Annotated in this window: 61 protein-coding genes (1 of these 61 cut by a window edge); 20 read left to right on the top strand and 41 right to left on the bottom strand. The window is 42.7% G+C overall.

The features are described 5' to 3' along the window. The 3 genes in view from ACFO6W_RS01015 to ACFO6W_RS01005 are tightly spaced (at most 29 nt apart) and all read right to left on the bottom strand, a layout consistent with a single transcriptional unit that may run on beyond the window. Positions 1–181, bottom strand: partial view of an SRPBCC family protein gene (locus ACFO6W_RS01015; protein ID WP_379993446.1) — the 5' end (the start) only. It extends 248 nt beyond the left edge of the window; 181 of the gene's 429 nt are visible here — the first part of the coding sequence; its start codon is at positions 179–181; its stop codon lies beyond the left edge, outside the window. Between the two features lie 13 nt (positions 182–194). Next, a complete protein-coding gene (locus ACFO6W_RS01010; protein WP_379993445.1) occupies positions 195–587 on the bottom strand; it encodes a VOC family protein in 393 nt (130 codons plus the stop codon). 29 nt (positions 588–616) lie between these two features. Continuing rightward, a complete protein-coding gene (locus ACFO6W_RS01005; RefSeq protein ID WP_379993444.1) occupies positions 617–1045 on the bottom strand; it encodes an SRPBCC family protein in 429 nt (142 codons plus the stop codon). A 287-nt stretch (positions 1046–1332) separates the two neighbouring features. On the opposite strand from ACFO6W_RS01005, the gene ACFO6W_RS01000 reads away from it, so the two are divergent. Genes ACFO6W_RS01000 through ACFO6W_RS00990 form a run of 3 tightly spaced genes read left to right on the top strand, consistent with a single transcriptional unit; the run spans position 1333 to position 4529 of the window. Then, entirely contained in the window at positions 1333–2559 is a 1227-nt protein-coding gene (locus tag ACFO6W_RS01000) for an HD domain-containing protein (protein WP_379993443.1), read from the top strand. Between the two features lie 3 nt (positions 2560–2562). Beyond that, positions 2563–3879 carry a tRNA lysidine(34) synthetase TilS gene (gene tilS / locus ACFO6W_RS00995; protein WP_379993442.1) on the top strand — a complete coding sequence of 439 codons (1317 nt, stop codon included), beginning with the start codon at positions 2563–2565 and terminating at the stop codon, positions 3877–3879. Next, positions 3876–4529 carry a nitroreductase family protein gene (locus tag ACFO6W_RS00990; protein ID WP_379993441.1) on the top strand — a complete coding sequence of 218 codons (654 nt, stop codon included), beginning with the start codon at positions 3876–3878 and terminating at the stop codon, positions 4527–4529. The genes tilS and ACFO6W_RS00990 overlap by 4 nt, the downstream gene beginning before the upstream one ends. A gap of 24 nt (positions 4530–4553) precedes the next feature. Here the strand turns inward: ACFO6W_RS00990 and ACFO6W_RS00985 are convergent, their stop codons facing one another. The 3 genes from ACFO6W_RS00985 to dnaE all read right to left on the bottom strand — a co-directional run bounded on the left by ACFO6W_RS00985 (position 4554) and on the right by dnaE (position 9054). Further along, entirely contained in the window at positions 4554–4751 is a 198-nt protein-coding gene (locus tag ACFO6W_RS00985) for a hypothetical protein (RefSeq protein ID WP_379993440.1), read from the bottom strand. A gap of 141 nt (positions 4752–4892) precedes the next feature. Beyond that, positions 4893–5210, bottom strand: a complete 318-nt coding sequence (gene trxA, locus ACFO6W_RS00980; RefSeq protein WP_379993439.1) for a thioredoxin — start codon at positions 5208–5210, stop codon at positions 4893–4895. 94 nt (positions 5211–5304) lie between these two features. After that, entirely contained in the window at positions 5305–9054 is a 3750-nt protein-coding gene (gene dnaE / locus ACFO6W_RS00975) for a DNA polymerase III subunit alpha (RefSeq protein WP_379993438.1), read from the bottom strand. A gap of 230 nt (positions 9055–9284) precedes the next feature. On the opposite strand from dnaE, the gene ACFO6W_RS00970 reads away from it, so the two are divergent. The 4 genes from ACFO6W_RS00970 (at position 9285) to ACFO6W_RS00955 (ending at position 13784) form a co-directional block, all read left to right on the top strand. Beyond that, entirely contained in the window at positions 9285–10547 is a 1263-nt protein-coding gene (locus ACFO6W_RS00970) for a carboxypeptidase-like regulatory domain-containing protein (RefSeq protein ID WP_379993437.1), read from the top strand. Between the two features lie 116 nt (positions 10548–10663). Further along, positions 10664–11215 (top strand): RNA polymerase sigma-70 factor, encoded by a 552-nt coding sequence (locus ACFO6W_RS00965; protein ID WP_379993436.1) that lies wholly within the window; start codon positions 10664–10666, stop codon positions 11213–11215. After that, positions 11212–12072, top strand: coding sequence for a FecR family protein (locus ACFO6W_RS00960; protein WP_379993435.1), 861 nt, complete (start codon positions 11212–11214; stop codon positions 12070–12072). Before ACFO6W_RS00965 ends, ACFO6W_RS00960 begins: the two co-directional genes overlap by 4 nt. A 125-nt stretch (positions 12073–12197) precedes the next feature. Beyond that, on the top strand, positions 12198–13784 hold the full coding sequence (locus ACFO6W_RS00955) for a carboxypeptidase-like regulatory domain-containing protein (RefSeq protein ID WP_379993434.1): 1587 nt from the start codon (positions 12198–12200) through the stop codon (positions 13782–13784). A gap of 218 nt (positions 13785–14002) precedes the next feature. Here ACFO6W_RS00955 and ACFO6W_RS00950 read toward each other — a convergent pair whose 3' ends face one another. The 7 genes from ACFO6W_RS00950 to ACFO6W_RS00920 all read right to left on the bottom strand — a co-directional run bounded on the left by ACFO6W_RS00950 (position 14003) and on the right by ACFO6W_RS00920 (position 18421). After that, positions 14003–14365, bottom strand: a complete 363-nt coding sequence (locus ACFO6W_RS00950) for an MmcQ/YjbR family DNA-binding protein (protein WP_379993433.1) — start codon at positions 14363–14365, stop codon at positions 14003–14005. A 69-nt stretch (positions 14366–14434) separates the two neighbouring features. Then, a complete protein-coding gene (locus ACFO6W_RS00945; RefSeq protein WP_379993432.1) occupies positions 14435–15061 on the bottom strand; it encodes a class I SAM-dependent methyltransferase in 627 nt (208 codons plus the stop codon). A gap of 44 nt (positions 15062–15105) precedes the next feature. Continuing rightward, positions 15106–15489 (bottom strand): DUF3037 domain-containing protein, encoded by a 384-nt coding sequence (locus ACFO6W_RS00940; protein WP_379993431.1) that lies wholly within the window; start codon positions 15487–15489, stop codon positions 15106–15108. Then, positions 15467–16249: a HipA family kinase gene (locus ACFO6W_RS00935; protein ID WP_379993430.1), complete on the bottom strand. Its 783-nt coding sequence runs from the start codon at positions 16247–16249 to the stop codon at positions 15467–15469. The genes ACFO6W_RS00940 and ACFO6W_RS00935 overlap by 23 nt, the downstream gene beginning before the upstream one ends. Before the next feature lie 187 nt (positions 16250–16436). Continuing rightward, positions 16437–16910 (bottom strand): AraC family transcriptional regulator, encoded by a 474-nt coding sequence (locus ACFO6W_RS00930; protein WP_379993429.1) that lies wholly within the window; start codon positions 16908–16910, stop codon positions 16437–16439. Next, positions 16907–17836, bottom strand: a complete 930-nt coding sequence (locus ACFO6W_RS00925) for a helix-turn-helix transcriptional regulator (RefSeq protein WP_379993428.1) — start codon at positions 17834–17836, stop codon at positions 16907–16909. The genes ACFO6W_RS00930 and ACFO6W_RS00925 overlap by 4 nt, the downstream gene beginning before the upstream one ends. A 162-nt stretch (positions 17837–17998) precedes the next feature. After that, positions 17999–18421, bottom strand: a complete 423-nt coding sequence (locus ACFO6W_RS00920) for a VOC family protein (RefSeq protein ID WP_379993427.1) — start codon at positions 18419–18421, stop codon at positions 17999–18001. Between the two features lie 466 nt (positions 18422–18887). Here ACFO6W_RS00920 and ACFO6W_RS00915 point away from each other — a divergent pair, with 466 nt between their 5' ends. Then, the gene (locus ACFO6W_RS00915; RefSeq protein ID WP_379993426.1) at positions 18888–20291 is read left to right on the top strand and encodes a cation:proton antiporter domain-containing protein; all 1404 of its coding nucleotides are present in this window, start codon (positions 18888–18890) and stop codon (positions 20289–20291) included. A gap of 79 nt (positions 20292–20370) precedes the next feature. On the opposite strand, the gene ACFO6W_RS00910 is transcribed toward ACFO6W_RS00915, so the two are convergent. The 3 genes from ACFO6W_RS00910 to ACFO6W_RS00900 are packed head-to-tail and all read right to left on the bottom strand — an operon-like array spanning position 20371 to position 21308. Next, positions 20371–20733 carry a terminase small subunit gene (locus ACFO6W_RS00910; protein ID WP_379993425.1) on the bottom strand — a complete coding sequence of 121 codons (363 nt, stop codon included), beginning with the start codon at positions 20731–20733 and terminating at the stop codon, positions 20371–20373. A 30-nt stretch (positions 20734–20763) separates the two neighbouring features. Next, complete coding sequence (locus ACFO6W_RS00905; RefSeq protein WP_379993424.1) at positions 20764–21033, bottom strand: hypothetical protein; 270 nt, start codon at positions 21031–21033, stop codon at positions 20764–20766. After that, complete coding sequence (locus ACFO6W_RS00900; RefSeq protein ID WP_379993423.1) at positions 21030–21308, bottom strand: hypothetical protein; 279 nt, start codon at positions 21306–21308, stop codon at positions 21030–21032. Before ACFO6W_RS00900 ends, ACFO6W_RS00905 begins: the two co-directional genes overlap by 4 nt. A gap of 672 nt (positions 21309–21980) precedes the next feature. Between ACFO6W_RS00900 and ACFO6W_RS00895 the strand changes: the two genes are divergently transcribed. Then, a complete protein-coding gene (locus tag ACFO6W_RS00895; RefSeq protein ID WP_379993422.1) occupies positions 21981–23288 on the top strand; it encodes an alpha-L-fucosidase in 1308 nt (435 codons plus the stop codon). A 238-nt stretch (positions 23289–23526) separates the two neighbouring features. On the opposite strand, the gene ACFO6W_RS00890 is transcribed toward ACFO6W_RS00895, so the two are convergent. Further along, positions 23527–23676: a hypothetical protein gene (locus ACFO6W_RS00890; protein ID WP_379993421.1), complete on the bottom strand. Its 150-nt coding sequence runs from the start codon at positions 23674–23676 to the stop codon at positions 23527–23529. Positions 23677–24659: 983 nt separating this feature from the next. On the opposite strand from ACFO6W_RS00890, the gene ACFO6W_RS00885 reads away from it, so the two are divergent. From ACFO6W_RS00885 to ACFO6W_RS00870, 4 genes are all read left to right on the top strand, one after another. Further along, positions 24660–24950: a hypothetical protein gene (locus ACFO6W_RS00885; protein WP_379993420.1), complete on the top strand. Its 291-nt coding sequence runs from the start codon at positions 24660–24662 to the stop codon at positions 24948–24950. Positions 24951–25074: 124 nt separating this feature from the next. Next, positions 25075–25719, top strand: coding sequence for a hypothetical protein (locus ACFO6W_RS00880; protein ID WP_379993419.1), 645 nt, complete (start codon positions 25075–25077; stop codon positions 25717–25719). Continuing rightward, on the top strand, positions 25706–26293 hold the full coding sequence (locus ACFO6W_RS00875) for a P-loop NTPase family protein (protein WP_379993418.1): 588 nt from the start codon (positions 25706–25708) through the stop codon (positions 26291–26293). The genes ACFO6W_RS00880 and ACFO6W_RS00875 overlap by 14 nt, the downstream gene beginning before the upstream one ends. A gap of 50 nt (positions 26294–26343) precedes the next feature. Next, positions 26344–26955 (top strand): hypothetical protein, encoded by a 612-nt coding sequence (locus tag ACFO6W_RS00870; protein ID WP_379993417.1) that lies wholly within the window; start codon positions 26344–26346, stop codon positions 26953–26955. Positions 26956–27049: 94 nt separating this feature from the next. Here the strand turns inward: ACFO6W_RS00870 and ACFO6W_RS00865 are convergent, their stop codons facing one another. Beyond that, positions 27050–29134: a hypothetical protein gene (locus ACFO6W_RS00865; RefSeq protein ID WP_379993416.1), complete on the bottom strand. Its 2085-nt coding sequence runs from the start codon at positions 29132–29134 to the stop codon at positions 27050–27052. Positions 29135–29581: 447 nt separating this feature from the next. Beyond that, positions 29582–29773, bottom strand: coding sequence for a hypothetical protein (locus tag ACFO6W_RS00860; RefSeq protein ID WP_379993415.1), 192 nt, complete (start codon positions 29771–29773; stop codon positions 29582–29584). Positions 29774–30265: 492 nt separating this feature from the next. Between ACFO6W_RS00860 and ACFO6W_RS00855 the strand changes: the two genes are divergently transcribed. Continuing rightward, positions 30266–30568 (top strand): hypothetical protein, encoded by a 303-nt coding sequence (locus ACFO6W_RS00855; protein ID WP_379993414.1) that lies wholly within the window; start codon positions 30266–30268, stop codon positions 30566–30568. Between the two features lie 70 nt (positions 30569–30638). Here ACFO6W_RS00855 and ACFO6W_RS00850 read toward each other — a convergent pair whose 3' ends face one another. Then, positions 30639–30809 carry a hypothetical protein gene (locus tag ACFO6W_RS00850; protein ID WP_379993413.1) on the bottom strand — a complete coding sequence of 57 codons (171 nt, stop codon included), beginning with the start codon at positions 30807–30809 and terminating at the stop codon, positions 30639–30641. Positions 30810–31246: 437 nt separating this feature from the next. On the opposite strand from ACFO6W_RS00850, the gene ACFO6W_RS00845 reads away from it, so the two are divergent. The 3 genes from ACFO6W_RS00845 (at position 31247) to ACFO6W_RS00835 (ending at position 33488) form a co-directional block, all read left to right on the top strand. Beyond that, positions 31247–32257 (top strand): L,D-transpeptidase, encoded by a 1011-nt coding sequence (locus ACFO6W_RS00845; protein ID WP_379993412.1) that lies wholly within the window; start codon positions 31247–31249, stop codon positions 32255–32257. A 53-nt stretch (positions 32258–32310) separates the two neighbouring features. Then, the gene (locus tag ACFO6W_RS00840) at positions 32311–33039 is read left to right on the top strand and encodes a hypothetical protein (protein ID WP_379993411.1); all 729 of its coding nucleotides are present in this window, start codon (positions 32311–32313) and stop codon (positions 33037–33039) included. Positions 33040–33131: 92 nt separating this feature from the next. Continuing rightward, complete coding sequence (locus tag ACFO6W_RS00835; protein ID WP_379993410.1) at positions 33132–33488, top strand: DUF4890 domain-containing protein; 357 nt, start codon at positions 33132–33134, stop codon at positions 33486–33488. A 108-nt stretch (positions 33489–33596) separates the two neighbouring features. On the opposite strand, the gene ACFO6W_RS00830 is transcribed toward ACFO6W_RS00835, so the two are convergent. After that, on the bottom strand, positions 33597–34598 hold the full coding sequence (locus tag ACFO6W_RS00830; protein ID WP_379993409.1) for a DUF4421 family protein: 1002 nt from the start codon (positions 34596–34598) through the stop codon (positions 33597–33599). A 134-nt stretch (positions 34599–34732) separates the two neighbouring features. Next, positions 34733–35518: a DUF6146 family protein gene (locus ACFO6W_RS00825; RefSeq protein ID WP_379993408.1), complete on the bottom strand. Its 786-nt coding sequence runs from the start codon at positions 35516–35518 to the stop codon at positions 34733–34735. Between the two features lie 270 nt (positions 35519–35788). Between ACFO6W_RS00825 and ACFO6W_RS00820 the strand changes: the two genes are divergently transcribed. From ACFO6W_RS00820 to ACFO6W_RS00810, 3 genes are all read left to right on the top strand, one after another. Next, complete coding sequence (locus ACFO6W_RS00820) at positions 35789–36226, top strand: carboxymuconolactone decarboxylase family protein (RefSeq protein WP_379993407.1); 438 nt, start codon at positions 35789–35791, stop codon at positions 36224–36226. 469 nt (positions 36227–36695) lie between these two features. Beyond that, positions 36696–37526, top strand: coding sequence for a TerC family protein (locus tag ACFO6W_RS00815; RefSeq protein WP_379993406.1), 831 nt, complete (start codon positions 36696–36698; stop codon positions 37524–37526). A 224-nt stretch (positions 37527–37750) separates the two neighbouring features. Beyond that, complete coding sequence (locus tag ACFO6W_RS00810) at positions 37751–39193, top strand: alpha-amylase (protein ID WP_379993405.1); 1443 nt, start codon at positions 37751–37753, stop codon at positions 39191–39193. Positions 39194–39253: 60 nt separating this feature from the next. On the opposite strand, the gene ACFO6W_RS00805 is transcribed toward ACFO6W_RS00810, so the two are convergent. The 19 genes from ACFO6W_RS00805 to ACFO6W_RS00715 all read right to left on the bottom strand — a co-directional run bounded on the left by ACFO6W_RS00805 (position 39254) and on the right by ACFO6W_RS00715 (position 55724). After that, the gene (locus tag ACFO6W_RS00805; protein ID WP_379993404.1) at positions 39254–40018 is read right to left on the bottom strand and encodes a hypothetical protein; all 765 of its coding nucleotides are present in this window, start codon (positions 40016–40018) and stop codon (positions 39254–39256) included. A 211-nt stretch (positions 40019–40229) separates the two neighbouring features. Continuing rightward, complete coding sequence (locus ACFO6W_RS00800; RefSeq protein ID WP_379993403.1) at positions 40230–40634, bottom strand: hypothetical protein; 405 nt, start codon at positions 40632–40634, stop codon at positions 40230–40232. Then, positions 40631–41032: an N-acetylmuramoyl-L-alanine amidase gene (locus ACFO6W_RS00795; RefSeq protein ID WP_379993402.1), complete on the bottom strand. Its 402-nt coding sequence runs from the start codon at positions 41030–41032 to the stop codon at positions 40631–40633. Before ACFO6W_RS00795 ends, ACFO6W_RS00800 begins: the two co-directional genes overlap by 4 nt. Then, positions 41016–41495, bottom strand: a complete 480-nt coding sequence (locus tag ACFO6W_RS00790) for a phage holin family protein (protein ID WP_379993401.1) — start codon at positions 41493–41495, stop codon at positions 41016–41018. The genes ACFO6W_RS00795 and ACFO6W_RS00790 overlap by 17 nt, the downstream gene beginning before the upstream one ends. Positions 41496–41577: 82 nt before the next feature. Beyond that, positions 41578–41802 carry a hypothetical protein gene (locus ACFO6W_RS00785; RefSeq protein WP_379993400.1) on the bottom strand — a complete coding sequence of 75 codons (225 nt, stop codon included), beginning with the start codon at positions 41800–41802 and terminating at the stop codon, positions 41578–41580. Between the two features lie 99 nt (positions 41803–41901). Continuing rightward, positions 41902–43824, bottom strand: a complete 1923-nt coding sequence (locus ACFO6W_RS00780) for a hypothetical protein (protein ID WP_379993399.1) — start codon at positions 43822–43824, stop codon at positions 41902–41904. Next, complete coding sequence (locus ACFO6W_RS00775) at positions 43821–44030, bottom strand: hypothetical protein (RefSeq protein WP_379993398.1); 210 nt, start codon at positions 44028–44030, stop codon at positions 43821–43823. Before ACFO6W_RS00775 ends, ACFO6W_RS00780 begins: the two co-directional genes overlap by 4 nt. Continuing rightward, positions 44027–44434 carry a hypothetical protein gene (locus ACFO6W_RS00770; RefSeq protein WP_379993397.1) on the bottom strand — a complete coding sequence of 136 codons (408 nt, stop codon included), beginning with the start codon at positions 44432–44434 and terminating at the stop codon, positions 44027–44029. Before ACFO6W_RS00770 ends, ACFO6W_RS00775 begins: the two co-directional genes overlap by 4 nt. Positions 44435–44470: 36 nt before the next feature. Then, positions 44471–45031 carry a hypothetical protein gene (locus ACFO6W_RS00765; RefSeq protein WP_379993396.1) on the bottom strand — a complete coding sequence of 187 codons (561 nt, stop codon included), beginning with the start codon at positions 45029–45031 and terminating at the stop codon, positions 44471–44473. Positions 45032–45146: 115 nt separating this feature from the next. Next, the gene (locus ACFO6W_RS00760) at positions 45147–45686 is read right to left on the bottom strand and encodes a hypothetical protein (RefSeq protein ID WP_379993395.1); all 540 of its coding nucleotides are present in this window, start codon (positions 45684–45686) and stop codon (positions 45147–45149) included. 138 nt (positions 45687–45824) lie between these two features. After that, complete coding sequence (locus ACFO6W_RS00755) at positions 45825–46772, bottom strand: hypothetical protein (protein WP_379993394.1); 948 nt, start codon at positions 46770–46772, stop codon at positions 45825–45827. A 120-nt stretch (positions 46773–46892) separates the two neighbouring features. After that, positions 46893–47498, bottom strand: coding sequence for a hypothetical protein (locus ACFO6W_RS00750; RefSeq protein ID WP_379993393.1), 606 nt, complete (start codon positions 47496–47498; stop codon positions 46893–46895). A gap of 699 nt (positions 47499–48197) precedes the next feature. Then, positions 48198–50018, bottom strand: coding sequence for a hypothetical protein (locus ACFO6W_RS00745; protein ID WP_379993392.1), 1821 nt, complete (start codon positions 50016–50018; stop codon positions 48198–48200). A 72-nt stretch (positions 50019–50090) separates the two neighbouring features. Then, positions 50091–53438: a phage tail tape measure protein gene (locus tag ACFO6W_RS00740; protein WP_379993391.1), complete on the bottom strand. Its 3348-nt coding sequence runs from the start codon at positions 53436–53438 to the stop codon at positions 50091–50093. After that, positions 53438–54010 carry a hypothetical protein gene (locus ACFO6W_RS00735; RefSeq protein ID WP_379993390.1) on the bottom strand — a complete coding sequence of 191 codons (573 nt, stop codon included), beginning with the start codon at positions 54008–54010 and terminating at the stop codon, positions 53438–53440. Before ACFO6W_RS00735 ends, ACFO6W_RS00740 begins: the two co-directional genes overlap by 1 nt. A gap of 146 nt (positions 54011–54156) precedes the next feature. Beyond that, positions 54157–54390, bottom strand: coding sequence for a hypothetical protein (locus ACFO6W_RS00730; protein WP_379993389.1), 234 nt, complete (start codon positions 54388–54390; stop codon positions 54157–54159). Further along, the gene (locus ACFO6W_RS00725) at positions 54387–54707 is read right to left on the bottom strand and encodes a ubiquitination-like system serine protease family protein (protein ID WP_379993388.1); all 321 of its coding nucleotides are present in this window, start codon (positions 54705–54707) and stop codon (positions 54387–54389) included. Before ACFO6W_RS00725 ends, ACFO6W_RS00730 begins: the two co-directional genes overlap by 4 nt. 2 nt (positions 54708–54709) lie before the next feature. Further along, positions 54710–55207: a glycoside hydrolase family 73 protein gene (locus ACFO6W_RS00720; RefSeq protein ID WP_379993387.1), complete on the bottom strand. Its 498-nt coding sequence runs from the start codon at positions 55205–55207 to the stop codon at positions 54710–54712. Between the two features lie 19 nt (positions 55208–55226). After that, on the bottom strand, positions 55227–55724 hold the full coding sequence (locus tag ACFO6W_RS00715; RefSeq protein WP_379993334.1) for a hypothetical protein: 498 nt from the start codon (positions 55722–55724) through the stop codon (positions 55227–55229). Positions 55725–55996 lie beyond the last annotated feature (272 nt).

The raw sequence follows: 55996 nt of genomic DNA, 5'->3' as shown, positions 1-55996 counted from the left end.
CCATACGCCACCTGAACCATCCACCCTGTTGCAGGTCATTTACGGCGCTAGGAGTATGCCAGTCGTCGGAGGCGCAGTTCCAGTGGACTATATGCTCTGGATCGGTCCAGTACTCCCACACAATATGAGGTGAGAAATTGACCTGTACCTGTACGGTGATTCCTTCCTTTTTTTGTTCCATCCTTATGTTTTTTTCACTTCATTGAATGTAGTCCGAAGATATTACCCTCAGTATCTACTGCAAGCACGATAAAACCATATTCTCCAATCGAGAATTTAGGTTGGTGTATCTGCCCGCCTGCAGTTATTACCCTGCCTCCTTCCACGGCACAATCCTCGCAGCCGAAATACACAACCGTGCTGTTGCCCCCGGCTTTTACATCTTTCATCCACACCAGCGCTCCGGATGCATTGGGCGCATCCATATCGTCGACCATTGGAAACATTACCATATTGTAGTCCGTCGCACCTTCCATCGGCATATCGGTCAGTTCTTTGTCCAACACTTCTTCGTAAAACTTACGGGCACGTGCCATGTCGTCTACATAAATCTCAAACCATACTACGGGATTCGTTTTTGTTGCCATACTGTTATTGTTTTTTATTGGTAATTAAATCACTTTGACAGGAAATTCCTAAGGGATGTTCCTAATATTTCTTCCCAACCCGCCACATAGTTTTCGCGGGAAAAGTCAGCTCCTGCATCGGCAAAGTTTTCTACACCTGTATGGGTAAGCGTTACTTTAGTACCGCCGTCCTGCGGTTGCAAATCCCAGGTAACTACCGACTCGCCTCTGCTCTGGGTGGGATGTGTCCATGTGTGTATTAATCTTTTCAGGGGAACTATTTCTTTTATTACGCAACGGTGATGATAAATAATATCTTCGAAAGGCACAGAAAAATTAAATTCTGCCCCTTCCCTGAGCTCAAAGTCCTCGATGGTGAAATACCATTCCTCCATCTGTTCTTTATCGGTTATAGCCTTCCATATCTTGGACACGGGTGCGGAATAAATTTTTTCTACTATAATGGGGGTGCTGCTCATGATGTGGTATATTAAATTGATAATAATGTATTTTATTTAAACAGAAAAGAGAATGCGCATGTTCAGTAGAAAAAGTTAATATGTAGTTAGTTATTGTTGGTAAAATATAAAATCCCTGATAATGAATAATTTTTCATTCGTCACCTTAATATAAACCTTAATTAGTTATGCGGATCAGGGGGTTGGGTTTGATTCCATATAACAATCATAATAAACCAACACCTGATTCGCATTTATTAAATTCTCTGTATCTTTGATCTCTAAAATATTAAAATACACTGTTACTGATGAGTAATAAGAAAAAAATAATTAACGATCCCGTATTCGGTTTTATCACCATCCCGAATAATTTTCTTTACAGACTTATACAGCACCCTTTCCTGCAACGGCTGCACCGTATCAAGCAACTGGGACTGGCCTCTTTTGTGTATCCGGGAGCGCAACACACCCGCTTGCACCATTCCATAGGCGCTATGTACCTGATGGACGAGGCTATAAACAACCTGAGAATAAAAGGCCACGAAATAACCGCTGACGAAGCTAACGGGGCATTAGCCTGTATCCTGCTGCATGATGTAGGGCACGGGCCTTTTTCGCATGTACTGGAATATACGCTGACAAACGGCATTCACCACGAGGAATTTTCCCTTGCACTGATGGAGAACCTGAACGAAGAACTGAACGGCGAACTTGATATCTGTATTTCAATATTTAAGAACGAATATCCGAAGAAATTCCTTCATCAGCTGGTGAGCGGTCAACTGGATGTAGACCGTCTCGATTACCTGCGCCGCGACAGCTTCTTTACGGGTGTAACCGAAGGAAATATAGGTTCGGCCCGTATTATCAAGATGCTTGACCTACGCAACGACCGCCTTGTTGTAGAGGCCAAAGGTATTTATTCGATAGAAAATTTCCTGATGTCGCGCCGGCTGATGTACTGGCAGGTATATCTGCATAAAACGGCCGTCGCTGCCGAGAAAATGCTGATAAAAACACTGACAAGGGCAAAAGAACTAAGCGATAAGGGTGTAAAGCTGTTTGCATCTCCGGCCTTCCTGTATTTTCTGGAGAATGATGTAAGCAGGGAATTCTTTGACGGGCAACGGGAAGAAGTATTGAAGCATTTCGCGGGTCTGGACGATAATGACATCTGGTGTGCGCTGAAGGTATGGGCAGTCAACGAAGACAAAGTATTGTCCACGCTTAGCACGGCTTTAATAAACAGGAACCTGTTTAAAATAGAAATAACCAACGAACCGCTGTCTGAACATCAGATACAGAAACATATCACGGCTTATACCGAGCAGCTCGGAGTGAATGAATATGAAGCATCTTTCTTTTATTCGTCCGATGTTATTTATACAAATATGTATAATGAAGCTGATGACAGTATAGATATCCTGTACAATGACGGGACTATCAGGGATATATCCGAAGCATCGGACATGCTGAATATACAACTGCTGTCTAAAAAAGTACAGAAATATTACTTTTCGTACCTGAAAATTTAAATTATGGATATTTCAAGAGTAGAACAGTATATCGTTGCCAACGGATTACTTGCCGGAGGAGAGAAAATTATCGTAGGCGTCAGCGGAGGAGCAGATTCTGTAGCTTTGCTGGATATCCTGCATAGCTTCGGCCTCGAATGTGTCGTTGCACACTGTAATTTTCACCTACGGGGCGAGGAGTCCAACAGGGATGCGTTTTTTGTAGAAGAACTTTGCAAAAAATATAATCTGAAATACGAGCGTGTCGATTTCGACACGGAAGCCTATGCCGCCGTAAATTCCGTTTCGATAGAAATGGCTGCCCGTGAACTGCGTTACAACTGGTTCGAACAACTCAGGGTTATACATATGGCCGACAAAATAGCCGTAGCCCACCACCGCGACGATTCGGTGGAGACCATTCTTCTCAATCTTATCAGGGGAACAGGTATCCGCGGACTTACCGGCATTGCGCCTGTAAACGGATATGTTATCCGGCCATTATTATGTGTGAGCCGCGACGAAATAATAGAGTATCTGAAAGAAAGGCGAATGTCGTTCGTAGATGACAGCACCAACAATGAAGATATGTATGCCCGGAATAAGATAAGACTGAATGTAATCCCGATGCTGGAAGCTATAAACCCCTCGGTAAAAGAATCTGTAAACAAAACAGCCGAACATCTGACGCAGGTGGCAAACATATATTACATGTATATGGCTCAGGTGAAAGCCAGTATATTCGCAGATAATAAAATAAATATATCCATGCTGGTTCAGTATCTGGAGCCGGAAGCTATCCTCTTCGAGCTTCTTTCTCCGTATGGGTTCAATTCGGCTACGGTGCGGCAGGTATTCGAATCAGTTATAAGCCAGTCGGGTAAAATATTTTATTCGGAAACGCATGAATTACTCAAGGATAGAGGATACCTCATCTTAAAGAAAAAGGACAATCTCAAAATAGAACGGTATAATATCCATGAAGATGAAAGTATCTTATCGCGCCCCATACATCTGAAAATAGAACGTATTCCGGTAAACGGGGGCTTCTCCATAGAAAAGAATCCCGATATAACATACGCCGACGCTGACAAACTGACTTATCCGTTAACCCTCCGCAAATGGAGGCAGGGCGATTGGTTTATGCCTTTCGGAATGAAGGGAAAAAAGAAAGTAAGCGATTATTTTTCCGACAATAAGTTCAGCCTGTTCGACAAGGAAGCCGCCTGGTTGCTCTGTTCGGGAGATGATATAGTATGGATAGTCGGGCATCGCTCCGACGAGCGGTTCAAAATAACGGATAAGACAACGGAAGTGGTGAAAATAATATATAGTAAATGAAAATGAAGAAAATGTTTATAGCAGCGATAGCCTCCCTTATGCTATTCTCCTGCAACAATCCAACAAAAGAAAAGACGAGTGATATGGAACAAAAAAATGCTGTAGTAGAAGCTATTATGAGCCGTAGAAGCATACGCTCATACAAACCGGAACAGATAACACCGGAGCAACTGGATACAATAGTAAAATGTGCCATAAATGCACCGAGTGCACTGAACAGGCAATCGTGGGAAGTAAGGGTTATACAGAATGCCTATTTATTGAGCAGGATCAACAACAGTTTTGTAGAAAAGGCCAGGGGTAAAAACCTGCAAGGAAGCGCAGCCCGTGCGCAAGAGCCGGGATTCAGCGTATTTCACGGAGCGCCGACCCTCATCATCGTAGGCAAGGATAAGAGTAATCCTTATAGCGCGGTCGATTGCGGACTACTGGCACAGAATATTCTCCTCAGTGCCGAATCTATGAATATCGGGACATGTACCATCGGCAATATGGCCGGTATATTGAACGACCCCGATTCGAAAGGTTTCCTGAAAGAAATAAATATGCCTGATACACACGAAGTTGTTTTTGGTATTGCCGCCGGTTATAAGAACGAATCGCCGGATGCCAAGCCAAGGGATGAGAGTAAGGTGCAGTATATAAGATAATCCTCCACAGATACCCAAACGGGGCTATTTCGAAGACCAGATTATCAAGGCTATCAAAGCCTCCAGAATCGAAAAAGAGAACATAAATCCGCCTATATAGACCATCCTCCGGGATAAGGCCGGTTTATGTTCTTTTATATACCTGCCCGAAATGTACCACAACACAATGCTGGCGGCAAACATGGCTATACTAACATACAAAAGAATCGAATATACTTCCATCCCGAAACTACTTTAATTCATCCATTATATTATAACAGAAGGTAAAACGATTAGTTCAACCGGGGCTAATCCCCAGGTGATAAAGCCCACAAAAAAAGCCTGTCTCATCTGACAGGCTTTCTTTATCAATATCGGGGAACTTTATTTCAGCATATTCTCTATTTTCTCTGCCAGTACGGCTTTCTGAGCTGCGCCTACTTGTTTGTCCACTACTTCACCGTTTTTTATGAACAGGATTGTAGGAATGTTGCGGATACCATATTTGGACGTAATATCGTCATTATTATCCACATCTACTTTACCAATAGTTACTTTACCGGCGTATTCGGCAGCCAATTCTTCCACGATAGGACCTACCATGCGGCAAGGGCCACACCACTCCGCCCAAAAATCTATTACCAGAGGTTTGTCTGATTTCAGTACATCTTCAAACCCTGCGTCTGTAATCTCTAAAGCCATAGTTTTTATTTATCAGTTTATTTATAATATTTATGTTATCTATCCTCAAGTTTTGTTTTGCAAAGGTAATTAATCTATTTAAAATATAAAAATTTCAATTTACTTTAAATACAAGATTTTCGTTTTCTATCAGATAATCAATAAGTTCCTGCTTAACATTTATTTTAAAGCTTCTTGAAAACAAATCTACTTTCATATTTCGTTCCCCATCAACTACCTGAAAATATAACAATGAATTACCGGGATTGTTTTTTGTTAAAGTAGACAATTCTTCCACCATCTGCGTATTCATATCATGCAGCGGTAAAGTAATCGTTATTTTCTCTATCAGGCGGTCTTTTACATCCGGCAGCAGTTGTATCGAAAATATTTTAAACTCAAACTGGGTCTGGTCAAATTTGCGCGGCTGTACACGTCCTTTTATATATACATATAATCCCGGACGCCCGTATTTTCCAAAGTTGATATAATCGTCACCAAATAATGGAAGTTCGCCGCTTCCCGTGAAATCCTCGATACGAATAATCATAAACGGTTTCCCGTTCTTGGTAATACCTTCCCTCACAGCCGATACCAGCCCGCCCAGAGTCACTTCCTTATTTTTCAGGGCGTCCTTATCTTCTATTTCCGACATACCCACATTACACACATAGCTAAGCACTATCTTATATTCATCGAGCGGATGCGCCGAAAGGTAAATGCCTATCAGTTCGCGTTCTTTATTCAGGCGTTCAAGATCCGACCATTTTTCCACCTTTGGTATTTCGGGATGCGCTATATCGAATGACGTATCTCCTCCGAACAGCGAATTGGCTGCTGTGTTTTTATCCAATTGGTACTTATTACCATAACGGATAAGCATATCTATAAACTGTTCACCTTTGCCATTGACTCCGAAAAACTGTTCGCGGCTTACTTCCGGAAAATTATCGAAAGCGCCGGCCAAAGCCAGGGATTCTATATTCTTACGGTTACACGAACTCAGGTTGACACGTTCTACGAAGTTGAATATATCTTTGAACGGACCATTATTTTGGCGTTCCTCTATTATATTCATCACGGCGCCCTCTCCCACTCCCTTCACAGCGGCCAGTCCAAAACGTATATCTCCTTCCTGATTTACCGAAAACTTGAGGAACGACTCGTTTACATCCGGCCCGAGCACGTTCATATTCATAGCCTTGCATTCGTCCATGAACTTTGTGATTTCAGTGATGTTGGACAAGTTTCGCGAAAGCACGGCAGCCATATATTCCGACGGATAATTGGCTTTCAGCCATGCTGTCTGGTAAGCAACCCATGAGTAACAGGTAGCATGGGATTTATTGAACGCGTATGACGCGAATTTTTCCCAGTCGGCCCATATTTTATCCAGCGTTTTCTTATCATGCCCGTTTTTAGTACCGCCGGCAATGAATTTCTCTTTCAGGGCGTTCATCTTATCGATAAGCTTCTTACCCATTGCCTTACGCAACTCGTCGGACTGGCCACGGGTAAAGTCGGCAAGCAAACGCGACAAGAGCATGACCTGTTCCTGATATACGGTAATACCATAAGTATCGTTCAAATAACGTTCCATAACCGGGATATCGTAGGATATCTCTTCCCGCCCGTGTTTACGGGCAATAAACGAAGGGATATAGTCCATCGGGCCGGGGCGATAGAGTGCATTCATCGCTATCAGGTCTTCAAACTTACTCGGCTGCAGCTCTTTGAGGTATTTCTGCATACCGGCAGACTCGAACTGGAATGTACCCGTTGTTTTTCCCTGGCTGTACAGCTCATATGTTTTAGGGTCTTCGAGCGATATGGTATCTATATTGATAGTCTCACCTGTCGTATGTTTTATGTTTTCAATGGCCTCTTTGATGATAGAGAGTGTTTTCAGTCCCAGAAAGTCCATTTTGATAAGTCCCGTCTCCTCGATCACCGTACCTTCGTACTGGGTAACGAGTATATTTTCGCCCGTTTCCTTATCCTCAGCCGTACTCACAGGCACAATATCGGATATATCCTGCTGTCCGATGATGATACCGCAGGCATGCACTCCGGTATTACGCACATTACCTTCAAGCATCTGCGCGTATTTGAGCGTATCGCGCATCACAGGATCGTGGCTGTTCGCCGCCTCTTTCAGTTCTGGAACATATTCTATGGCATCGCGCAGCGTCACTTTTTTCTTATCGGGGATACGGTCGGGAACAAACTTTGCCAGCCTGTTAGACTCCGACAAGGGTAATTTCTGTACACGGGCAACGTCTTTTATCGCCGACTTAGTGGCCATAGTACCATAGGTAATAATATGTGCAACACGCTCCTGTCCGTATTTTTCCGTTACCCATTTCAAGACCTTTCCACGTCCGTCATCATCGAAGTCGATATCAATATCGGGCATGGATATACGGTCGGGATTAAGAAAACGCTCAAACAGCAAGTCGTACTTTATAGGGTCTATATCTGTAATTCCCAAACAATAAGCCACGGCAGAACCGGCAGCGGAACCTCGTCCGGGGCCTACGGCCACACCCATTTCACGAGCGGCGGCGATAAAGTCCTGTACAATAAGGAAGTAACCGGGAAATCCCATCGTTTTCATTACATCCAGTTCAAAATCGAGCCGTTCCACGGTTTCGGCATTCCTGTCCCTCCCATAGCGCTTGTCGGCTCCTATCATTGTAAGATGTTTCAGATAGTCCGATTCCAGTTTGATACGGATTACTTTATCGTATCCGCCGAGGCGCTTATATGCCTTCTCCCCAAATTCGAGCAAGAGGTCTTCCTCGCTGTACATTATCTTATATCCCTCTTCCGTACCAAAAGACGCATCGATGGTAAAAAACGGCATCAGAGCATCTGAATCGATGGAATAGAATTGTACCTTATCGGCTATCTCCAATGTATTTCCCAATACTTCGGGATGGTCGGAGAATATCTGGTTCATTTCCGCCGTCGTTTTCAGCCATTCCTGCTTGGTATAACGCATCCGCTTGGGGTCGTCGAAATCCTTGCCTGTACTCAGGCAGATAAGGCGGTCGTGGGCATCGGCGTCCTCTTCTTCTACAAAGTGGACATCGTTGGTGGCGATCACTTTTACGCCGAATTTCTCCCCTAGTTTCAGCAGTTCTGTATTAACCTTTTGCTGCAAAGGATAGGCTTCGATATTGGCGTCAGGACGATTGGTCTTATGACGCTGCAGTTCGAGGTAGAAATCTTCCCCGAAAAGGTTTTTAAACCATTGCAGGGCTTTTTCTGTTTCCTCCACGTCTCCCGCCTGTATTTTCTTAGGTATTTCACCACCCAGGCAAGCCGTGGAAACGATAAGCCCCTCATGGTATTTTTCGAGCAGTTCCTTATCTATACGCGGACGCATGTAATAGCCTTCTGTCCAGCTATGCGACACCATCTTGATAAGATTTTTATATCCTTTCAGGTTTTTAGCCAGTACCACAAGGTGCCAGCCGCTCATATCGGGTTTCCCTTCTTTCAGTGTCCTGTGGCGACGGGCGACATAGCACTCGCAGCCGATAATGGGCTTGAATTTTTTGGCTTCCTCCTGTTGTATCTTTATTTTCAGCTCGCCTATCTGTTCACCGTTACCCCCTTCCGGGTCTTTTTCCAGATCTTTTATCTGGGTTTTCAGTTCCTTGATGGCGCTGTCGTATTTGCCGTTCTTCTTTTTTACATAATTGAAAAATTCCTTTACCCCGAACATGGCTCCGTGGTCGGTAAGGGCTATCGCCTTCATTCCGTCGGCGATGGCTTTATCTACAAGATTGGGTATGCTGGCCTGCCCATCCAACATGGAATATTGGGAATGGACATGTAAGTGTACAAAATTATTCATATATCTTCTGCTTTTTCACAATTTGTAAAGTTACAATAAATAGGAACTCTTCTCAAGGAAAACGGTTGGCAGTTTTCAACAAGTAAGGATTTTTAAAGATTCAAAACAACTATATTCTGAATAAAATTAATCCTGATAAAAAACAATTTCATTTTCCTCTAGGGTTTTTATCGTTTCACCAATCATATAAGTAGAAACCGGTTAATATTCATTATTTAATCAATACTGTTATGAAAGCAATATACTCAAAAACCGCACAGCTGATCCTTGCCGTTCTCATATCCGTCGCGTGCATTCCGTTACAGGCACAGAATATGTCGGCAAACTACATTACCATAAGTGGTGTAGTGAAGGACAAGAACTCGAACAAGAAACTTGAATACGTCAGTATTTCCGTTCCGGGAACCAATATCGGTACCATAACCAATACCGACGGGGTGTTCTCTATCAAACTCAACAATGCGCTGGAAGCTAAAACGCTGGAGATATCACACATCGGCTACCGTAACATGAAGTACACTATCAATCAGGAAGATATAGGACACGAAGTAACCATATACCTCATCCCTAACGTAAACCTGCTGAAAGACGTTATAGTACAGCCTGTGGACGCCCAAAAGCTGGTAGAAGAAGCCATACGTAAAATCGGGGATAACAATAGTTCCGAAGTGAATATGCTTACTGGATTCTATCGTGAAACAATAAAAAAGAGGCGCAATTACATAAATATATCAGAAGCCATACTGGACATATACAAGACACCTTACACTCAAGACATCGCAGGTGACAGGGTACAGGTCTACAAAGGGCGTAAACTGATAAGCCCCAAGCCAAACGACACGCTGATTGTAAAGTTTCAGGGAGGGCCGAATCTTTCTACATTCATGGACGTTGTAAAGAATCCCGAATTGTTCCTGGACATAAATACACTGGGTATGTACAGATACAATATGGAAGAATCGGTTATGATAGACGAACGTCCTCATTACGTGGTCAGTTTCAGGCCGCAGGTCGTACTTCCATATGCGCTGCACTTCGGTAAGCTGTATATAGACAAGCAAAGCCTGACTTTTTCCCGTGCCGAATTCAGCCTCAGCATGGACGACAGGAATAAGGCCACACAGGCAATATTGAGAAAAAAACCGTTCAAGATGCATTTCAAGCCTGAAGAAGTATCGTTTCTGGTGACTTACAAGCAACAAGACGGCAAAAGTTACCTGAACTATGTATGGAGCGAAGTGAAGTTTAAATGCGACCTGAAACGCCGCCTGTTCTCTACCGGCTATACTATTGTATCCGAAATGGTGGTGACCGACCGCAAAAGCGGGAAGATAAACAAAATCCCGTTTAAACAATCATTCGGACAAAATCAGGTGTTATCGGATAAGGTTCAGAATTTCTACGACCCTAATTTCTGGGAAGATTATAATATCATAGAGCCTACCGAATCATTGGAAAACGCAGTATCGAAGTTGAGAAAACAACAGAATTAATGAAGTGAAAAATGAAAAGTGAAGAATTTGCATTTCTTGTTTTCGATTTTTCACTTTTCACTTTTCGTTCTTCGTTTTTATCTTAACTTTGAAATACTGAACTGAACAAAATAATTATGCTTAACGACTTATTCGTACTGAAAAAGATAAAAGAGGGGGATATAAAGACTTTCGAAGAGGTCTTCCGTCAGTACTATGCCCCTCTTTGCCTGTACGGATTAAGCATAACCGGACGCAAGGACATAGCAGAGGAAATAGTGCAGGAACTGTTCTACGTATGGTGGAAAGACAGGGAGAGTATTCAAATCCTGCGATCGGTAAAGAATTATCTATATGGAGCAGTACGCAACCAGTCGCTGCAATACCTCGAACACATCGCCGTACAGGAACGGCACAGGGAAAGAGTATTATCGAAAGAAAAAGACGAACAGGACGCGACACCTCATCAGCAACTCGAATACAAGGAACTGGAAGAAGTGATAAACCGCACCCTGAAACAATTGCCCGACCGCAGACTGAGAATATTCAGGATGCACCGCATGGAGGGTAAAAAATATAAAGAAATAGCCGAAACCCTTTCCGTATCGGTGAAAACAATAGAGGCAGAGATGACAAAAGTATATCAGCTGCTACGACAGGAAATAGAAAAATATACACATATAATATGACTTTAAAAGTAAAAAACGATAGAGTGACCGACGATGCATGGAACGCATTGTATAAGCGTTTCGAAGAAGACGGATTACTACCTGCCGCGGACAACAGTCCAAAACGGGGCGTATTACATTCTACAGGGATGAAATGGGCTATGATAGCAGCCGTAGCATGCATCTGTATCATTTCGGCGCTCGTCATCCGCAATATGAATACAGGCAGTCAGAAGATGCACATACTGCACAACGAAGAAAACGCGCCCACCCTCGTCACTACACTCGAAGACGGATCTGTCGTTTACCTCGACCAACAGACATCTATCGAATATCCGGTTCATTTCGAAAAAGACCGCAGAAGGGTATCGTTGCAGGGAGACGCCTTTTTCGAAATCAGTAAGAACCGCGAACGCCCGTTCTTCATCGAAACCGAAAACGCGCGCATAGAGGTACTGGGTACTGCATTCAACGTGGTAAGCAAAGATAAAGATTCGTTTTCTCTATCGGTAAAGCACGGGGAAGTGAAAGTGACACTCAGGCAAAGCGGACAAAGCACTCATGTAAAAGCGGGTGAAACAGTATTGCTGGAATCGGATAATCTGCAAAAAACAATATCTTCGGGCAATGAGAAATTCAACAGGTATCTGAAACAGATCCACTTCAAGGACGAACGGCTGGCAGACGTTATCCGTATCATAAATATGAATTCGGAATCGACTAAATTAAGCATTTCACCGCGGCTCGGGGACAGATTGCTCACCGTGACGTTCTCTGATAATACACCGGCTACAATGGCCGAACTGATATGCCTGGCTTTGAACCTGAAATATACACAATCGGAGAATGTGATTACGATAGAGGAAGGAAAAAATTAAGAATGAAGAATGGCAAAGACGGGTATCTTTAGTTAACATATAGCAATTATTACAAATAATATTCCGGTTTCAGTGATATATAATATCTTTAAATTCTGAAATACGATTAATCTGATACCAAACATATGGAAAAAGCGGTTGAAAATGCATTTCATCGTTTTTCTGCCTTGTTATTATTCCTGTTTATAATAACAGCATCGCAGGCAGAGGACGGAGGTGTGCTTAACCGCGAAGTAAAATTATCGAAAGCCAAAGGGACAATATACCAGTTACTCAAACAAGTATCCGACCAGTCGGGCTATTTGTTCATATACGACAGCCAGATAATAGACAACGACAAAGTAGTGAAGGTAAAAAAAGGCAATTATACCGTGCGCGAAGCTATTTATGCCATTACCGAAGACGACAAGCTAAGAATAAATATCGTAGGCAACCATATCCTGCTGAGAAAAGACAATGAGGAGAAGCAAATAAAATCGGCGCAGTCAGCCGGTCAGGCACAGGACAAAACCACAGCCGAAAATAAATACCTGAAAATAAGCGGCATATTATACGACCGTATAACCAACGAACCGGTCATTTATGCTTCGGCCAGCATCAATTACACCTCTATAGGAACAATCACCAATCAGAACGGAGAGTTTCAGCTTATGATACCGGATTCGCTGCGGCAATACATAGTGAAATTTTCGCATGTGGGCTATCAGAATCAGGAAATAGAGGCATCTTTACTCGAAAACCAGCATGTAAGAATATCGCTCGACCCCAAAATAATTTCATTGCAGGAAATCGTGATACGGGTGGTAAATCCATTGGACGTACTACAAAAGATGGAAGAGCTGGCTGAAAAGAACTATTCGTCCAAACCTGTATATATGACTACCTTTTACCGCGAAGGAACCGAATATAAGAACAAGAATATAGACCTTACCGAATCGGTAATCCAGATATATAAGACAGGCTACAAAAGCAATGTAAACAGCGACCAGACCAAACTGGTAAAAATGCGCCGCATCGTAAACCGGCAAACAGAAGATACATTATTCACCAAAATGAAATCGGGAGTATATTCAAGCCTTACGCTCGATATAATAAAAGAATCGCCAGACTTTCTCAATTTCGGGAACGGTTCGCCATATCAATACACGCATACCGATATCAGCGTGATCGACAACAGGCGGGTAAATGTTATTTCATTCGAGCAATTGCCCTACACTGAAGAACCGCTGTTCAAAGGACAGCTGTATATAGACGCGGAAAATTACGCGCTGGTAGAAGCCCGTTTCGAGGTAAATCCCAAATATGTACACAAAGCAACCAACTGGTATATAGAACGGTTGGCTCCAAATATAAAGCTGACTTTGCAGGAAGTGAAGTACATTGTTTCGTACCGTCCTGCCGACGATGGCAAGTATTATGTAAGCCATGTGAGAGGCGATCTTAAATTCAAAGTCAGGAAGAAGAACCGGTGGTTCAGCGCCCCGCTCCATCTGTGGTTCGAGATGGTGAACTGTAAAACAGAGACCGGAAATGTAAAAGGATTTAGCCGGAAAGACCGGTTATCGCCCCGCAAGATACTGTCGGACACAAAATACCGGTACGATAAGAGCTTCTGGGAACATTTCAATGTTATCCTGCCCGAAGATAAGCTGAAAGAAACAATACTCAACAACCTGAACGAAATTACCGAGACTACTTCTAGCGAGGAATAAAATACAAATAGTCTCTTAAAACGTAAATAAATTCTTTGGAAGTGCAGCTTTTCGTCCCATATTCCCGTCAATTTATAAGAACAAGGTTCTATATATCGGAGTAAAAAAATAATACAAGCCCAGAACAGACGGGGGTTGACAACATAAAAACGTCAACCCCTGCTATTTTCTGTACAGGACATATAAGATCACGGCTTATTTTCTTATTATTCAAATAATTATAATCCGCGATATTCTTCCCGCTTCTTTTTGGGAAGTTTTTTTATCACTTCATCTACGGAATGCCGAATTAATTCCCTGATCAACTCATCAGGCACATCGCTTTCGAGTGTAACCAGGTTCCACAAGGGAGTTTTGAAATCCGTTTCGGTTATCCCCTCGTATTTTTCCCGCAACTCGGTTGATCTTTCGGGATCACATTTAAGATCTGCTTTGAATACCCCGTCTTTAGGCTCCAATGGGATATATGTAAACATCTTACCCATCACTTTAAAGACCAAAACATTATGGCCCAGAAAAGGCAATGATTCACTACTGCCCTTTATTGACAAACAATATTCCCTGAATTCTTCAATATTCATAAAATCACTCCTTAAACGCTTCCGTTCGAAAGACTGTGAGAAAACGCCCGTAAACAGATATCCGGTTATCTATACCTTTCTTGCTACAATCAGCCTCTCGGGTAAATCCGACAAATTAATACTTTCTACAATACTTAAGCCCGCACCGGTTATTTCTTTCTCAATTTCATCAATACTAAAGTAATAAGTTTCCGGCATAATACGGACAAATCGCAAAAGTTTCACCAATAGAATCGAAAAAGAGTTCGTATTGCCAAAACAGGGTACGGTGACAATCAACGTACCTTTCGGCTCCAGTAGCTTATAAAACCGTTGAAATAAAGCTTTTCTGTTTTCTATATATTGCAAAACGTTAAAGGTGGTGACGATCTGAAAGGAATCGTTATGGAACATGTCGTCCAATGTCGTTATTTTAATGAAAGAGGCATTATCTATATTTTGATTTTTCAGGTTTAGTTGTGCCCGTCTCAACATGCCTCCGGATATATCCACCCCACATACTTTATTCGCATTTCGTGCTATCCGGAGAGTAATTGTTCCTGTACCACATCCGAAATCAAGCACAGTATCATCAGGCTTGATAAGTATTCCGAATTTACTGCTTATGCATTTGACCAAGACAGAGTTAGCAGCACTCTCTGCTTTGCTCCAGCCGGATACCCTGTCCCAGAACTTATATGATCTATTCTTCTCCATGTTATTCTGCTCTTTTCATTCCATAGCGCAAGTTCAACGATATCTCACATCACCAGCTCCCTGAACAACCGCCCGAAAGTCTCCTCCAAGTCATCCGAAAATCCCCTGTTGGAACGCGATGTCTGTATAGACGTACTCCGCACCGCCGTTAACCAGCGATAACGCTCGGTTATATCCAGCGAGGCCACATAGCCCCCGTCTTTGGCGGCAGAGCATATCTTATCGAATGCTTTCAGGTTTTCGTGTATAGAGTCCGTATCCAGTTCCGATGTAAACAGGCGGAGTTTATCCTCATCTATATAATAGCGGGCTTTCAGGAATTTTTCCCGTTTACAGTACATAACAATACCCACATTTATAAATTCTTCCCGTTCCACCCTCGGCACAACACGGATGACGGCGTATTCATATAAGTGCTTCCCTTGCATGCTGTGCTTCTTTTAAAAATATTGCGGAATTCTTTATTCTCTCATTCAGGAAATCGTTATACACCTGCCGTATATCTTGCGGAGACTCCCCGCTCCCACCCCAATGCAGCCAGTCGCCGGGCAACATGTTTACTATTCCGGCCACCTTCTCCGGTGTCAGTATCTTCTTAAACTCGGCATCCGCCTCGTCCAGACGTCCGGCATAGGGCAATAATACATGATCCTTAGCCTGTGGGAAAGAGCTTAAAGCATACTTCTCCCATCCCGTCCACGAATGATGAAAATAGAGCGATGCGCCGTGGTCTATCAGCCATAGTTCCTTGTGCCACATCAGCATATTGGTGTTGCGGGCGGTGCGGTCAACATTCATAAGCAATGCATCCATCCATAATATCCGTGAAGCGGTGGTCTCGTCTATCTGCGTCACTACGGGGTCGAATGTCAATGCTCCGGAAAGGAAATGCAAACCCATATTCAAGCCCTGACTGCCTTTCAGCAGGTCTTGTATTTCCTCATCACCTTCGCTACGTCCGAAAGCTTCATCCAGATAGATAAAAACCATCTCGGGCACGCGGAAGCCCAGTGTCTGAGCGACAAGCCCGCCGATAAGTTCGCTCACCAGCATCTTTGTGCCATGCCCCGAACCACGGAATTTGACTACATACTTGAATCCGTCGTCTGCCTCGGCCAAAGCCGGCAATGAACCTCCTTCGCGCAAGGGGGTGATATATCGTGTAACGTTTACTGTGCGAAGTTCCATTTTATATTAATAAGTTACTGAATAATAGCCTAAAAAATATATTTTCTCAAATAACTCAATGCAAATTTATGTATTTTATTCCTAATCAACAACATATAAATTTTTCCTTTTTCAATTGATGATAACCATAAAAAAACTCCTCCTACAGATATATATCCATAGGAGGAGGTATAGAACCAGAGTTAATTTATTTCACCGGAATGCATAGCTCCACTATCCAGGGAGCATCAGCATCCTGAGTATCGCCCACACAACTAACATACAGTTCGTAATGATCTCCCGTTCCATAATCATACCCTTTTTCGTTAAATGCAGCATATGCTTTCTGCCATGCTTCACCATATTCCGGCATGGTTACCTCCACCTGCATTACAAAATACTTTCCACCATTTATGGTGTAGTGCTGCATGCCTTCGCCGGGTTCAATTCCTGAAATGTTTTCGAGACAAGCCTGCGAACGTAATTTATCGACAGGTGTGTGCTTAGGGTCGTCATGATAAACGCCTGCCATCTTCGGACAAGCAGCCCAAAGCTTGTTTGCTTCTGCCCATGCGGCAAGTTTTTCAAATGCTCCGCAAATACCCGAATACTCACCGATGTGTGAAACCGCAATTGTTTTCATCGGTTCCAGATTCTTAATCTCAGTACTGTTAATTTTCATAAATCTGAATTTTTAATAATTTGTTTTATAATATCTTTCACTTCAGCAGGGCTGACCACGGTTGTTGTATCGGCATTTGCCAGCGCCCATCTTGCTAAAGGTTCGAAAGAATAAGCCATATAAGTTTGTTCTATTTTCCCGTTTTCAAGTTCCTTTTCCTCCGTCAGTCCCATATAATAGCATCTGTCGGCACTGTACCGCGACACTTCTTTGCTTGTATGTATGATTACCTCTTTGAGGCATCCGGGACTGTCCTCCCCGGCGAGTGATTCCAGCGGAGGATGTATTTTCGTATGTTTGTCGGCTGTTATTTTTATATTATCAATGCGGTCGAGCCTGAATATCCGGTATTTTTCCCGCAGGTGGCACCAGGCCGCGAGGTACCAGTTGGGATGTGTATAAGTTATACCTACCGCTTCCAGAGCCCTCTTGCTCTTATTCTCGTCAACATTGGTATAATCGATCTCTACAATCAGCTTATCGTTTATACTGCTCAGTATTGTTTGCAGGAGGTTAGGTAAACTTTCCCGTGTCTTTTTGCTCTTATATACCGCTATCGTATCCCCCATATCGTGGAGGTATTGCTTATCTACCGCCCGCAGCGCTGCACGAATTTTATCCATTCCCTGCCGGAAATAGTTGCTGTTCTGGGCATCGGTAAGCTGTTCGATAATCTTTTCGGCAGTAAGAAAAGCCATCGCCTCCTCTTTGGAGAACATCAGGGAAGGCAACCTGTATCCTTCCACCAGCGAGTAACCGATCCCTGAATTACCGCATATAGGCACTCCCGCTTCCGATAAGGTGTGCATGTCGCGATAAATGGTGCGCAGGCTTACCTCAAAGCGTTCCGCCATCTCGGAAGCCCTGACAACCGGCCGGGACTGGAGCTGCACCAACAATGCCGATATGCGGTCTAACCTATTCATCGGATATTCATTAGATTATTTCAGTAACTGTTTAAACCCGGACCTATGAGGAAAAACTTCACGGCACATCTCTTTTTGAGTCGTTTTATCCATTTCGCGTTCTCTCTGTTTATCGACAATCCGGTATGTGTCCGTACCGATTTAAGCAGTTACCGGGATTAATTAATTTTCATCAAACATTATAGCCCAAAGCACACCAAAACGGTCAACGACTTCAGCATAACGTTTTGCAAAGAAAGCTTCACCGAGCTCGCATTGAATCTTTTGCGCTCCTTCGGTCAGTTTAGCATAAACTTCTCCGGCATGAGCTATAGAATCACAATCGAGTGTCAGCATATGCCCCCTGTCCCCGAAATTGCGTTTATCGTACGGCAAGGTATCGGCAACGCTCATAGAGCCTCCGGGGAAAATGATACAGCAATGTAAAATCATTTGCGCACATTCTTCAGGGATTATCATTTCCGGACTGGAAGGCATAGAGTCGTAACGGTAAAGGTTTTCGATTTTTCCACCCAGCACACCGGCATAAAAATTGGCGGCTTCTTCGGCCTCGCCATTGAAAATAAGATAAGATGTAAGTCTCATAAATAATATGTTTTTTGTTGAACTTTATTACAAAGATATAATACTGATTTGACAACAGTATGTCAACAACTTTTTCAAAATCCAAAAAGATGTTTTTTTACCAGAAGCCACGCACACGCTGTTATTTCCGCTATTATGTAGTTATCCAGGCGGAACGAAGTGTTGCATAAAACAATCCAGCGTTAAGACCCGGCTACTGATTCGTTTAATTACATTAAATTAAAAAAAAAATCGTGACGACATCTATGTTTAAGGCGGGAAAGATCCGGTCTTGGATTTTCTCCCATTCATTTATTTCTGTACTTTTGTTCTCTGTCAGCTATTATTTTTAACAGTTTCATATAAACAGCATCTATTACTTAACTGTTATAAAACATAAGTGGAAAAAATGTAAAGCTTACGGACCGGATCTTCACGTCTTTTACCACGGGAAGAAATCACTAATAATAAAAACACGCACACGACTATGGAAATTGTGAAAAAGTTCAGGACAGTATTCTTCTATATCCTCATTATCGGAGGATTCTCTGCGCTCGTTTACTTGATCATCACCGCCGGCAAAGGCCTCGAGGCAGGACGCCACGTTATGGAAAACGTCGCTTCGGGAAGTTCATTTCAGGAATTCTTGGATTCATTTGTCTACAATATACAACATCCCGCGGGCATACTGTTGCTGCAAATAACGATCATCATCATCTTCGCCCGTGTATTCGGCTGGTTGTTCAACAAGATCGGACAACCGTCGGTCGTAGGTGAAATAATCGCGGGAATCGTGCTCGGCCCCTCTCTGCTGGGGCTGTATCTGCCGGAAGTTTCGGAATTTATCTTTCCTATAAAATCGCTTGGCAACCTACAGGTTCTAAGCCAGATAGGGTTGGTACTGTTTATGTTTGTGGTGGGGATGGAACTCAACCTGAAAGTGTTAAAAAATAAAGCTCACGAAGCCGTTGTTATCAGTCACGCCAGTATTATAATTCCTTTTGCGGCAGGTATCGGCCTCGCTTATTTCATATATTCGGCATTCACTCCCGACGGTATCTCATTTATGTCATTCGGCCTGTTTCTCGGTATTTCAATGAGTATAACCGCGTTTCCCGTGCTGGCACGCATCATTCAGGAACGGGGAATACACAAGACCAAACTGGGTGCGATTGCCATCACCTGCGCCGCTGCCGACGATATCACCGCCTGGTGCCTGCTGGCCGCGGTAATCGCCATTGTGAAGGCGGGCTCGTTTGTCAGTTCCGTCTATACCATCCTGCTGGCTGTGGCCTATGTGGCATTTATGATAAAAGTGGTACGCCCCTTCCTCAAAAAGAGGGCTGAATCGTTCAAGGCAGGAGACGGCTTCAGCAGGTCGGCTATCGCCATATTTTTCCTCGTTTTGCTCAGTTCGGCCTTTATTACCGAAATAATAGGTATCCACGCCTTGTTCGGAGCCTTTATGGCAGGTGTCATCATGCCGAGTAACCCCCGGTTCAGAAGCTCGTTTATAGATAAGATAGAAGATGTGGCGCTGGTGCTGCTGCTTCCGTTGTTCTTCGTTATCACGGGATTGCGTACCGAAATAGGACTGCTCAACGACTCTTATCTCTGGATAGTAACAGGCGTTATAATCTTTGTAGCTGTATTCGGTAAATTCGTAGGTAGCGCGATAGCTGCCAAGTATGTGGGACAAAGCTGGAAAGACAGCCTTACCATAGGCACATTGATGAATACGCGCGGACTGATGGAGCTGGTGGTACTCAATATAGGTTACGACCTAGGCGTGCTCAATGCCGAAATATTCGCTATGATGGTGATTATGGCATTGGTTACCACATTTATGACCGGCCCTGTTCTTAATATTATCGGGAAAGTGTTTAAGTAATTAAAAATGAATAATGAATAATGAATAATGGCGCAAGCCACTCGTATTCTTCATTCTTCATTTTTAATTCTTCATTTTTCTAATACAAATCTTCGAGCAGATTTGCCACAAATGTTGCGTTATATTCTCCCGATATAGCGCCTTCGATACAGTTTTGGCGGATTATACCCAATATATGTGATGCCGCGTCTCGCATCTGTTCATCCTTGCCGTACCGTACAAAGGTGGATTCACTGATGCCGCAGTACACGCACATGCCCGCAAGTGTAAAAGGTCTTAGTACGGGTATTTCTATAAACTCGCCCTTCTTGTCGCCCGAGCGCATCAGTTCTTTTTTTATCCACGGATTTTGTTCACACCAGGCAAAGTATTCGAATGCCTTGGACAGTAGCGTGTCGGGATCGGTATATATCTGTTGTTTACTTCTTTTTTGTCGTGTCATAATAAAGGATATTAAGTGATAAGTGAAAAATTATGAGTTATGTGGTGACTGCGTATTTTTTATTCTCCGTTTTTCATTTTTAATTTTTAGTTTTTCTTCACTTTCCGGTTCCTGACTGTCGAGCCAGTTCCTCAGTTCACGGGCTTTACGTATCAGGCAGCTGGCGCACGACTGAGGCGCCTCATTTCTATTAAATACCCTATTCGCAAGGCTATAGATCTTTGCCATTGAGTAACGATGGGTTTTGTCAATTTCAGCCAAAAGCTGTTCTACTTCCGATTTTAGGTTCGTTCCATTCATTTTGTGATCTTTTTATTGTCAATAAATTTTGTAATAAAAAACAGCGCGAACGATATTACTATGCCTATAAATACAAGGCATGCGCACCCCGATATAACTCCTGATAATAAGGATAATAACCATGAAACATGAAAAGTAAGGCAAGGACGGCAATTAAAAGGTTTACGGTCAAACCTCTTATATGTTTCGGGCAGGCGGATAGAAAGGACTTCGCCCCAGTAAAGGGCGGTAACCGCGGTCAATGTAAGGGTCACGCTTATCATTATTGCATCCATAGCTGTTTTTACAGTATAGATAAATGAGTTTGAAAAAAATGCAGATTAGTATACGAGTTATGAGTTAAGAGAATCAGTAGTTGGATTTTAATGTCGAATTATTTTCAGCTACACTTCGTTCGACCTCACCCCCGCCCTCTCCCTTTGGAGCAGGGCTGTTAAGTTCTCTACTTCGTTCTGTTTTTTCTGCTGTCATCCTGAGTGGAACGAAGGATCTCGACCCTGAGAAACGAGATGTTTCACTCCGTTCAACATGACACAGAGGGTATAAAAAATTAGAACTTAACAGCCCTGCCCTTTGGAGAGGGAGCCCCCGCTGGCACGGACTTCCAGTCCGTGTCTTGTTGACAGTATGAAATGTTTGCTACGCAACACACAGACGGGACGTCTGCGCGAGCGGCGGTACCCCGCCTGCGGGACGAGGCCGGAATCGCGATGCGACGACAGGACAGAGGCTCTTCAAGCTCTGGCCATATATGCATCAGCCGACTCGTAACTTGTAACTGCCCGCAAGGCGTAGTAACCTGTAACTAAAAACAGAACATTAAAATCCAACTACTGAGAATTAATAAAGAATGGCACAAGCCATCCGTATTTTTTAATTCTTAATTCCTGATTCTTAATTCTTAATTCCTTACCTTTATACCTGTTAACTTTTAATTAGAACAGCCCATGAAAAAAGTATTATTCAGTTTATTTCTCATTTTGTTTATAATCCCCGGGATGAATAGTCAGACAAGTCCACAGAGGCCCGACATCAAATGGTTCGAAGACGCCCGTTTCGGTATGTTCGTCCACTTCGGCCCATACAGCGTGCTGGGAGCCGGAGAATGGGTGATGAACACCCGTCCGGTAAAAGGAAAAGATTATATGCGCCTGCAAACGCTCTTCAATCCGCAGGCCTTCGATGCCAAAGAATGGGTAAGAATAGCCAAAGACGCGGGAATGAAATATATCACATTCACCTCGCGCCATCATGACGGTTTCAGCAACTGGGACACGAAACAGTCGGACTGGAATATAATGAATACACCTTACGGCAAAGACCTGATAAAGCAATTGTCGGACGAGTGCAAGAGGCAGGATATGAAACTGGTGCTTTACTATTCCCTGCTCGACTGGATGCGTACCGATTACCAGTACGAGACCGGACGCACGGGAAAAGCAGCGGGACGTACCGGAAAAAGCGACTGGCTGTCGTATATCAGCTTTATGAAAGCCCAGCTGACCGAATTACTGACCAATTACGAAATTGCGGGTATATGGTTCGACGGGCACTGGGATCAGACCGAAGATGAAAACCGAACCGACCATACCACGCATGTAGACTGGCACTATCCCGAGATATACGAACTTATCCACACACTGCGTCCCGGATGCCTTGTAGCCAACAACCACCATCTGCCGCCATTTGCAGGAGAAGACTATCAAATCTTTGAACGTGATGTGCCGGGTGAAAACAAATCGGGATACAGCGGGCAGGAAGTCTCACGCCTGCCACTCGAAACCTGTGAAACAATAAACGGTGCATGGGGATTCAACATTACCGACGATAAATTCAAATCCACCAAGGATCTGCTCCATCTGCTCATACGCACTGCCGGAACCGGGGCAAACCTCCTGCTGAACGTAGGGCCTATGCCAAACGGACAGATACAGCCCGAATGTGTAGAACGCCTGCAGGAGATGGGTAAATGGATGGACAGCTACGGATATACGATATACGGCACGCAGCAGGGCTTTGTGAAACCGCAGGCATGGGGCGCCGTAACCAAGAATGGCAAAACATACTATATTCATATCCTGGATAAAGATACAAAATCCATAACCCTCAACATACCGGATATCAAATCTGCAAAATGGGTTAATCTTCAGGCACAGCCCGAATGGAAGAAAGACAAAAAGACGGGGGATGTCACTTTTACTTTGACCGGAGAATTGGATGAGACGGATTCTATTATAGAAGTAATACTAAAATAAAAAGTTACGGAAACAATAGATTAAGAGAAATTTTAATCACGAAAAGCCTTTTCAGATAACAGAATCCTTAAAATATCTAATAATAATGTTAAATTTCAAAATCCCGTGAACATAATGCACCCGTTTGCAGTTATAACGGCGTGTAGTTTTGTAAAGTTTGTGTTAAGGTTTAGGAAAGTCTGCGATGGGATGTTGCGGACTTTTTTTTATTTTTCGGGGCAACCCCGCAAACTTTAATTCAAAGACCGGAAATGTTCCGGGACACCGGCCATTTGTTGCTGATATAGTCTATCGCTTTATCTTTATATTCAGGATTTTCTTTGATGGATATAAGTAAATGATAAGATTTATTGTCGTATTTGTCATGCTGAGGAACGAAGCATCTCATGCCTCTTTTTAGGGTCGGGCCCCTTCCCTACGGTCAGGATGACATGCGACAGTAAATATTTTAGACTACTTAATTTTCATTTTCTATATTTTTAAATAAAATTATCAGATGACAAAAAAAGTTCAATATTAGACTAAATACTTTTTCCCCTTTATTTATTAATAATAAAATCAGCAGTTGAGTTTTAATGTTGGATTATTTTCACTACACTTCGTTCGACCTCACCCTTTGGAGCAGGGCTGTTAAGTTCTCTACTTTGTCCTGTTTTTTCTGCTGTCATCCTGAGTGGAACGAAGGATCTCGACCCTGAGAAACGAGATGTTTCACTCCGTTCAACATGACACAGAGGGTATAAAAAATTAGAACTTAACAGCCCTGCCCTTTGGAGAGGGAGCCCCCGCTGGCACGGACTTCCAGTCCGTGTCTTGTTGACAGTATGAAATGTTTGCTACGCAACACACAGACGGGACGTCTGCGCGAGCGGCGGTACCCCGCCTGCGGGACGAGGCCGGAATCGCGATGCGACGACAGGACAGAGGCTCTTCAAACTCTGGCCATATATGCATCAGCCGACTCGTAACTTGTAACTGCCCGAAGGGCGTAGTAACCTGTAACTAAAAATAGAACAATTTTATACTGAAACAATAAAAGCATATCCCCTATATCACCCTCCGGCAACCATATCCGTCAACCACTTATTTATATTCATTCTAAATATAATTCAACAATGAATTATACAGGTTCAATATTTTGCAATTAAATAAAATTAGTCTAAATTTGAACTATAATTAATAATTGAAGTACGCTTCAAATATAATACATTTTAATGAAAATAAAATTCAATTATCTATACAATGAGAAATAATTAAGAATGAGGAATGAAGGACGCGTAAGCGGTTAACAACTTATTCCTTATAATCCATAACTTATAACCAATTAACATGGGCGCATTAAAAATTGACTGCTACTGCAACGAACAGCAAATGGAAAAAATCATAAGGCACATTACCTGTCATCTGAACGAATCGGACAGGACAGACATAGCCGGCTTCGACACTCTGATAGGCGATGTGCGTATATGTGTGGAGTTCGAAACCTATATGGATACCGTACTGCTGAAAACATCGGAAGTCCTCGACCGCGACTGGGATTTGCTCGATGAAGATTCCGCCGTGCTCGCTTCACGCCTCAAACCAGTACTGGAGGAATATAACCGCAGTCACCGCGAAGCCTTTGCTCAGGCGCATCATGTAATCAGCGACAGGATGTTTTAATGAATGTACCAATGTTATAATATGCCAATGTGCCAATATTTTAAGCTAATAGCTGTTAGCTAATGGCCAATAGCTTTTTTGATTGGCACATCGGCACATTAAATAATTAGCATATTAAATAAAAATGGCATCTTATATCGAACTTATAAACAGCGCCTGGGAATTGAGAGAACAGGGAATTATTTCAGTCCACGAGCACGATTTATACAACTATCTGCTGCACAGGTGCAACAGGCTCAACTGGAAAAATCCTTTTAATCAATCCACGGAGATTATATGCGCCGTTCTCGGTATCAACCGGAATGCGCTGACCAATCGCAGAAACAGGCTGAAGCAGGCAGGACTCATCAGATTCAAGGAAGGCGCTGCTAAAATGAAACCCGCCGAATACACCATTACCCGTATCGAAAAAGATACGCGATACAATACACATGGTATTACACATCCCGATACACTATCCTATACGCTCGCCGATACCTATACTAAAGACAAGACTATACAAGAAAAGACCAAAGAAAAAGGGACGGCGAAGCCTGTTGTGGTGTTTAGAAAACCATTATTGGAAGAAATCGCGGACTATTGCCGCGAACGGAAAAACACGGTAGACGCGCAGGAATTTTTCGACTTCTACGAATCGAAAGGATGGATGATAGGCCGCAACAGGATGAAAGACTGGCAGGCAGCCGTCAGAAATTGGGAGAAGAAATTTACAGGAAAGAATCACAATGCGGCATCGCATGATAATACCAGACCCTATGAAGAATTTTAGAGACATCACCGACCTGATGAAACGACAACAGATGCCCCTACCCTCTCAGAAGGTAGAGATACAGATACCCGCCGCCGAAAAGATTTTGCGGGAAGCCCTGTCCTATTTTCTCCAGGCCGAAGGACGCGAAATGCAGTGGCTGCCCGAATACGAAAAAGTGGCCGGATGGCTTGCCGGAAACCGTGGTAAAGGCTTGTTCCTTTACGGTAACTGCGGACGGGGAAAGAGCCTGCTGTGCCGTTATGTGCTGCCGGCCATCATGCTCGGATACTGCCGGCGGGTGGTATCGGTATTCGATACGCATCAGATGAACAGCAATATAGACCTCGTTTTGTCGAAACACATCATCAGCATCGACGATATCGGCACCGAAGATGTGAGCAACGTATATGGCAACAAGCGCATGGCTTTTGCCGAAGTGATGGACGCCGCCGAAAAACACGGCAAACTGCTCATCATATCTTCCAACCTTCCGGGCGAAGATATACGCAAACGCTATGGCGACCGTGTACTGGACAGGATAAAATCGACCACAACGCGGGTATTGTTTGAGGGGGAAAGCCTTAGACAGTGAACAGTAAATAATCCATAACTTATAACTTATAATTCATAACTAATATAAACATGAAATTAGGAAACAGCAACGGCAACAACACAGGTAAGAAATACTTTATCCGCGGACGCGACGACCGGAACGAACCACAGCCCGCACACCGCAGGAAAGCGGACGAGTTTAACACATGGTTTGCAAAAAACCACGAGCAACTGGCCAACTTCCTGACAGGTAAATACGCCTACGACGAGGATGTATTCTATACCACTTACATGCGCATCAGCGAGAAAATCCTCTTTTCGGGGATGGTGATAAAAGACTACCATGCGTACTTCTACCGCTCTTATTTTACCAATTATATACAGGACAGCGAAAAGGAAAGCCGCTATATACCTATACCCGTCCATCATCATCTGGAAGCGCATCACGCTAACCCCTATGAGCACGAGCGTATGCAGACACAGCTGGAGGATGACATTTTCAATTATGTGTACCGCCGCTACGACCTCCGCGAATTTGAGCTTTTCAAGATGTATATCACCCTCAAACCTGCGGTCAATTACCACACACTGGCCGCGATAACCCATGTGCAGGTGCATAATATACAACGTATAGTATCCAGGATACTTACCGATATACGAAGCAATAAGATGCTGGTGGACAGGTATCGGGAGGTGCGGTGATAATTCCGGCCCGTACAGAAAAAGACAGGGACTGCCGTTTTCTTTAATGCGGTCAACCCCTGTCTGCTTTAGGCTCTTATTGTTTTCTGCTTTCTTACCGTGGCGTATTATATCCGTCAAACTGGGCTGTTTTTATAGCCCATGCCATCATATTGACAAAGAAATAAGAATTGTAGATATTCGTATTATTAGTGCCGGAACCAAAAGTTCCGGTTGTAGGGCTGAAATCACTATTATAATATAACGGACAAATAGTATTGCTGTTTACTTCCCCTGATGTCGTTCCTCTCGACCAGAATCCGCCGTCACCGAGCCATACGAGGTGATTCCCTTTAAATTTACATATGGTAATCGTAGTGTTTCCGGTAGTGTTACCGTTATAGTTACCGTTCGAATATATATCTACCATACCGAACGGTACTCCGTTGACACCTACGGTAGTGGAAGCATCTTCACCCCATTTTTGCTCACGTATATCACCGAAAGGCCCGTTTAGGATGTCATCGTTCGTCATATAATTAAGTGTGTAAATGGAACCGGCAGGCCCGCGGCTTACTGCGCTTACTGTGCCGGCAGGAAGATTAAGAGTCCTGTTAAACAAACGTTCTACCGCGCTGCCCGATTCTATTGCTGCGATCACCACCCCTTTTTTTGCCATGTAATTGATGAGTACGTCAACCGCATCGTTGGAAGGCCCGTAGCTATACCCTATAACGATAATATCGGGCTTGTGCGTACTTATCAGGTTTTGGAGCGTGCTTGCGGACGGGTCATTCCCTCCGTCTACAAATTCATAACCTTCAATTTTTACTGTACTGGCCGCATCTGTGCCAAAGTTGGCGGGAGCCATAAGCATTTTACGTCCTCCCAGCCCGTATATGTTTGTCATCGAGGCCCAGGACCCACTCCAGTAGCCGAGACCGTAGCCGTAATAATCAGCTCCGCCTGCACCTTTTATCCCAAGTATTTTCTTCTTTGTATAGGCAACCGTAACGTTGGCATAACATGTAGCTACACTGATGACACTGTTTGAGGTTATGGTCATTCTCTTAGTTTCCACCGAAGTTGGTATTCCGGTTCCTCGCAGTATGATCTGTTTCTCACCTGCAGCCTTGTCGGCAGCGGTGATCATCACCGGATTGGAAGCAAAACTTATACCCTCTACTTCGTTTGTTTCCAGATAAACAATTGAACCTTCTACGAAAAGATCACCCGGGTCCATCGTAATCCATACTGAAATGTAATTGTCCGCAGGATTCAGTTCCCGGTTCAGGACATACACCCCATGTATCGTTGTCCTGCTGCAATCCATCGTATAGTTCGGCTTTTTCGAGTAATCTTCTACTTCTATCTTCTTCGTACATGCCGTACCGTCCTGCAATGTCAAAGGTTTGCCGTTCATCGTAACAGCCAGTCCGTCACCCGGATTTCCGGTAGGGGTGTACCAAAAAGGAGTTCCGGCGCCCGGAATGGTCACGGTATATGTGCCCTTCTCCATAAATATACCGTTCGCCGTGAAGAAGTAGCCATTTGTCTCGTTATTCAGGGCAGCCGCATATTCGGGGACGACAGTAATAGCATATGCCCCGGGCTTGGTTATCTCCAGCTTTATAGTTATAAAGTTGGAGGCGTCCAAAGCCACATCATCGCCCGGAGCCGCCGGATAGGCATCGGGCGATTTATAGTGCCCGAATATTTTGAAATCGTCACAGGAGACGATATGGCCGATAGCGTTTCCCATCTTGTGTTCGAAACAGTTCCACTGTTCACCGTCCCACTGGTTTAGCCCCGCACAAAGTTCCCTGTCATCGTCTTCTACCAGGTTGTAGACGATAAGCCCGGTATGGGTCTTGTCCAATGCCAATTTATTGGTGGCATAACCGGAGTTGGGTCCGGAAGCAGGATTGTCGGGATCAGCTAAGAACATCGGGTAAAGTTCTTTTTTCTCCGAAAGAGTTACACGTGGCAGAGCCAGTCCTTTACGGGCATTAAACGTACTGTCCGGTACATTATCCTTGTCTTTTAATTGCAGTAAGGCTCCTGAAAGCGGCTCTTCGTTTGTCCCTATCGTTACCTGTGCAGGCAGAGTCATATTTATACTTAATATCGCTACCAGCAATATTAGTATTTTAAATGATACTCCACATCGATGTTTTTGTTTAAAGTTTGTTTGTTTCATGTAGTTTAACATTTTAGTTCAAAAAATAAATTCCTTGTCATTGTCTTTAATACTATGTCGTTTATATTTTCTGTCAGAGTCTTCGTCCTGTAAAAAGCTTCAATACCCCATAGTCCTGCCCGATACTTTCTCAAGCGGCAGCCAAGAGCAAGGAAGAGAAGACAAATTTTATTTAAGACAATAATAATCTCCCTTTCTATGAGGTGTTGAAACTTTTGTTGATAATAAACGCATATGTTAGTTAGAAAAAAAGGGCGGAAAAATAAAACTGTACGTCTATATGTAAAGAAGCGGACTTTGAGCTTGTTTTTATGTCCGGAAAATAATATATCGTGCGTGCGCGCACCCACAGGAATAACAATGTGGTTGATACAGGCATATACATCCCTGACACTCCTCAAGATAAGGAATGTGAAAGTAAGAATAATGAAAAATAATGGTGACGCCTTAGATACGGCTTCTCTCTCTCTCTCTCTCTCTCTCTCTCTCTCTCTCTCTCTCTCTCTCTCTCTCTCTCTCTCTCTCTCTCTCTCTCTCTCTCTCTCTCTCTAGCAAAATAAAGCTAACCTCCAAATTTTCAGCAGAAAAAATGAAGCTTCTTTTTGCAAAGAAATCAGAAAAAAGCAGTCTTAACCACATGCCGTATATACTATTGTCTTTATCTAAAATTTATCCAAAACAAATAACACAGTCCAAAATTAACAATTTTTTTTCACATAAGAGATAAATTATTAAGCTAATTTCATTTTTAGGCAGACGGACCAATATTCTACACTCTTCATTTTAACATATAAAAAACGGACAACGGGACATACTGTATTGCTCCGGCTCCATACCCGTATGCTCTCTAAAAACCCGCTGAAAACAGCTCAGATCGGAAACTGACAGCTTTTCCTCCTTTAATAAACGGGCAGCTCCCTTCATCCTGAATACCTGAGAGCCTGCAGGCATTTCAGCGGAAGATGTATCGGAACAACCTTTTAATCAGTCCTGGCAAAGGAAGGGCATTAATCCTCAAAAAACATCATTTTTTTATTCCTCCCTAAAATATTTTTCATTCCCGGCCGTCTCCATTAATAGAGAGCTCTTTATAAAAAAATAGATTGTAAAATATAAAAAACAAATAAAATTATGACAACAAGAGGTTTTGGAATGGGATTTTTCGGAAGAAATCCTTTCGACAACGATGCAAGAAAAAAATTCAAGGAAGAATGGGCTAAAATGACCGATAGCGAAAAGCTGGAGTTTATGAATAAGCGTATGGAATGCCTCGACAGGCATGAAGACCACTTCTCGGTGGAAGCCATAGATGCCCGCTGCGAAAAATGGATGAGCATGTCGGATGAAGAAAAACAGGCATTTGCCGACGAAAAGAAAAAAGCTTTCGAAAGCAGAATGCACGGGATGCACGGAGGTTTCGGTTTCGGACATTAAAAGCGAAAAGAATAACAAAAAAAGCCTGACTCAATCAAGAGTCAGGCTTTTTTTAATGCCTGGTATATTATCATGCTGTAACGCTTCTGTGTTCTCTGTGCAATGCCTGCAATTCAGTGGACATCACTTCCAGTTCTTCCAGCAATACGTCCATATCTTCGCGGGAGATATTCCGGTACGAATCTTCAAAACGTTTTCTTGCCATATGAATTTCATTAATCAGTTCTTCGTAGCGGTTCATGGTCGTATTTTTTAACGTTATTAATTTAGTTTTTATAGTTGAAATACACAAAAATCACTCATATTGCTATACAAAGATAGCAATAACTGCTATCTGTACATTACAATTAAGCAGTTTTTTGAATATGTTTTTTAACATGTTTTCGATAAAACATTATCAAACAGATAATTATACAAGAAGATAATAAAAACCGACTACCCCGGGTAATGCTTCTTTTTCATAGCCGCGTGAAGTAAGCTAAAAATAACCTTGCCTCTTTTCTGTGCGAACCCGGAAGACAGGCTTATTTTGTAAATATGAGGAACAATAAAGCATCTTCTTTGTTTTTATAATAAAAAGTTAATATTTTTAGGAAGAAGAAACAGAACGGATAAGGAAACCGTTCCTATCCGAACCGGATAAGCGCGTATTGACAATAAATACAAAAATAATAGTTTATGGCAAAAGTAACTACGGCTCTCTTAGTTATCAGTATTCTTATATTAAATTCATGCAGACAAAAAAGTGTTGACCCCGAAGCGGCAAATCCTCCATTACAAGACACGGTGGCCGCAGAGGATAAAAAAGAGACAAAAAAAACGGATACAGTCATCATTGAAAAAGAATTTCTCTACGACAAGTACACACTGGAAGATACTTATCCCTACAAAGACACCACAAGGCAATTTCAGTGGGAGAAAATCAGGGCAGGACTTAAAACAATAGACTCCATGCAGATAGAACATTCGTCTTGGGGCATTCTGCAAAACTACAGGAACAACAACGGGGAGGCCCCTCTGGTGAAGGAGTACCACCGCAATGTATATAAACGTATATCCGACAATTACGAAGTGGAACGATACCAGTCCGTACCGCTGTACTCCGTACAGGATACAGTTGTGCCCGAGCGTTACGGCAGAGACGGCGCCCTGGTGAAACTGATAAAGGAAACGGACAGCACAAAGTTTGAAAAAGTAGAAACCATATACTTCCCCGGCGAATGGCTTGTTCCGCGTAAGTATGTAAAAAAAATAGCTGATAGCGTTGTCTTCAGCAATGCCATATTTGTAGACCGCGTCAATGAAAATATTGTTACCCTGCAAAAAAATGGCGGCAAATGGTTTGTAAGGAGCATGAATCCCGTCACCACAGGCTTGCACAAGCCTCCGCACCAGCAGGAGACCCCGCTTGGTATGTTCGTGATACAGGAGAAGAAATATAAAATGATCTTCCTTGTCGACGGCACTACGGAAACCGGTGGCTTTGCGCCCTACGCCAGCCGTTTTACCAATGGCGGATACCTGCATGGCGTACCGGTGAATGCTCCCCGCAAAGATTTTATAGAATACAGCGCTTCTCTGGGAACTACGCCGCGGTCGCATATGTGTGTGCGCAATGCTACATCTCACGCCAGGTTTATTTACGACACATTTCCCGTGGAGGGCACAGTCGTATTTGTGATAGAATAAAAATATGGATTCACATAAATGTCTTATCTTTACCCTGAAAACAAATACCGATCATGAGCCAGTTATCAGAAGTATATAAGACATATTCCACTACCGCCCTGATGCGGATCATAGAAAACCCCGGCGATTACCGTCCCGAAGCGGTGAAGACTGCGCAGGACGAACTCCGGACACGCAATCTCACCCCCGCCGATATAGATAAGGCACGGGCAGAGCTGGAAGCCGAGCAGCAGGAACTTGCCGCCAAAAAGGAACGGCGAGATGAAATAAAAAATACACTGAAGGAAAAAGGTTCTGGCATTATGGACTATATAAATCCCATACAGGACGACGCTGACGACACCCGCAAATCGCCCCGGCTGATAAACACCATTGCCATTATATTCATGGCAATCGCCCTGTTGCAGATCGTCACCCAGTTCGATCTCATCACCGGGCTCTTTCAGGACACAAGATGGGATTTCAGCGTAGTCATATTCCTGTTCCCTGTCATCGTTACGCCACTGGCTGCCATACTCTTCTGGATGAAAAAGACCGCAGGATGGATATTATTGTCTATCTATCTCAGCTTTGCGCTGATGGGGCTGCTATGGATGTTCTTTATTTCCTACGATCCTACATTCCTTATCGGCAGTTTATTTTTCAGCGGTACGCTGTGGACCATCAGTCAGGAAAGGATCAGGAGTGTGTTTAAGATTTCCACCGATACGATGTATATCTCTATCATAGCCTCCATTCTTATTGTGGGAGCCATATTGGGCGCGTACTTTTTTATTTTATGATTATTTAACACAAAAAGATGCTTTTTCGAATTTACTTTTTCATGATTCTTTAGTCATAGTAAACAGTATGTATAACTAAATTTATGAATATTATGAAAAAGTTAGTATTGTTCCTTACAATTGTATTATTTACTACAAGTGGCGTATTCGCCCAACAAAGACAACGTGCCACACCCGAAGAAAGAGCTAAAAGACAAACCGAAACACTGGTAAAGGAACTCGGGCTCAATGATGACCAGCAAAAAAAAGTATATGAAATAAACCTGAAATTTGCCCAGCCGCTGGCTGACCAGAGCAAAGAGACCGACAGGGAAAAGATAAGGGCTCAATTCCAGAAGATTCAGGAAGAGCGTACCGCCGCTATTAAAGCCGTACTGACCGAAGATCAACAAAAGAAATTTGATGAGCATCAGAAAAAAATGCAGGACAATCGCAGGCGAAGGAACTAACGACATAAAATGTAATATGGAAAAAGGGCTGAATTCTAAATTTCAGCCTTTTTTTATATCACGGCCGATACTTTGCATGAGGTTCCTGTATTTCGCCCTAAGCCGCCCCTACCAAAACCGGTATTCGTTATACTTATCTATTATCTTCTGGTTTTCGAGGAATTTAGGCGCTTTGCCAAACCGTTTGATTACCGAGAACTGGATCGCGCCCGCATCGAATGCCATCTTCGAAGGGGCTGTATAGAGAATATACACCCGGTTGTTGACCACCGATGCCCCTACCGACCATGTATCGTGGTTATATCCCATCGAGAAGCGGGGAAACACGGAAGGATATACCTTCACCTTGTTCTTTCTTCCGTCTATATTTTCAAAACCTACATTTGCCGCCACCGAAAGCGAGAGGGATACATATATCCGCTTATTGGCCACCCAGGTATAAGCATAGCCGCCGTTTACACCGACCTGATAATTCTTCAGCTTGTGTCCGCCATCAAACACAAGCGAACTGTCGGCACGGGCTTCGTTGAAATATACAGCTCCGCCGAGCAGGAAACTACCTGCCGATTTTAATTGTTTCTCGCTCTGGTTGAAAGCCGCCGGATACGAAAACCTGTTGCCATTGAAGACATATTGTCCGTAGACACCGTATTGTTTCAACTTTATATCGGGATGCAACTCATATTTTTCATTTTCGGGCTCGGTGTATAAGCCTTTATAGTTCTGGAAAAATATATCGTAGACAAACTTCCGTCCGTAATGGTGATACTGGAAATCGAACGAACGGGTCTTGCCCCGCTTCTTATCGCGCATAAAGTCGAAGCCATAGGCGCCACTCAGCGAGACATTCTTGTATGAAAAGCCAAAACCGATACCGAAAGGGGCATTGGAACGGTAAGAAGTCTCATCGTGGTTGTCGCCCTGCTGATGAGATAGTACCGTAAACTTATCCATGAAATAGCTACGTACCGAAAGGGGCTGCTCAAAGAAACCGATATAAGTGCTATCGGTCTGTGAAAATCCGTATTGGGACACGAGTACCCCAAATATCAACAGAGTTATATACCTGGCTCCTGATAAGCGGTTTCGTTTTTTGATTAATGCCGGCATTTTAAATACTTGCTCTCTTTATTTTATTAAGGAAACGGATTTAGCGCAAAAATAGTATAAAGGCGTTAACCCCAATCAAAAAGAAAGGAATAATTTGGATTGTGACCGGATTTTACCGGAATATTTCACAAAATTTATCTGTTTTCGAGTCCCAGCCTGTATTTTTTATCCATATACATGAAAAACATATACAGGCGGTATTCCACATCCAGCCCATATTCGTTCTGAGGATTGTAATCTATTTTCGCTTCATAGATTTGCGGGCTGTATTGCATGGGATTGTCACAGCGGTAATTCCATTCATTGACAAGGAAAATGTTCTTTGTTTTCAACACCCATTCCGTATAGAATTCCTTTGGCCGCTGGGTAACCAGAAAAGTCTCGTAACCGGGCTCCATAACGATGGCCTCGTATATAGGTTTCAGTTTTATACTTATAGTCAGAGGCTTGTCTGCAGGATGCATGTCCCCGCCTTTAAGGATGCTGATGGATTCGATGGTGGAAGGGTCTATCCTGAGCAACGAATCCCTTGTTATCAGATTATCATCGAGCAGGTAGATGTTGTCTTCGCGCTCCTCTATGATGGCAGAATAGCGCGATACCGGAACCGGCTCGCCAAAGATTAGGGTATCCGTTCCCAGAGCGACATCACAGGACGGACTGTCCACTGTCACATTTTTTGTTTTGAAGCCTGTAAACGAAAAACTGAGCGTATCACCCATCGCCGCACGTATTGCATAATTTCCATCGCTACCGGAAACAGCATTTACCTGACGTGAGATATTTGATATTATAACAGCCGGTAAAACTTTTCCGTCTTCCGCAGAAGTTATCTGCCCCCTCACCGTCGTCACTTGCGGATAAACCGCTTGCAAAGCAAACAACATCAACAACATAGGTATAATACTTCGTTTATTCATAATGCCGGGATTTTAGTAATAAGGAGTTGAAATACTTTTGTAAATATACGAAAATGTCCTTTCGTTTTCCGCATAATTAATTTCAACATTTTATGAAGCTGTTTAGATCATTTTATCGGCCTGTTTCAAAACAGCTTTTTTCCGCTTTGCCCTGTTTCCCCGTTAAACAGGAAAAGGTTAAATTCTCATTTCCTCCGGCCGAACAACCCTCCCGGTATTTTGTTCTATTGATTATAACTTATATACCCAATCAATTAAAAACAAAATATTATGAGAGTAAATATCAGTGAATTGGAACCGAAAGCATACCGCGCTATGCTGATGCTGGAAAGTTTCCTGAATGCTTCGGATCTGAATCCTATCCACAAAGAGCTTATCAAGATCAGGGCTTCTCAAATAAACGGATGCGCTTTTTGCCTGAACATGCATACCAAAGATGCCCGCAAACTGGGAGAGACAGAGCAGCGCATATATATGCTCAATGCATGGCGCGAAGCCTATGAGCTGTACTCGGAAGAAGAAAAAGTGATACTGGCCATGACCGAAGAAATAACCCTGATAAATAAAGGAGGACTGTCGGACGAAACATATAACAAGGCCATTTCCCTTTTCTCCGGAAACGTAGTGGCACAGCTGATAATGGCTATTGTGACCATCAATGCGTGGAACAGGATAGGTATATCTACAGAGTTGCGCCCCGAATATTAAGCAACCTCCGGAATAACCAACGTTTTATATAACAGGAATAGCCCGGCTATTGCCGCGCCTTTGCCTTATACCGCAAAAAATCCCGCAGGATCTTTCAGGTATAAGGCTTTATGACCTTACATTAATACCTGGAAATTATACTATCATTTATAATAATACTCATATATTACGCAGACAATAATTGGTATAAAAAACTGAGATATATCAGGTAAATAATTTTCATGAGTTACCAAAAATACTATCTTTGTGACGAAGATCGAAGACACGCCTGCGCAAGCGGGAAATAATAGAAAAATTAACTTACGCATACGTAATGCGAATATTTTTGAAAATACTACTGCTCAGGATTCTAAGAATACTGGGGCTTAAAAAGACGGACCGGGACTCTGTTATAAAAGAATATTTAGAAAAGGAAAAATAATTTCCGAAAGCGTCAAATTCTTTATTAAATTTGTCGCAAAAATATTTTATGGAAATTTTAGAAACTTTTCTTTTGCCCAGCGCGTGGATAGCTCTGCTTACGCTGGCGTTTCTCGAAATAGTATTGGGGATAGACAATATCGTATTTTTGTCTATCATGTCGTCCAAACTACCGCAAAAAGAGCAGCCTAAAGCCCGCACCACGGGCTTATTGCTGGCTATGCTTTTTCGTATCCTCCTGCTATTTTGCATATCGTGGCTGATGAAACTGACCAAACCGATATTTTCGTTCGACACGGTATGGTTCGACGGCTCTGTCTCCGGCCAGAGTATTATAATCGGAGTAGGCGGGCTTTTCCTCCTGTATAAGAGTGTTACCGAGATCCATCACAAACTGGAAGGTGAAAGCGACGCCGTTCATGGAAAGTCCAGGAGCGGATTTGCCGGCGTCATCATCCAGATTGTGGCTCTAGATATTGTTTTTTCATTCGATAGCGTCCTCACCGCGGTCGGATTGGTCAGCTTCAGCGAATTCGGATATGTCGGAGCCATGACCATTATGGTTACAGCGGTTGTGATTGCGGTTATGATCATGCTATTGTTTTCAGGCCCCGTAAGCAAGTTTGTAAACGAACACCCTACCATACAGATGCTCGGCCTTTCATTTCTTATTCTTATCGGTGTGATGCTACTGGTAGAGGCAGCCCATCTGTCCCGGATATCCATATTCGGCACCACAGTAGGGGAAATTCCGAAGGGATATATATATTTCGCCATCGCGTTCTCTTTACTGGTCGAATTCCTGAATATGAAGCTGAGAAAGAAGTCTGTACCTGTAAAACTGAAAGACTCGGAACTGATAGGGGAAGATAAGAAATAAACGTTGGTTCATTACAAAGAGCAATCGTATCCGGTGTATGTTAATTACACTATAATTTGTTAAACAAAAAGGGATCGATAAACGTTTTCTTTGTGCTTTTTATAAGCTGTTATTTAGTACCGGGATAACGATGGCCGGATTCAGTTTCAGCCGGATATTCCGGGTACAGGATACAAATGTAAAATCACAAACAAGCGGATCATAAAAAACAAACATTGCTGGTTATGAAAAACGGTGTAATGATGCAATACTTCGAGTGGAATCTTCCAAATGACGGAAATTTATGGAAACAATTGAAAAAAGACGCCGTACATCTGCATAAAACAGGCATAACTGCGGTATGGATACCTCCGGCATACAAGGCAGACGAGCAACAGGATGAAGGATATGCGACATATGACCTGTTCGACCTCGGAGAGTTTGACCAGAACAGTACCGTGAGAACAAAATACGGTACAAAAGATGAATTGGCCGAGATGATCGATGAATTACATAAAAATAAAATATCGGTGTATCTCGATGCCGTCATGAATCATAAGGCGGAAGGAGACTATACTGAAAAATTCAGGGTAAAAGAAGTCGACCCCAAAGAGAGGAATAAGGATATAAGCGACGAAATAGAGATTCAGGCATGGACAGGTTATTTGTTTAAAGCGCGGGGGAATAAATATTCCGACTTTAAATGGCACTGGTACCATTTTTCGGGCGTAGGCTTCGACGACGCGCAGAAAAAAAGCGGTATTTTCCGTGTACTCGGGGAAAACAAGTACTGGAGCGAAGGAGTAGATGATGAAAACGGAAACTATGATTTTTTACTATGCAACGATTTAGACCTCGACCATCCGGAAGTAATAAGAGAACTGGACCGCTGGGGAGTATGGGTTTCCAGAGAGTTGAATCTGGACGGCATGCGGCTCGATGCAGTGAAGCATATGGAAGCTAAATTTGTTAAACAATTCCTTGAAACTGTAAGGGCTGATAGAGGAAAAGAATTTTATTCGGTAGCCGAATACTGGAACGGAGATCTGCAAACCCTGGAGAAATATCTCGCTGCTGTGGAAAATACAACAGACCTGTTCGATGTCCCCCTGCATTACAATATGTATAAAGCATCTAAGTTGGGTAAAGATTATGATTTACAAAAAATACTGGACGATACTCTTGTCTTGCATTACCCCGACTATGCAGTCACATTTGTAGACAATCACGATTCACAACTGGGCAGCTCCCTGGAATCGGAAATAGAAGACTGGTTCAAACCCTCGGCTTACGCCCTTATCCTGTTGATGGAGAAAGGTTATCCCTGCATTTTTTACGGTGACTATTATGGCGTAAAGGGAAAAAAGCCTCTTCACCAACCCATTATAAGCCTGTTGCTGGATGCCCGGAGAAAATATGCTTACGGAGTGCAAAAAGATTATTTCGATCACCCTTCCACGGTAGGATTTGTGCGTATGGGAGATAAAGGTCATCCCGCGTCGGGGCTGGCATTTCTGATGTCGAACGGTACAGACGGGAATAAGGTAATGAATGTCGGCGCAAACCGTAAAGGTGAAGTGTGGTACGACCTGACAGGAAACGTACAGAAAAAAATTACGATAGATGATAAGGGTAACGGTAATTTCCTTGTCGAAGGCGGGGCATTATCCGTTTGGGTAAAATCGTAACGATATGTAAAAGAGCATACGGAAAAGGCGGTTCAATTTAGCCGGATCGCCTCTGTTTATTTAGTCCTTTAAACTCTTATATGTCATTTCCCTTACCAGTTCTCCGTTATAGAACTGCTTTACCGGATACCCGTCCGAGTTATATTCATATGTAACTTCGATTATATCGGTGCCGTATCTGGGGTCTTCAGTAGTAAATTCATGCGGATTATTTTTTCCGATGAAATCTCCGCACCATCTCATACTATTTACGTGCCATGTCCAAAACCACGCAGGAATACTTTCTATATTGAGAAAAGCCGATTTGTCATTGTTAAATTTAAAGACCGTAATTTTACTACCCTCGTTTGTCGCGGCATGTTGCGTATATGTAACCAGATTATTGTTTTCGTCGTATATGAATTCTTCCCAGGGCTTACCGTCTTCAAATACGGTCTTGGTAAGGCGGCCTCTGTCGTCGATATGAATCCGGAGATGATCGGTCACCTTTTTCTCTTTTACCTGTTTTCCTGTACTTATCACATCTTCTGCAATATAGCCGTCGTTGTAAGTGTATTTGGAATTTGTAACCAACTCTCCCCTGTCCTGATTCATAATGCACTCCGACAACAGGTTGCTGATTTTATCATATTTGAAGGTAAATTCCCGAAAGGTAACAACACCCTTTTCCACAAAGTAGGTAAGCTGATTTTTGTTATTATACCTGAGATCTATTATCTCTTTAGTGTTTACCGAATTGATCCGGACGAGCTGCTTCGTTTGAGCGTATAAAGCAAAACCGGCTGATAGTATGCCGATAAGGGATGTAAGTATAAATCTCTTCATAGATAGGTGCCTGGTCTTTTGTATAATTACCTATTTAACGAATAGGACGTTCTTTTATTATATGCCTTAGACGCCGCAAGTATAATTAAAATATTTGGAATAACCGGCAGTGAAACTGATAAATCAGGCAAATGCCTGAATATCTTTTGCTACCGTTTATATATCCGGCAAAAAAAAGTATCCTCTGCCTGTACCGGGCAGAGGATACTTTTCATATCCTTTTTTTCCACCACCACACTCCCGACCAACCGATAATCAGCAGTAGTAATATCCGCCCGCACCATACCTGAAACGATTGGAACGAGCTCATACGGTTTATTTCCTTCTCCACTTCTACCGGATAAGGCACGCGGATGGTATCGTTCACAAAGACGGAATCGCGCAGCAGACGGTCCCGGTACAGATATTTGTACTTTTCCAGCCAGACAGTATCCCCTTTCATTTTCATGAAGACCGAATCATACAGATGAACAGAATCGCGCAACAGGCGGTCTCTGTACTCTGTCCGCACCGATTCGACCGGGATATATAGTGTACGCGTCCTGCATGCGGAAAGGACAAAGACCGGTATCAGGATAAACAGCGCTTTTGCTTTTGCCTTCGGATAATCTTTCATCTGAATTCTTTCTTTACATCGAAGCAAGGGCAGGCCTTTGCCGCAAATTCGTTATGTCCATGTACTTTTGCCAAGGGGAAGCGTACTTTGAGGTCGTCCACCAATCCGGCTAACGCCACAGCCTGCGCTTCGGTGCGGGTATCTTTGGGATTACCTTTTGCATCCAGTCCCCCGATATAGCATACACCTATCGATGTGGCATTGTGCCCGAGACAATGCGCTCCTATCAACGACTCATCACGTCCGTTGTGTACAGTGCCGTCGAGGTATATTACATGATGATAACCTATTTTGGCAAAGCCTCTGTCCCGGTGCCACCGGTCTATATCTTCCACGGTGAAATGCTGCCCTTCCTTTGTGGCTGAGCAGTGGAGGATTATCTTATCTATCTTTCTCATTTTCTTCTGTTTCTGAGTTTTTCAGTTGTTTTTTTACAATTTCGGTTATACCTTTTATCAGGTCGTCTTTATTTTCGAATACTGCTGTAAGCTCTTCCAGGCTTTTTCCTATTTTTTTCTTATCTTTCTCATGAGCCTTTTCCAATATCGACTTAGCCTCGATAAATATCAGGAATCCGGCCGCGATAAGCGTAATATAAGGTTCGTCATAAAAGAACATTCCTATGCAATCGAACATGAAAGCAAACAGCATCAAAGCATAATACAAAACAGCTTTGGTAACCGTCCGCCTCAGTCCGTATGAAGTGCGTTGTTCGCCCCGCTCCCTAGCCTTGCGCCATCCGCTGATAAGGTCGAGGCTGATGGCGATAGCTACCAGCAACCACATAATGGATATGATAGCCAGTTTGAGCCGCAGGGTGACAAAATCTCCGGTCAGTAATGATTCTATTATCAATAACATGGGGAAATTAATTAAGAATTAGTATTTAAGAATTAGGAATAAGTTGCCAGCCATTTATATATAGCTGGCAACTATGAGAGAGTTATAGGAACATTGCAATGTTCCGGCCGGCGGGTTCGGTTGAGACGAGGATGGCTGATACCTTCCTTACACTTTGTACATCAACCTTTAAGCTGCTGATATTGATACTATTAATATCATTAATATTCATATTATCAGCATCCGCCCTGCCGATATTGACACTACTAATCCTGTTATCAGTAACATCGATACCTTCGGGTGGTAAACCATTATCTAAATCTGCCATAATTTTTTTTTAGTTACGAGTTACAAGTTAGAAGTTACGAGTTACTTTTTCTTGTAACTTGTAACTGCCCGAAGGGCGCAGTAACTTGTAACTATTTACCTACATCGGATTTACTGTTGTTATCGGTAGCCGTATCTGCATATATGCACCGCTTATGTATATATCATCAGGCGATAATACGCCGGATGCACCCGATATATTATTATAATACTCGGGATGTCCCGATGATATATACTTACCATCCTTTCCTCTTGCCATCTCGAATGAAAGAATATGGTTATCTTTCATCAGGCAACGCGGGTCTTCGGGTAATACATCACACCACTCAGGTTTTTGTTCATTTTGCCAGAAGGTTTTGTCCGTTGTTTCCGTATTAAAATCGAAATCCTGTTTCCAGCAGCGGCGCAGATGGATATTTCCCGATCTTGTGAATGTCAATACACCCGGTTTTACCGTAAAAGAATCTCCTGCCTTGTAGTTTACCCCGCTGTATGTTACATAGTCAGTTGTATTTTTCTGGTCATTGTCATGCTCTGCCAGATACCAATAATCCACCTGTAAATTGCCGGATACAATATTTCCATCCGGTATTTTATTTACGATACGCATCTGTACCGACTGGTAGCTCAGTATGTCGTTTATCTTATACACTACCGGGTTTCCGGAGGCAACAGTAAAGGTTGTCACGCCAGCCACACCTTTAAAAATATTATTCCTGCTACTTAGCACGGATGAATAAGTGCTTCCGCCATAGGTAACGGATGCCGTATTTTCATCAGAAGAACGCAACATATACATCTCGCCCGGTTCTATACTGCCACTTAACACTTCCTGCCCGGAATCACATAGCAGGTCCGGGATACTGTCTATCAATACCCCGTACTGGTAAGGCAGGTCATTGGGAATATCTATTTTCGTCAGCTTTTTTTTACCGCCCAGCCATACTATTTTCGAATCGAGATACATATTTTTCCGCTGTGTTATATCCACGGTTTTATCAATAGACAAAGAATCATCCGCTATATCCAAACCGTCGCTATGCGGGTTCCCCGGAGCAAAGCTGGCAGGCACATTATTACTTGCTGTAATTGGTATCCTGGTACCACGTGATGTGGAATAGCCAAATGAAATAAAGCGTAGTATTTCGAACTGGTTAACCTCTGAACCTGCCCACGTAATACCCTCGAATACCTGATTTTTGGTGAACAGCCAACGGCCTAAAGTCAATGTTATGCCATAGTCTGTAATATCAGCGGGAACTGACAGCCCGGCAGCCGTGCAACGCGCGACGAATGCGTTCCGAAGTTCTTCGGCGGTTGTACCGGTCAGCGGGATATAGTCGGTTTCCGAGCCTATACGGAAATTGCAGTTGTCGAACGCATAGTAATTGTTTTTGTAGCTGTCGAGCGATGCCTGATTGACTACAAGGTTGCATTTTTCCCATGTATGCAGATTACCGGCTATTGAGCCTATGGTGGTACTGATGCCGACAAAGGAATTGTTGCCATTGATATTGCCTGATGACGGGTTTACTCTAAAAATACAACGGTCATAATTGTTTATTATGCCTACACCAGGATTCGTTGTTCCGGGCATTGACAGCATCTCGCATTGATAATATCTGTTATTATAAGTTCCCTGGCCATTATAACCCAGCCTGTACGTTATTACATTTTTTACAGTGACATCTTTAAGCCAGACGCCTTCGAATGTACCGCCCGATGTCTGATGCCCTTCGTATAAAATAGCATCTATTATGCTTTTTTTCATACCATTACCAATGATCCGGCATCTGTTTGAATTTATCGATGTTCCTGTAGTACCGACGCTTAATTTGTGAAAGCCTCCCCCCAATATGATTGATAAATCAGTAGTATAAGCAATAGTTCCGGTAGATAGTGAAGGGTTTTGCCGCGTGGCAGCCGTACCCGTACCCGCATATGCGTAGAATTTAGTAGGGAATATCCGTTCTACATCTACACCCTGATAGTCTGTATATCTGTCTTTAAATGTATATCTCATATATCATAAATTTGTTTAACGGGTGAAAATAATATTCTGTCTAATTCGGTCAGGTAAGCCCTGTAATCGTCAAACTCAGCATATCCTGGGTTGTTAGGGTCTTCCAGTTCCCGAAACATTGTTTTAAATGCCTTGGGTTGTTCTGCAAAGAACACCATGTCGTCGATCAACATTGTAATATCATCTTTCTTGACTTCGTATATCATGGCAATATTGCTTTAGCATAAATGAATAAATAAGCTGTCGGGTCTGTCGTTTGCGTTTCAATTATAAACTTTACCTTCGAGCGTTTTTCTATTTTTTTGTCCAATTGTATACTATTCAGGTTAGTAAATATTTCATCATCAATAGTAAGAGACTTCACATTCAGTACATCCACTTTATAAATAGTCATCTCTTCGCCTATAAATATTTCCATTTCCTTTGTTTCCATTGTCAGGGAAATACGCCGTTCGAGCTGTAGCCTCTCCAGCGTATCGAACTTGCATTTGCCCGACTTCATCACTCCGTTTTCTTCTATCGAACCGAATATATAGAAACCTTTAGGGTTTTCTATTGTATCCAGTGCCGAAAGCTCTATAGGTTCTAATTTTCTTGTTTCATTAGCCATTTTATTTTGATTAATTGTTTATATCTCTATTTTGATTTATTCCGTCAGTATTGCATCCTTCTTATCTTCGGTCATCACTATCTGCCGTTCTTCAGTACCCAGTACAGGTATCGTATTGAAACGGGACGCATCGATTTCGAAAAGCGGGTAAACCGAATTCTTGCTTATTGATATCTGATATCCTGATGTTTCGCCCAGTTGTCCCGTTATCTGTGAGAATGAAAGAGAAGCCCCGCCATCGCTGCCAAAGCTATACATCAGCCCTTGCGATGTACGGAAAGCAACCAGATACTTATTTGTGGATGCCAGTAACAGATCCGAAGATTTCTCCCCCTTGATCGTATGCACAAATGTTGTCAGTCCCTGCTTATATATGCCATTCTCCTGAGTCTCCGTGAAGGTACTTTCGTTCACAGCTCCCATTTCAACAAAAGGTACATCTGATTTTATCCGCTCCACATAACATTTACTGAACAATCCTTCATCAGTAAACTGATACGCCCCAAAATCACGTATATCGAGCAGATAGATCCCTGTAATGCCTCCGGGATTATAGTCGCAGGTATGTTTTATATTCTGTAATAATCTGCAAGTCATTGTTTTTAGCCTTTAGCCACTAGCTGATAGCCAGTAGCAGTTAATAAATAAAAGTAAAGCCGCCAGCGAAAACCTTGAAGGCTGTAGGCTAACGGCTATAAGCTAAAAGCTGACTTTACGGTGTTACCACAGTCTTGTCCGCAATTGCAGAGATCACGCTTTCATCTTTCAGCAGGCGGCCCATCTCTATTTCCGTTCCGGCCATGGTTACGGTCCAGCCGTAAGCATCGGCATCGGCGGCACCTGATGCATAGTTGAATGCTGTGGCACTCAGCCCGTTGCTGCGTCCGAGCATCACCGCACGGTTCGATTTATCGACAATTACCGCAGTAAACTTACCCAGGCTCAATGCTTTTTCCTGATTCAACAACTCGTAATCGTAGTTGCTGATGGTAAAATTGACCGTGTGGGTACGGTATTTCCCTCCGTTACCATTTACGGCCAGTTCGTCGGAGAATGAAGCTGTATTATCCGTGAAATCAATCTTATACGCTTTGGCACTATCGGCAAGCGTAACAGTATCGATTCCTCCATCGGCCCCGAAAGTATAATCGTTATCCGCATCGTAATTGAAAAGATATATGGCTTTTACTCCCGCTACCGAATAATGGCAGTTGTCTTTTGTTATGTTTGAAGTTAATTTACATCCTGACATAATATATTTTTTTAATGAGTTAATGAATTAATGTTTTAATATGCCAATGTGCCGATATTTTAAGCTAATAGCTGTTAGCTAATGGCCAATAGCTTTTTTTGATTGACACATCGGCATATTATTTAATTGACACATTGGTTAGTTATTCGGACTATAAAACACCACTTCGTCTTCGAACGGAATAGCGAATCCAAGACGCAGGCGTCCGTCTATGAAAATGATATTATCCTGCGGGGCGGCCTTTTGTCCAAGACGGATTTCTTCAAGGTCGCGCACAAGGTCTGTCCCGACAAGGAAGTTGCGGGCATCAGCCGCTACCATATCATTGTCACCGAGTCCTTTTACCGGAACAAGCTCCACTCCCATATAGCGAACCACGTCACCCTCTACCGTAAAGTTGGGGCTGACTACCACATTACTTCCGTAGATGCCGCCTAGCGCCATCTTCACTTTCAGAAATGTAGGGTAAGAAACATAAATATTCAATGTACCTTCCTGTAAGCCGGCAGCTACAACATTTTCCGGAATGTTTGTAAATACCTTTTCTATTTCGTCCAATACATTTACTTTGGTAAGAGCTACACCTGTTATTTTAACGGCTTCCAGGCTGTCTGTTAAGACTTTGACTACTCCATCGAAATCGTTAGCATCCACAGAGCTGTCTCCCTTAAAGATTTTAGTTTCTATCTCACTGCTCAATTCGGAAGCAAGGATAGCCATTGTGGCGTCTTCGAGCGTATCGGGCAATTCCTGATTCTTCGCTCCGGGACTGAGCATCCATACGGTGCGCTTGCGCTCAAGATCATCGAGGCATTGCTCCAGATTGATTTTATACGTTTTTACTTTCAACTCCTTGTCACTCAACTTCGACATCTGCTGCGGATTCCATGAACAGTCACGGGCATCTGCCTGCAAAATGCTGCCGTTGATGTCAATCAGGTTGATTAGAGTCGATTCTTTCACTCCTACAACGGGAGTTATTTTACCTTTCTCGATAAGTTTCCCGCCAAAGATTGCTTTTGTAAACCAGTCCATATTGGTAGACGGCTGATAATTCAGTGATGAGATGTCATACATGTTTGCCATATTTCTAAATTTAGTTAGTTATTATACTTTTATTTAATTGTATTCATCCGGATAATTACTATCCGAAGTGTGCAATATACCAATTATCAAACAGTTGCATTCAATTGGCACATCGGCATATTACTTCTTTCTGTTTATTGTCTGATTCAATGCAGCTGCCATACGTTCGGCCGTAGTCATTTCGCCTGCATTTTTAGTTGTGCGCGACAGTTGAACGGCAGGATGTGCCGATGGTGTTTTCCTGCGCATCTCTTCTACCTGTCCTTTTGTGGATTCGAGCATCGACTGTGCGTCTTCCAATGTTTTAGTGAGTTGGTCGATCGTCTGTTGCATTTCGGCAATCTTGACTTTCAGGGCTTCTGCTGTTTTGGGTTCAAAACCAGCCAGCTTATGCCGGGACTTACTGCGCTTGAATGTTTGCGGAGCTTTCGTTTCTTCAGGTTTGGTTTTGTCTTCCGAGGCTTCACGCGTTTCTGTGAATTGTCCCTGCTCATCGATTACCAGCAAATTGCCGTTTGCAAGCTGATGCTCACCGGCCGGCATTTGTTCTCCGTCGAGCGTAGCAAACCCGTCTTCGTCCACATAGGCTTCCTTGCCGTCGGCCAGTACAAAGACTACATAAGGCGTACCGCTGGCCGTCATATCTGCCTTTTCTACGGCTTCGATGTCGAGCAACATGCGTGCAATGCGACCGAGCAATGTTTGTTTCGGTTTCTTTTTGTTCATGTTTACATTCATTTGATTTTTAATTTTGGAAATATCCGGTTGTTGATTGAAGAAACCTTCTAATTAATAACATATATAAAATTAATAATCAATATATTATATTTTACATATAAAATTTATATGTCAACAAAATAGCATTTAAAGCAAAATATGCAAAGTCATTACTGAACTATCATTATACCTTTTCAATTATTGACAAGGCCATATAAAACACCGTCTTTATTCGCTTTTCCAAATTCCGAAATCGATTTTAAAGGCGTTTTCAGCCATTTTTTAGGACGAATATGAATCAACCCACGGAGATTGTAAAAAAAAGATACTATAAGCCATAAAATAGGCAAAAAAAGCCATCAGCAAAGAAATGATCCATCCGCTATAAAAATATTCTTCTTAAAATAATCAAAAAAAAATTCCCCACCCGTTCTTCCCCCCATGGGGGATAGAGGGGGATATATATCTACATCTTTATATATAATAATGTGTAGTCGCAATAACGTTTTCAATTACCATTTCATTAACCGTAATAATAACCTTATTAATGTATGAAAAGGTAGATATATAATTATTATAACTTCATAAAAACAATATTTTGACAATATAATATCATATATTATCAAAATCGCAAAAAAATAAAATGCAGTTTTCAAATAAGAAAGCCCCGCCTAAAAAGGCGAGGCCACTTAAATTAGTAGAATATTTTTATATCATTTTCCCCTCATACGGATAAAAATCGCCCTTTGCATATTTTTCAAATCCTTTTGACGATACAGTTCGTTCTCGTCTTGCACACCTGAAAGCCTTGTTATTTGCTATAAATTTGTCCATAATATTAAACCTGTTGTTTTTGACAAAAGTGAACTTATATGTCTTGGTACTATCGATAGCTTCCGATTTACTATAGATATCTTTATACATATTTTCTAAGCGGAAAGGATTATTATCCTGATTGGTAAAAAAACGTTGAATACCTGAATCCGGATAATATTCTGCCAAAGATTCAACATATGGAACCGGGAATAAACCTGTTTTACCTCCGGCAGGATTATCTAATATTTTCATACCATCATAAATAGCCAGCCTGATTTTTGAAGGCATCTTCCGTTCCAGGCTTGCATCTCCCTCTATCAGTTCCTGAAGATCAAAATATTCTCCTTCAACCGGAGGGGCAGGTGTTTGCAAGCGGGAATAATCAAGTTCGTCATAGTCATCGGTTCCCGGTACCTGTATCCAGTATGATTCCGGCGAGCTTTGCGATGCAACTAAAGCATAAGCCATAGACGCAGGTATTATATCCAGGCTGCTATCTATATCGGTAGAGCCTTCTTTCTTATACAGGGGTGCAAAAGAATTTACTTTAACCGGCTTTATGCCCGAACCGGTATCATAGGCAATGTAATCCCCGTACACATCATTCGTGTAGATTTTCATCTTCTTCTCATTGTCACTGGCATTAATTTTGCCGGCCAACTCATCCAGCGTTGCATAAGGCTCTTTTATGGCTATTCCGGTATAACGGGGGTCGATAGATGCATATTTATGATAATCATTGCTGTCGAGCGAATATTCTGTATTCGAGTTTCGGACATCCAGATTATTATCTTTGTCTTTATCTACCGTATATTCATCATATATTTCCAGATCGGTTGTATTCTGAAACTCTGTTTGCGATTTATAATTAAAGTATATCCCGACAGTTTTTTTATATGGATCACTTACGAATGTACAATCAAAAAAGCCCTGGATTTTCAGGAAAAAGTCTTTCACCGTCCAGTCCGGCAGCATTTCCGCATATTTTCTGGTCTGTATGCCGTTTACCATATAATACTTGCTGAAAACAGGATGGCCGGCAATATCGTTATTTGTGACGGAATATCCTAAAGATTCAAATATACGGTCTATAATGAAACACAAGTAAGGTTGTGGAGTAATAAGCCCGTAAGCGCCATATAAATAAAAATCAAAATTATTATGAGATACTATTGCGTACATGTTACCTACAGCCATATATGCAGATGGGCTTGGATTTAACAATATATCGTGGTCCCATGTATAATAAGGCAATACCTGATATTCACGTTCGGGATAGCCTTGCATCAGCCACTCTTTCAATTGCTCCTGACTGGTATGCTTTACTGCTTCCCCCAGATCCAGATCCCTTAACTTCCTGTCGCTGCCAATTAGGAAGTTAAGTTCCGAATTACCCGATACAAGCTGTATTTTCACCTGGCTTTCCGAATATTGCAGTATTACTTCTGTCCCGTTCAGGACTACCTCATTATCCACCACCATATAGGCCCGCCTGTTTTCCGGGATAATATCTTTTTTATTTTTCCGGTTCAGGTGCCCGTATATCTTTGCGTTGATGGGATCGAGAAGCGAAAGCGTGATATCGTAGGTATATGTCCCTTTCTTGGTGAAGAACGGATTTTCATCTATTATTGTGATCGAAAAATTATCCGGCAGCACTACCAGCCGCCCATCGATATATAAATCTACCATTTTTTCTTGTATTTTAGCCATTCCGCAATTTTGCGGTTTGGATTAATTTCTATTCATTGGCACATCGGCACATTAAATAATCGGCATATTGAGTTATACATTTTTCATCATTTTCTTATCCAGCTTTTCAGCCTCCTCTATTCCCCCTTCACCTTTGTAAGTAACTATTCCGGTAAAAGGAACATTCAGTCGTTCCTCCAGTCGTTCCATTACAGTTACAAACCGGTCGTATGATTCGTCGTACCTATTATCACGTACAACTGTTTGAACGGCTGACGGCTTCCCGTTATATCCGCCGGAATAATAACCCGTCGGAATATTCAGCGCCTTGGCCAGATCTGCCTTCGATATCGACGACACAGTATTGTGTTTCTGAGCTTCGTTAAACAGATCGAATAATGGCCTGTAAAGCGATGTCGTGGTATGATTGGCGATAAACTCTTCCCCATGCACAGGCGACCCATCAGGAAGGAAGCCACGGATCTGGCGCGGATCGTTACCGCCGGTATATCCTTCATTGATATAATACCCGCCCTTGTAATAGCCTTCTTTGGCTGCGTCCCTTTGCTCTTTAGCTACATCGATCTGCGATTTACCGTAGGCAATGGCAGCTCCCGCGGCAGCCACACCAAGGGCCGGCCCTATTACCGGTATCCCTGCCATCGCTTTATAAGCTTCCATCGCGGCCAGTGCAGTAGTAGAGATAGTTTGAGCTACAGTAACGGCAAACTGTTTATCCGCATATTTGGCCTTAATGGCATTTAGCTCTTTCTGTTTCTTTTCCTCCAGCTTCTTTTGTTTTTTCGAGTTGCCTTCGGCTGCCTTTATCTCCTTGTCATATTTTCTGGATATCTGACTTTCTTCTACTGATGCATAATTAGCCCAGGTGTTGGAAAGATTGCCGGTTATATCCTGCATCGCGGAATTTACCATATCCATATATGCTTCCACACGCATCATCACAGCCTCGCCAAATGTGACAGCGCCATTAAGAAGGGCATCGTCTATCTCCTTCATCTTATCAGCCAGCTGGGTACCGAGTCCCCCTAACAATGTATTGCGTCGGCTCTCGTTATCCTGTAACGTATTAATCTCCTGCTCCAGTGTTTGCTTGCGGATATCCGCGATCTGTTCCTCACTTGCGCCGTTTATCCGGAGGCGTTCCTCCAGGTATTTCATCTGGATAGCTGTAATCTCTTTCTGATATTCTGCTTCCGATATCTCACCCCTGGCACGGCGTTCCATTTGTTTTATGTAGGCTTTATCTTCCTCGGTAGCTACATATTGAAAAGCGGATTCAAGGATTTTTTTAGTTTCTTCCTCATTCCATTTCAGAAGATCCTGCCCCTGTTTCAGACGATCCTGTTCCTGTTTCGCAGCATCCTTTTGTTTTTTTACTTTGTCCGCAATTTGTTTATCAAGGGCCTTAGCTTCGATTTCCGCTATTTTCTTTTCAATATCGATCCGTATCGACGGGTCTGTCGTCTCTTTCAGAAGAGCCTGTAATCTATCCTTTCTCAGCTTGTCATACGCATCCTGCTGGATAAGCAGGGCTTTGTTGTATTCAGCTTCATCATCCAGGGAGCCATTAAGATAATTTTCCTTAATCCGCGTAAGCTCTTTATAATTATCTTCCTCCAGTTTCTTCAGGGCATCCTGTACTTTTTTCTGTTCTTTGGATGCATTATCTTTATTTTTTTTATTATCGTCCGGAAGTTTGAATTTTTTGTTTGTATCGCCAGGTGTAGTTTTATCTTCTTTCAATATCTCTTTGTAAGCGTCATTCAAGGCTTCCATGCTGACTTTTGCTATATCCGCTTTCGTGGTTATACTTTCCAGGTCTTTTTCCAGATCACTTTCTTCTGTAGCCATTCCCAAATTATATAAAGGAATAAAACGTTCTACACCTTTATTTTTTTCTATTGTTTCATCCAGTTTTTTCTGGGCCGCCTCTTGTTGTTCAGTGAATAATGATATATTTTTTTCTATTTCCTGCCGTTCTTTATCATAGGCCCGTTTTAATACTGTTTCAGCGCCGGCCCGCTCATTTCCATCCAGAGAATTCAAATCTTTATAATTGATACTTTGACGCAGTTTAAGATAGGATTTGTCAGTTTCTCTGTTTTTCTCGATATCAAGAAAAGATTTATACGCAGGCCTATCCTGTAATTTATTCATCTTGTCAATGATATTCGTAAAGCCTTCGACTATATTGCCAAGCCAGTCAACTACAGTTTTCATAGGTCCGGAACTATTCGAAAAAGATAGCATCAGCGTCTCCCATTTAGATTGAAGGCTTAAAACAGACCCGTCCAGGTTATCCATCTGGTCTTTCGCCAGCTTATCGAGCTGATCCCCTACACCTATCAGTGAGTCTCTGAGCGGTTTTATCTTTTCGGCTCCCTGCAGGAATGTTTGGAAAGCGGCGACACTACGTTTATCTGTCAGTTCCAACGCGGACGCCAGGTCTATGCCTTTTGCTTTAAGATCCTGAAATCCTTTCACCAGGTCATCAAGGTTTTTTACCGGATGGCCAAGCGCTTTAGCCAGTTTCCCATTCGAATCTGCCAGATTCAGGAATATATTCCGCAGCGATGTAGCCGCGGAAGATGCGTCGAATCCGCTGTCGGATAGTTTACCCAGCAAAGCCAGAGTGTCCTCTATCGTAAAATTGAAGGCCTTAGCCACAGGCGCCACGATAGGCATCGCCGTAGACAGGTATTCGAAGCTAAGGGCCGATTTATTAGCTGCTACTGTCATGGCCGATACATATCTCTCCGTTTCTGTTGTTTCGGCGCCAAATGCCCTTAACGATGCCCCGGCCAGCGCCGCAGCGTCTCCAAGTTCAGCGCCCAGTGCCGTAGCGAAGTCAAGGACATATTTCTGCGAATCCTTTATTTCTTGCTTACTAAAGCCCAATTTTGCAAGCTCGGTCTGTAGTTCCGTTACCTGAGAAGCCGTGTATTTAGAATTCTTTCCTAATTCGATAGCGCTGGAAGAAAGGTCTTTAATTTCATTTTTATTTACGCCTAATATTCCGGCCAACACTACATTTGCTTTCTCAAAGCTACGTATCTTATTGACGGTATCTCCCAGGGAACGGCTAAGGAACTGTACGCCCTTGGTAAGCATATTCCCGGCAAAGACTTGTAATGCTCCGGCAAAAGACTTTTTGCTTTTCTTCCCGAAGTCATCCGCGGCTTTATCCATATTGCCATATTCCTTAACTATCTCTTTCTGATAATCCTTATGTTCCTGAAGGATATTCTCCAGTTGGGCAATTTTTTTCGTATGGGCGATATATTGATCGGAACCCTTAATCATCAGGGCTTGCTGATTCGTCAGCTCGCGCATTTTCTCTTTAATCCCTTTAACCGAGTTTTCCACAGCGACGCCGTCGATGTAGATCCGCGCATTGTATGTACCTGTCCTGTTCGCCATTATTTTTTCTTTTTAGTTTTCACTTTTATATACTTCGCATAGGTATGGAGGCCTTTATCCATCTGGTCCAGTATGACATCCATCGCCCGCTGTCCCCAGAAATCACCGGCATACTCGGCCAGCCAGCCCATACCGCTCCGTATCGTCACGTCGAACCAGTCCACAGGTATCCTGTTGGCGCCCGATTGGTCTTTGTATATATGCCGCATTTTTTTTATCTCCCTGCCGGTATAACCTTTCCCCTTCAGCGCTCCAATCTCATCTCCCGCATATTTCCTGCCCAGCTTTACTGAATTCCCTTCACGTACATAACCCCTGCCGACGCCCAGATGGACGAAAAGGCCCTGGAAGGCAAACCGGAAAGTTATGCTGCTGGTGATCCCGTGTTCTTTTTTCGTATGCAGTGAGATGGACTTTTCCAATTCAGGATATTTGTTATATTTCCTTTTTTCGGCATGCGCCAGCATTGTCCGGGCATTACTCTTCAATCCCCCCCGTATATTCATGCCCCAGCCTTTCACCGAAGTATTGAAAGACTCTGCCTGTTGTGCGGTGACTATCCGTTCTTCCATATCTTTTTTCCGCAAATATGCCCCTATACTGCCTGAAGAAAAAGGACACAAAAACGCCCGGATCATCACAACCCAGGCATTTCAAAGAAGAATAAAATAATAATAAATCGAAAAAGTGTACTTTAATGTGATAATGTGTCGGTATACTAATATTTATTCGTTGCCTCGCGTGCTTCTTTCGATGCTTTACGAAGTTTTGACATAAATACACTATCGGCCTTATAAAATTGCTTTTCAAAACGGTTTATAGGAATCGTTTCTCTTTCATTTTTGGGCTGAACGTGTGCCTGATCAGGTTCCAGTATGATCAGGTAGTTTTCTTTCTTTGTTATACATCCGAATAATAAGAAAGACAATAATATTATAAATGCATTTTTCATACCAAATTTGCTATTCCGTTAGTTATTATATAATGCCCGTTACAAGGCCTGTTTAAAATTGACGGAGTGACTGTAGCCTTCCCGTCTTTTACACTTAAATTCCACCCATTGTTATTTTCTCTCGATACCTCTCCGTTATCATCAATGCTTTGAAGTGGTATACATACGAACCCGCCGCAACCACACAGGCAATTATGGGCCATCTTAAAAGAGTCCTTCGATACATAAAGCGTATCATTTTCTACTTCATTCGCTACAAAATCGTCGAAATCCGTAATAAATTTGATTGTTACCGGTACTTTCTTTAGTGTTTTCATAATTATTTCAGATACCCCTCTACCATTTTTATTACCTTCTTTAACTCACTCGCATAGTTCGTAGCTGTGGCATATCCGGCAGCTGCTATTTCTTCCGCAAAACGGTACGGATCTTCTTTTACATCCAATGCATTCCGGTAACGGTTGTAAGTATAGAAGAAAGCGGCATGATCCGTAAAACTTCCTTCCGGTGTGTCATACTTGCGGAACCAGTCTTTTACGACATAGTCATATTTCCCGTCAGGTCGTTTCTTAACGGATATCACTTGCGGAAACTTCACATCCGGATTCTTCAGCACTTCGGTTGTACGTAACAGCTGCTCGTTTCCGTTAATACCATCGGTATCTTTAATTCCGAAAAACATATTGCCGGGTGATGATTTTCCCCATCCTGTCTCGATGGCAGCCTGAGCGATGATAAATAATGCGCTGATCCCTGTCTTTTGCTGTGTCTGAAAGGCGAAAGGATAATATTTTGTTGTAAATTCCCTTGGTGTCATTCTGTTAGCTCCTTTTTTTTTATTTTTTCGTTTTTCTCTTTTCCTTAAATTCCTTATACAGATCGCATATATAGCTATTTCCCCCATCATCCGTATATTCCTTATACTTCTCATCTATATATTCTTCGCTTCGCAAAGCCGGGTTTGTCAGCAACAGCTTCAGTTCTATACGCTTGTTGATAAGCATCTGCTTTTTCCTGTATTCCTCACTGTCGCCTATAAACTTATCTACCGACTTCTGGAAAGTCCTATCGAGCTCTATATGCTCTTTCAGCTTATCCGTTAGCTTGCTGAACTCCTGCATGGACACTTCGCCCTGCTGCCGGATCACCTCCACATACTTCTGGTGAATAACCTCTGCCGCGCTTACATCGTCAACCAGGGCCTTGCTTTGCTCACTCAGCGCATTGGCATTTGCCTTTCTCCTGTTGGCCCGGTAATGGATAAACCAGCCTCCGCCCAGCACGATAGTAGCGATAGGCATCAGCACATCCGTAATCAAATCCTTTATTTCCATCTATTTAATATTTATTATTATATTTGCATTATTGAAATGTGTTATTAAATTTGAACGATTGTTTTTAGGGCTAGGCCTGTCGCGAGACAGGCTTTTTCTATCACACCTCTGCAATTTGAGCAGGAGATCCGTTAATAAACATTATCGAATCCAGTATTCCGGCATTCGGGTCTATAGAAGTTATAACGTCACCTGGAGTGAAAGTCAATACCTTGGTTGTTGCATTCCAATCTACATAGTATTCTTTATCTGTGTCCGCGTAAAGAAAGTTA

Origin of the sequence: Dysgonomonas termitidis, assembly GCF_042654545.1 — a bacterium.
GTDB classification, from domain to species: Bacteria; Bacteroidota; Bacteroidia; order Bacteroidales; family Dysgonomonadaceae; genus Dysgonomonas; species Dysgonomonas termitidis.
The sequence above is the reverse complement of the archived record's forward strand: the minus strand, read 5'-3'. Positions and strand labels throughout refer to the sequence as shown.

Excerpts from the sequence above, each read along its gene's own strand:
- ACFO6W_RS00815 (WP_379993406.1), top strand. The coding sequence starts at position 36,696 with ATGGAAATTTTAGAAACTTTTCTTTTGCCCAGCGCGTGGATAGCTCTG.
- ACFO6W_RS00950 (WP_379993433.1), bottom strand. The coding sequence starts at position 14,365 with ATGAATATTGAAGAATTCAGGGAATATTGTTTGTCAATAAAGGGCAGT.
- ACFO6W_RS00740 (WP_379993391.1), bottom strand. The coding sequence starts at position 53,438 with ATGGCGAACAGGACAGGTACATACAATGCGCGGATCTACATCGACGGC.
- ACFO6W_RS00825 (WP_379993408.1), bottom strand. The coding sequence starts at position 35,518 with ATGAATAAACGAAGTATTATACCTATGTTGTTGATGTTGTTTGCTTTG.
- ACFO6W_RS00955 (WP_379993434.1), top strand. The coding sequence starts at position 12,198 with ATGGAAAAAGCGGTTGAAAATGCATTTCATCGTTTTTCTGCCTTGTTA.
- ACFO6W_RS00925 (WP_379993428.1), bottom strand. The coding sequence starts at position 17,836 with ATGAATAGGTTAGACCGCATATCGGCATTGTTGGTGCAGCTCCAGTCC.
- ACFO6W_RS00930 (WP_379993429.1), bottom strand. The coding sequence starts at position 16,910 with ATGAAAATTAACAGTACTGAGATTAAGAATCTGGAACCGATGAAAACA.
- ACFO6W_RS00730 (WP_379993389.1), bottom strand. The coding sequence starts at position 54,390 with ATGAAAAATGCATTTATAATATTATTGTCTTTCTTATTATTCGGATGT.
- ACFO6W_RS00805 (WP_379993404.1), bottom strand. The coding sequence starts at position 40,018 with ATGAAGAGATTTATACTTACATCCCTTATCGGCATACTATCAGCCGGT.
- ACFO6W_RS00985 (WP_379993440.1), bottom strand. The coding sequence starts at position 4,751 with ATGGAAGTATATTCGATTCTTTTGTATGTTAGTATAGCCATGTTTGCC.
- ACFO6W_RS01000 (WP_379993443.1), top strand. The coding sequence starts at position 1,333 with ATGAGTAATAAGAAAAAAATAATTAACGATCCCGTATTCGGTTTTATC.
- ACFO6W_RS00760 (WP_379993395.1), bottom strand. The coding sequence starts at position 45,686 with ATGTCAGGATGTAAATTAACTTCAAACATAACAAAAGACAACTGCCAT.
- ACFO6W_RS00920 (WP_379993427.1), bottom strand. The coding sequence starts at position 18,421 with ATGAGACTTACATCTTATCTTATTTTCAATGGCGAGGCCGAAGAAGCC.
- ACFO6W_RS00715 (WP_379993334.1), bottom strand. The coding sequence starts at position 55,724 with ATGGAAATAAAGGATTTGATTACGGATGTGCTGATGCCTATCGCTACT.
- tilS (WP_379993442.1), top strand. The coding sequence starts at position 2,563 with ATGGATATTTCAAGAGTAGAACAGTATATCGTTGCCAACGGATTACTT.
- ACFO6W_RS00800 (WP_379993403.1), bottom strand. The coding sequence starts at position 40,634 with ATGAAAGATTATCCGAAGGCAAAAGCAAAAGCGCTGTTTATCCTGATA.
- trxA (WP_379993439.1), bottom strand. The coding sequence starts at position 5,210 with ATGGCTTTAGAGATTACAGACGCAGGGTTTGAAGATGTACTGAAATCA.
- ACFO6W_RS00770 (WP_379993397.1), bottom strand. The coding sequence starts at position 44,434 with ATGGCTAATGAAACAAGAAAATTAGAACCTATAGAGCTTTCGGCACTG.
- ACFO6W_RS01010 (WP_379993445.1), bottom strand. The coding sequence starts at position 587 with ATGGCAACAAAAACGAATCCCGTAGTATGGTTTGAGATTTATGTAGAC.
- ACFO6W_RS00915 (WP_379993426.1), top strand. The coding sequence starts at position 18,888 with ATGGAAATTGTGAAAAAGTTCAGGACAGTATTCTTCTATATCCTCATT.
- ACFO6W_RS00840 (WP_379993411.1), top strand. The coding sequence starts at position 32,311 with ATGAGCCAGTTATCAGAAGTATATAAGACATATTCCACTACCGCCCTG.
- ACFO6W_RS00790 (WP_379993401.1), bottom strand. The coding sequence starts at position 41,495 with ATGTTATTGATAATAGAATCATTACTGACCGGAGATTTTGTCACCCTG.
- ACFO6W_RS00890 (WP_379993421.1), bottom strand. The coding sequence starts at position 23,676 with ATGAGATGCTTCGTTCCTCAGCATGACAAATACGACAATAAATCTTAT.
- ACFO6W_RS00820 (WP_379993407.1), top strand. The coding sequence starts at position 35,789 with ATGAGAGTAAATATCAGTGAATTGGAACCGAAAGCATACCGCGCTATG.
- ACFO6W_RS00900 (WP_379993423.1), bottom strand. The coding sequence starts at position 21,308 with ATGGATGCAATAATGATAAGCGTGACCCTTACATTGACCGCGGTTACC.
- ACFO6W_RS00860 (WP_379993415.1), bottom strand. The coding sequence starts at position 29,773 with ATGTGGTTAAGACTGCTTTTTTCTGATTTCTTTGCAAAAAGAAGCTTC.
- ACFO6W_RS01005 (WP_379993444.1), bottom strand. The coding sequence starts at position 1,045 with ATGAGCAGCACCCCCATTATAGTAGAAAAAATTTATTCCGCACCCGTG.
- ACFO6W_RS00880 (WP_379993419.1), top strand. The coding sequence starts at position 25,075 with ATGGCATCTTATATCGAACTTATAAACAGCGCCTGGGAATTGAGAGAA.
- ACFO6W_RS00775 (WP_379993398.1), bottom strand. The coding sequence starts at position 44,030 with ATGATATACGAAGTCAAGAAAGATGATATTACAATGTTGATCGACGAC.
- ACFO6W_RS00745 (WP_379993392.1), bottom strand. The coding sequence starts at position 50,018 with ATGGCTAAAATACAAGAAAAAATGGTAGATTTATATATCGATGGGCGG.
- ACFO6W_RS00885 (WP_379993420.1), top strand. The coding sequence starts at position 24,660 with ATGGAAAAAATCATAAGGCACATTACCTGTCATCTGAACGAATCGGAC.
- ACFO6W_RS00895 (WP_379993422.1), top strand. The coding sequence starts at position 21,981 with ATGAAAAAAGTATTATTCAGTTTATTTCTCATTTTGTTTATAATCCCC.
- ACFO6W_RS00735 (WP_379993390.1), bottom strand. The coding sequence starts at position 54,010 with ATGGAAGAACGGATAGTCACCGCACAACAGGCAGAGTCTTTCAATACT.
- ACFO6W_RS00795 (WP_379993402.1), bottom strand. The coding sequence starts at position 41,032 with ATGAGAAAGATAGATAAGATAATCCTCCACTGCTCAGCCACAAAGGAA.
- ACFO6W_RS00870 (WP_379993417.1), top strand. The coding sequence starts at position 26,344 with ATGAAATTAGGAAACAGCAACGGCAACAACACAGGTAAGAAATACTTT.
- ACFO6W_RS00970 (WP_379993437.1), top strand. The coding sequence starts at position 9,285 with ATGAAAGCAATATACTCAAAAACCGCACAGCTGATCCTTGCCGTTCTC.
- ACFO6W_RS00725 (WP_379993388.1), bottom strand. The coding sequence starts at position 54,707 with ATGAAAACACTAAAGAAAGTACCGGTAACAATCAAATTTATTACGGAT.
- ACFO6W_RS00845 (WP_379993412.1), top strand. The coding sequence starts at position 31,247 with ATGGCAAAAGTAACTACGGCTCTCTTAGTTATCAGTATTCTTATATTA.
- ACFO6W_RS00810 (WP_379993405.1), top strand. The coding sequence starts at position 37,751 with ATGAAAAACGGTGTAATGATGCAATACTTCGAGTGGAATCTTCCAAAT.
- ACFO6W_RS00750 (WP_379993393.1), bottom strand. The coding sequence starts at position 47,498 with ATGAACAAAAAGAAACCGAAACAAACATTGCTCGGTCGCATTGCACGC.
- ACFO6W_RS00850 (WP_379993413.1), bottom strand. The coding sequence starts at position 30,809 with ATGAACCGCTACGAAGAACTGATTAATGAAATTCATATGGCAAGAAAA.
- ACFO6W_RS00720 (WP_379993387.1), bottom strand. The coding sequence starts at position 55,207 with ATGACACCAAGGGAATTTACAACAAAATATTATCCTTTCGCCTTTCAG.
- ACFO6W_RS00875 (WP_379993418.1), top strand. The coding sequence starts at position 25,706 with ATGAAGAATTTTAGAGACATCACCGACCTGATGAAACGACAACAGATG.
- ACFO6W_RS00785 (WP_379993400.1), bottom strand. The coding sequence starts at position 41,802 with ATGGCAGATTTAGATAATGGTTTACCACCCGAAGGTATCGATGTTACT.
- dnaE (WP_379993438.1), bottom strand. The coding sequence starts at position 9,054 with ATGAATAATTTTGTACACTTACATGTCCATTCCCAATATTCCATGTTG.
- ACFO6W_RS00945 (WP_379993432.1), bottom strand. The coding sequence starts at position 15,061 with ATGGAGAAGAATAGATCATATAAGTTCTGGGACAGGGTATCCGGCTGG.
- ACFO6W_RS00905 (WP_379993424.1), bottom strand. The coding sequence starts at position 21,033 with ATGAATGGAACGAACCTAAAATCGGAAGTAGAACAGCTTTTGGCTGAA.
- ACFO6W_RS00935 (WP_379993430.1), bottom strand. The coding sequence starts at position 16,249 with ATGGAACTTCGCACAGTAAACGTTACACGATATATCACCCCCTTGCGC.
- ACFO6W_RS00865 (WP_379993416.1), bottom strand. The coding sequence starts at position 29,134 with ATGAAACAAACAAACTTTAAACAAAAACATCGATGTGGAGTATCATTT.
- ACFO6W_RS00830 (WP_379993409.1), bottom strand. The coding sequence starts at position 34,598 with ATGCCGGCATTAATCAAAAAACGAAACCGCTTATCAGGAGCCAGGTAT.
- ACFO6W_RS00965 (WP_379993436.1), top strand. The coding sequence starts at position 10,664 with ATGCTTAACGACTTATTCGTACTGAAAAAGATAAAAGAGGGGGATATA.
- ACFO6W_RS00960 (WP_379993435.1), top strand. The coding sequence starts at position 11,212 with ATGACTTTAAAAGTAAAAAACGATAGAGTGACCGACGATGCATGGAAC.
- ACFO6W_RS00765 (WP_379993396.1), bottom strand. The coding sequence starts at position 45,031 with ATGACTTGCAGATTATTACAGAATATAAAACATACCTGCGACTATAAT.
- ACFO6W_RS00910 (WP_379993425.1), bottom strand. The coding sequence starts at position 20,733 with ATGACACGACAAAAAAGAAGTAAACAACAGATATATACCGATCCCGAC.
- ACFO6W_RS00940 (WP_379993431.1), bottom strand. The coding sequence starts at position 15,489 with ATGCAAGGGAAGCACTTATATGAATACGCCGTCATCCGTGTTGTGCCG.
- ACFO6W_RS00780 (WP_379993399.1), bottom strand. The coding sequence starts at position 43,824 with ATGAGATATACATTTAAAGACAGATATACAGACTATCAGGGTGTAGAT.
- ACFO6W_RS00835 (WP_379993410.1), top strand. The coding sequence starts at position 33,132 with ATGAAAAAGTTAGTATTGTTCCTTACAATTGTATTATTTACTACAAGT.
- ACFO6W_RS00990 (WP_379993441.1), top strand. The coding sequence starts at position 3,876 with ATGAAAATGAAGAAAATGTTTATAGCAGCGATAGCCTCCCTTATGCTA.
- ACFO6W_RS00755 (WP_379993394.1), bottom strand. The coding sequence starts at position 46,772 with ATGGCAAACATGTATGACATCTCATCACTGAATTATCAGCCGTCTACC.
- ACFO6W_RS00855 (WP_379993414.1), top strand. The coding sequence starts at position 30,266 with ATGACAACAAGAGGTTTTGGAATGGGATTTTTCGGAAGAAATCCTTTC.